The sequence below is a fragment of the Nonomuraea rosea genome, assembly GCF_039539705.1.
In the GTDB taxonomy this organism is placed as follows: domain Bacteria; phylum Actinomycetota; class Actinomycetes; order Streptosporangiales; family Streptosporangiaceae; genus Nonomuraea; species Nonomuraea rosea.
The window spans coordinates 395131-451890 of sequence record NZ_BAABDQ010000004.1; the positions used below are offsets into that span (position 1 = coordinate 395131).

Consider the following 56760-nt stretch of genomic DNA (forward strand, 5'->3'; position numbering starts at 1 on the left):
GCCTTGGAGTTGGCCAGCGCCAGGTTGCCCGGGACGTCCACGACGATCTGCGCCACCGGCCCGGAGGTCAGCGCGACGGCCGCCAGCGTGGGCAGGCGCGAGGCGAGATCGGCGGGCGCGGGCGCGGCCGCCCAGGGCGCCCGATTGCCGTGGACGGTGGTCGTGAGCTTCCTGAACAGGCGCATGCGCAGATCCACCGGCTCGAACTTGTCGCTGTGGTTGAGCAGCATCTCCGCCTTGCCCAGGAACAGGAACCCCAGGTCGGACAGCGCGAAGTGGAACCGCCGGATGATGTTGAGCTGCATCTCCGTGTTGAAGTACATCAGCGTGTTACGGGCCAGCAGCAGGTCCACGCGGGAGATCGGGGCGTCGTGGGTGAGGTCGTTACGCCCGAAGATCAGCTGGCGGCGCAGGTCGCGGCGGAACGCGAAACCGTTCTCGACCGGCTCGAAGTACGTCTCCCGCAGGTCCACCGGCACATCGCTGAGCGTCCTGTCGGTGTAGACGCCCGCCCGGGCGACCTGGAGCGCCTTCTCGTCGAGATCCGTGCCGTAGATCTTCACCCGGTCGCGGAACCCGTCGATGCCGAGGTCCTCGGCCAGCACCATGGCCATGGTGTAGGTCTCTTCGCCGGTAGCGCAGCCGGCGCTCCAGATCCGGATGGGCTGGCCCGACGACTTCTGCTCCAGCAGGGCGGGCACCACCGTCTCGCGCAGCCGCTGCCAGGCGGCCGAATCGCGGAAGAAGCCGGTCACATTGATCAACAGGCTGTCGAAGAGCCGCGTGAACTCATCGGGCTGAAGTTCGAGCAGGTCGCGATATTCGCCGTAGTCGTGCAGCTTCAGCGCTTCGAGCCGGCGCGCGATCCGCCGGATGAGCGTGTTGCGCTTATAGCCCGTGAAGTCGAACCCGCGTGTCTCCTTGAGCAGAAGGAGGAGATCGTCGAACTCACGCTCTTCCGCTGTCGTCACAACGGAAGACTACGCCGCTGCGGAGCGTTCAGCTCGACAGCAAGGTGTCACCGGTGCGTCCGATACCGGACTGCAGCGCGCGGATGGTGTTCAGGGCGTCGCGGGTGCGCTGCTCCTCGTCGTGGAAGTAGCGGGTCGACAGCCGCTGCCCACGTTCCTCGGCCGCGCGGCGCAGGCGGTCGAGCACCCGCAGGCGCTCCTCCAGCCGCTGGATGGCGACCCACAGGGCCCGCTCCACGGCGTCCGACTGCGCGCTGACCATGCTGTGGCCGGACCAGGCGTGGCCGACCCGGCAGATGTAGCGCGAGGTGCCCATGCCCTTCTGCTCGTAGATGGGGCCGTCGCAATCGGGGCAGCGGAAGGCGGTGAGCTCACCGCCGGGATCTCCCACCGCCGGCGTCTCCTTGAGGAGCTGGCCGATCTCCCTCTCCATGGCGTCGTCGTGCACGGTGTCCTCCACCTCGACGGGGGTGCGGCTCTGCCGGAGGATCCAGCCCGCGAGCTCGCGTACGGACAGCGTCTCCGCGTCCGGCACCGCCGACTTGGCCGCCGTGGGCATGCCGGGGAAGGCGCACTCCTCGAAGCTCTGCACGGCGACGACCCCTCCGTGCCGGTGGATCGCCTCGCACCCCTTGGCCCCGTCGTCGAGCGTGCCGCTCAGGATCACGGCCATGGTCCGGGGGCCGGCGTCCAGCGCGGCGCTCATGAACAGCGGGTCGGCCGCCGGCCGGTGCCCGTTCTGCCGCGGGCCCCGCGACAGGCGGGCCTTCCCGTGCTCGACGAGCAGGTGGTGGTCGGGGCGGGCGACGTAGACGCGGCCTGGGCGCAGCGACTCCTTGTCCTCGGCGGGGGCCGCTTTGAGAGGCCCCGCCCGGTTGAGGATGTTCGACAGGACGCTGGTGCCCTGCGGCGGCATGTGCAGGACCACGAGCACGGCGGCGGGCAGGTCGGCCGGAAGCTGGCTCAGCAGGACACGCAGCGGCTCCACGCCGCCCGCTGAGGCGGCTATCACCACCAGGTCGCGTCCTGCTGCTCTCACGTCTCATCGCCTATCCGGAAATGGCGACATCATGCACATTGATCGGTTTCATGACCGTCCGCGGTCGGGTTCACGGGGCGGGTCCACATCGTCGGGTTCGCGACGGACTGGGCGATCGTGAGGCTGGCGCGCATGGCCGTCAGGCTGTCGCCGCAGCGCTCCCTGGCGGAGCTCAGCAGCAGGCGGGTCTCGCTCAGGAGGTCGAGCTGGCGGGTCAGCACGCGTCGCTGGTGGGTGATCTGCTCGGCCAGGATCTTGGCCTGGTCGATGATCGGCGGCTGTGGAACCGGCACCGGCTGGGGGCGCGGCGGGTCCAGCCGGGCGGAGGGCCGGATGCGGGGGGCGGCGGCGAGGGACTGCTTACCCGCCAGCCCGCGCAGGCTCGGCAGGTGACGGGGCACGGGCGTGGGCGCGGCGGTGGTCTCGTAGACCTCGACGTCGGTGCTCGCGAGCGCTTCCGGCATGCTGCTGTAGACCGGTATCCCCGGCTGCATCTGCGTGGTCATCAGCCCGATGAGACGGCTCAGCGGTGGCTGGGCCTCGGCCACGGCGAGGTGGCCGCCCTTCTCCAGCAGGGCCCGGTGCGTGATCGAGAGCTGTTTGAGCCCGTTCAGGTCGCAGAACCAGAGGTCTCCTGCCGCGACGACCACGTATTTCACCGGCGACTGCGGCAGCGGGTCGAGGAACGCGGCCAGCACAGGCGCGGTCGTCGAGTCGAGCTCTCCCGTCAGCGCGATCACCAGAGTGGTGTCGCCGACAGGAACGAGCCGCACCGACAGTTGCATCATCGCTATGCGCTCCTTCCTTCCGCCGTGGCGCAGCCCATGTTGACGCGATGGCAGATTTCCGGCTCCGCTCCCATCTTCCACCTCGTTCACGCAAAGAGCCAGGCGCTTTGGACAAGGACAGCACAGGAGCCGCCGTCATATCCAGGAGACGAGCGGATTGCGGACCCGGGTCCAGCCGCTACCTGGAGGGGTGCCTTCGAGCTGGGCGAGGAGGTGTGCCTTCACCGGGATACTGGCCCCGAACAGGGCGTCTCGATCGGCGCGTACGTCCGGAGTGGCGGGCAGCTCGGCGAAGGACTCCCGGGCGGCCACGGCCACGACGTCCCAGAGCCGGGATTCCGCGGCCCGGTCGCCCTGCCCCAGAAGTGAGATCAGGCTGGCGAACGTGGTGCCTATGAGCGAGCCGAAAAGCTTGGCGTGCAGGATGGCGGGATCGTCGCTGAGCAGTCTGGCGCTGACCGCCGGGACCTCGACGCCGTTGCGCGCGAGCCTGGCGGGGCTGATCCTCACGTCGGCCAGGTCCCGGTAGATCAGCCGCGAGGGGAGAGCGTCCCGGCCGAGGGCGACGAGCAGGTTCTGGCCGTGCGCCTCCAGTGCCGCGCCGAGCGCCAGCAGCCCCAGGGCGTCCGCCAGGGCCAGGCGGGCGAACGCCGTCAGCCAGGCGACGGGCCGGCGCACCAGCTCCGGGGTGAGCGCCGCGACCGGGAGCACCGTCTCGCCGGTGGCGGGCGGCTCGCGCAGCATGGCCGACAGGTCGGCGCTGTGCTCGCCGTCCACCATGCCGGCGGCCCCCGCCAGGTAGCGGGCGATGTGCGGGCGGCCGCCGCGCCGCGCGGACAGCTCGGCGAGCAGGCGCGACAGGGGGACGCAGTCCCGGACCGAGCCGGGGGAGATGTCCCTGACGTCCGAGGTCATGCGGGTGGTGAAGGCCGTCTTGACGTGCGGGCCGCCGTCGAGCGGGGCCAGGGTGCGTACGGACATCAGCGGGCGGGCCCTGATCGCCCCCGTCGCGTACGGGCGCAGGCCCAGCCCCGGCAGGACGTGCCGGGTCTGCCAGGGGTGCAGGGGGAGCAGCAGCCGGTCGCCGTCCATGAGCGAGGCCGGCCACGGGCCGGAGACCAGGCAGGTCGCGGCCGGCAGCGCCACCAGGTCGAGGGCGACGACGGGACGGTGCTCCGGCATGTACGCGAGCTGCTCGGCCACCGAGACACCCGGCCGGTTGCGGCACCCCGGATGGTAGGGATGGCCGTCGACCACGCTCTGCTCGTAGTCCGCGAGGGTGCCGCCGAAGCGGGGGTCCCAGGCGTCGGCGCCGGGGTGCGTGTGCGCGGGGCGGGCGTGTCTGGCGGCGCCCGCTCGGGAGAGTGCCAGTGAGGCGACGCTGTGGTCCAGGTCCGTCACCAGCCGGTCGGCGCCGGGCAGGCCGAGCGCCGCCAGCAGCTCGGCGGGATGCGTGTGGGGACGCCCGTCCAGCCACAGGACCGGCTCGTCCCCCAGGTCGTACGGCCGCCGCTCCCGCCCGGACAGCCTGCGCCCGTCGGCCAGCGGCACGACCGACCGCCCAGGCTCCTCCCCGGCCCCGCCCGCCGCCAGCCCGGGCAGCGGCTCGTAGAGGAGCCCGCGCCACAGCCGGCCCAGGACGGCGGACCGCGCGCCGGGGAGCGCCGCGGCGTATCCCGCGCTCAGATCCGGGCAGGCGGCGGCCACCTCCGCCGCGAACGCCGCCTCCAACTGCCGCATATCAAGCCCCATTTCCCGACGCATGCCTGATAGCTACCCTGTTGCCACGAATGGGGACAAAGGGTAGAAGCAGGTCACCATGGCATTCTCTGAGGACCTTCTCCCCTCCCTCGGGCCGGATCAGCAGGCCTGGGCGGACGCGGATTCCCTCGCGGCCACCGCCCTGCTCAACTGCCTGATCCGCGAGGTGGCCAGGCCCGCGGGCCACGAGCGCGGCACGTTCCTGCTGCCCGCGACCGGCCGCGTGCTGCGGGCCGGCGGTGACCGCTTCCCCGCCGGGCCCGAGCTGCGCACCCCCGGCGGCTGGCACCCCCTGCCGCTGGCCGGGCTGATCGACGTGACGGCGGCCGAGCTGCGCGCGGGCACCGGGGCCGCCAACGACGCGCTGCTCGCCGAGATCGCCCACAGCAGGGACGTCATGGCCGCCCTGCTGGCCTCCAGGGGAGCCGCCAGGCCGCCCACGGACCCGTACCTGCGCTCTGAGCAGGCTCTCGTCGCCGGGCACCGGTACCATCCCGCGCCCAAGGCCCGCGGCGGCTCCGGGCCGGGCGCCTGGCTCAGGTACTCGCCGGAGGCGCACGCGAGCTTCCCGCTCGCGCTGTTCGGCGTGCCCGTCGCGGACCTGGTCGAGGAGGGGGACGCGGGCGCGCTGGACCGGCTCGCCCCGCCCGCGGGAGACGGCCTGGCCCTGCTGCCCGCCCATCCCTGGCAGGTGGAGCTGCTGGGCGGACTGCGCAGCGGCCGGCTGCGCCACCTGGGCGGCACGACCGCGCTGGCCTGGCCCACCTCCTCGATCCGCACGGTGTACCTGCCGGAGCCCGACCTGTTCTGCAAGTTCAGCCTGGACGTGCGGATCACAAACGACGTGCGGCGGCTGTGGCTCCCCGACCTGCGCCGGCTGCCCGTGGTCGCCGAGCGGCTGGCCGGGGTGTTCGACGACCTGCCCGGCAACGTGCCGCGGCCCGCCGTGCTGCGTGATCGCGGTTACCGCAGCGCCGCCCTGGGCCTGGACGGCGGCGAGGCGCTGGCGGTGATCGTCCGCGACGGGCTGCGGCGGCACGTACGGCCCGGGCTGACGGCGCTGCTGGCGGCGGGGATCAGCGAGGGCTTCCCCGGCAACCCGCTCGACGGGCTGAGCGAGGACGAACCGGTCGAATGGTGGCAGCGCTACCTCGACCACGTGGTGCCCCCAGTCCTGCACGCCTACCTGCGCCACGGCGTCGTGCTCGAATGCCACCTGCAGAACGTCCTGGTCGCCGTGGACGTGCGCGGCATCCCGGCGCAGGCGATCTTCCGCGATCATGAGGGCGTCAAGCTCGTCGCGGAGCGCCACCCCCTGCTCGACGCCGCCCGCGCGCCTCTCCAGAAGAGGGCGCAGGCGTGGGAGCGGCTGGTGTACTGCCTGCTGACCAACAACCTCTGCGAGATCGCCGCCGCCGTCGCGGCCCGCCATCCGCGCTCGCGCGCCGAGCTGTGGCCGCGCGCCAGGGCGGTCTTCTGTGCCGTCGCCAAGGAGTACGGCGATCCGGCCGAGCTGCGGGACCTGCTGGCGGCCACGCACATCCCGGCCAAGGCCAACCTGCTGCTGCGCTGGCTGAACGCCGGTGGCGGGGACATGCGATGCGTGCCCGTCCCTAATCCGTTGAGACTCTTTACGCCATAAGCTATCCTCTCGGGCGTCAATACTTTACGGTGTATTGAGATAGCTCTTTCTGGGGAGGCGCCATGGCGACCGAGGCGACGCTGCACGACGGAAGCACCATCGAGGTGGAGGTGCACGGCACAGGGCCGGTCGTGCTGCTGCCGGTCGATCCACGGCCGGCGGAGGGCGAGCAGGCGGGCGAGCTGCGGAAGTGGGGGATGGATCCGGCGCTCGGGCGCTCGCTCATCGACGGGCTCCGCGACGCGTTCCAGGTCGTGGCCTTCGACTACCAGGGGCACGTCATGAGCACCCCCAAGCCGGGCACGCTCACGCCCGCCAACGTCGCCGCCGACCTGCTGGCCGTGGCCGACGCGGCGGGGGCCGGGCGGTTCGCGTACTACGGGTATTCGTGGCTGGCGCTGAGCGGGCTGCAGCTCGCGATCAGGACCGACCGGCTGTCGGCGCTCGTCATGGGCGGGTTCCCGCCGTACGGGGGGCCGTACGCGGAGATGCTGGGGGTCACCAGGGCGACGCACGCGATGGCCGTCGACCCGCAGCCCGCCCCGGTTTCCGCCCCGGTTTCTGAGCCCGAGTCCGGCTCCGAGCCGGTTTCCGAGCCCGAGTCCGGCTCCGCCCTGGTTTCCGAGCCCGAGTCCGGCTCCGAGTACGACTGGTCGTCGGCCGAGGTGACCATCGGCGAGGAGGCCACCCGGCAGTTCGTCACGTTGTACGAGGCGTTGCGGGGGTTCGACGACCGGGAGGTCCGGCTGTCGTGCCCCCGGCTGTGCTTCGCCGGGTCGGCGGACGAGATCGACTACGACGAGCGGTGGGGCGGGGTGCGGGTGAGCATCGGCGGCCCGCTGGCGCGGCACGAGGCGGAGCTGACGGCACTGGGCTGGGACGTGGCGGTGCTCGACGGGCTCGACCACATGAGCGCCATGCAGCCGCCGAACGTCCTGCCGCTCCTGCGCCCCTGGCTGGAGAAGACCCTGCTTTAGCTGGTTCCTGAGGTCATGGCAGGGAGCGCATGCGGCCGATGATGGCGGTGGCCGAGCGGTCCGGCAGGTATTCGAGCACCCGCACCTCCCCGCCCAGCGAGCGCACCAGCGACGAGCTCGGCGTCGTCGTGATGCCGATCCTCCTGGGCGACGGGCTCCGGCTCACGCCCGAGAAGAGTGAGCGACAGCCAGGAGTCGAGCATGACGTCGCCGACCACCACGGCGTTGACGGCCTTCTCTGTGCCCATGAGGAGCGAGTACCTGCATAAGACCAGCTCAACCGCGAATTATCCCAATACGGCCCCACGACGCGGCTGCTCCTTAACCGGAGTTGAGCGCGAGCCCTTCCGGGTAACCCGGCGGCCATGCCCGGTCCTTCAGCCCGCGCGACGCCGCCCGGATCGCGGGACGCCTTCCGCCCGCGGGATCGGGCAGGCGGATTCACGAGATGGGCGGCAGGTCGCATAGCGGGAGCCGTCGCGGGCGTCTGAGAGGGTGATGTCCAATCCCCTGGAGGTGTCCGTGGACGCCGCGGATGAGCGACGCTTCCGTGACTTCGTCGCAAAGCGATCGCCCGCACTCATGCGGCTCGGGTTCCTGCTCACCGGCGGGGACCAGCATGCGGCGGAAGACCTGGTGCAGACCGCGCTGGCGAAGCTGGCGGCCAAGTGGCGCCGGGTGGAGGCGCCGGAGGCGTACGTCAGGCAGACCATGTACCGGCAGCAGATCAGCTGGTGGCGGGCGAGCGTGCGGCGCGGCGAAGTGGTGCAGGCGAGCCCGCCCGAGCTGACCGAGCGCGACGCGCACCACCAGAGCGAGCTGCGCATGGTGCTGCGCTCCGCCCTGGCCCGGCTCACCGCCCGCCAGCGGACGGTGCTGGTGCTGCGGTATTTCGAGGATCTGCCCGAACAGGAGGTGGCGCGGGTGCTGGGCTGCTCGGTCGGCACGGTCAGGAGCACCGCGCACCGTTCGCTGGCCCGGCTGCGTGAGATCGCCCCCGAGCTGGCACAGGCACTGGAGGTGGCCACGTGACCCGACTGCTGCGCGACACGATGGAGGACTGGGCCGATGAGGCCAGGGTGCCGCACGACCTGGCCGACCGGGCGCTGCGGAGGCGCTCCTGGAAGCCGGTCGGCGCGGCGGTGCTGGTGGCGGCCATGATCGCGGTTGTGGCCGTGTTCGTCTCAGGACAGCGTGAGCCGACGGCCGTCGTGCGTCCGGCCGCCGGCGTCACGCTGCCGGCCCGGCCGTCGCCCGCGCCGTCGGATGTGCGGGCCGACACCGAGAACAGCCCGCCGGCCAAGCTGATCGCCGCGGGGCGCATGGCCGTGTCGGCGTACTACACGACCAGCCGGGAGGTGGTCTCGGAGAATGAGGAGCGGGTCCGGCGGGCCTGGTCCCTGTACGACCCTCGCACCGACGGCTACGAGCGGACCCCGTACGCGTGGGTGGACGTGGCCCCCGGCCTCCAGGTCGCGGCCGTGCTCGAAGGCGACCTGACCAGCACGCGGCTGGGCGTGCTCGACATGAACACCCGCCAGATCCTGACCTGGATCGACCTGGAGCACCCGGTGGCGTCCGTCGCCTGGTCCCCGGACGGCACCAGGATCCTGGCCACCGCCTACTCCAGGTATCCGGACCTCCTGGAGGGCAGGGGCGACCAGGCCGGGCCGCGGATGGACGGGAGCCCGCGTACCGGCTACTACCTCATCGACGTGCAGGAGGGCACGACGGACTACCACGAGCTGCCGCCGCTGCCCGGCGGCCTGATGACCGACGACCCGATCACCAACATGAACGGCCGCCAGGACCTCGGCTGGAGCCTGGACGGCAAGCTGATCTGGGGCCCCACGTCCACCGCGCCCGACCGGGTCTTCTACACCCTCGCCGGCGAGCGGCAGGAGGCCCCCGAGGGACAGCGGTACGTCAGGCGTTCGCCGATCTCGGCGACCTCGCCCGACGGCCGGCTGGTCCTGGGCGGCGACGGGCTGCCGACGGAGATCACCGAGGCCGCGACGGGCAAGGTCGCCGGCCGCCAGAAGGTGCTCCAGCTGCACGCCTGGGCGGACGACGGCAACGTCATCGCGCTCGGCTGCGCCGGGAAGTGCCCGGACGAGTTCGACAACGGCCTGGTGCTCGTCAGCGTGGACGGCTCCAAGGTGGTCCAGCTCGCCGCCAACGGCGAGAGCAACCGGGAGGGCTCCTGGCGCGCGGTCCTGACGCTGCGGTGAGCGATTTTTGACCGATCGTTCTTGATAGTGCTAGCGTTCGGGTGTGGCAAGGAGCAAGGAGTTCGATCCCGACGCGGCGCTGCAGCAGGCGCTGGAGCTGTTCTGGGAGCGTGGCTACGAGGCGACCTCGATGGCCGATCTGGTGGAGCGGCTGGGGGTCGCGCGGGCGAGCATCTACGCGACCTTCGGCGGTAAGCGCGAGCTCTACCTGCAGGCTCTGGAGCGTTATCTCCAGCAGCGCGACGTGGTCGAGCAGCTGTCCCAGCCGGGCCCTGCGCTGCCCGCCGTGCGCGCCTTCCTCGACTCGTACGTGGCCGAATGCCTGGCCGACGAGCTGCGGCGGGGCTGCATGGTGGTCAACACGGCCGTGGAGTTCGCCGGGCGCGACGCGGACGTGTCGCGCAAGGTGACGGCGAGCTGGGCGGGGCTGGAGACGGCGCTGGCCGGCACGCTCGTCAGGGCGCGCGCCCAAGGGGAGATCCCGGCGGGCAAGGACCCGCACGCGCTGGCCAGGTTCCTGCTCGTGCTGCTGCAGGGTCTGCGGGTGCTGGGCCGGGCAGACCCGGATCCGCGCAGGCTGCGCGACGCGGTCGATCAAGCCATGGTAGCCATCGAAATATGAGAACGATTGGTATGGAATTATGACTGGACGTTTCGCAGGTAAGGTCGCGCTCGTCACGGGAGCGAGCGGGGTGGTGGGCCGGGCGGCCGCGCTGGCGTACGCACGGGAGGGCGCGGCGGTCCTCGTCGCCGGGCGCGACGCCGCCCGGCTGGACGAGGTCGTGAAGCTGATCGAGGAGGGCGGCGGGCGGGCGAGCGCGTCCACCGTGGACATCACCCGGTCGGCCGAGGTCGCCGCCATGGTCGAGGCCGCGGTCTCCCGCTACGGCGGGCTCGACGTGGCGCTCAACGCGGCCGGGATCTTCGGCACGCTGGCGCCGCTGGCCGACTACGACGAGGACATCTGGGACGAGGTGGTCGCGGTCAACCTCAAGGGCGTGTTCCTGTCGATGAAGCACGAGATCGCCTTCATGCGGGCGAACGGCGGTGGTGCGATCGTCAATGTGGCCTCCAACCTCGGCGCGCACTGGCGCCTGGCGGGGGCGAGCGCGTACGCGGCCTCGAAGGCCGCGGTGAGCCATCTGACCCGTACGGCGGCCCGCGACCACATCGCCGACGGCGTGCGGATCAACGCCATCAGCCCCGGCCCCATCGACTCGCCCATGTCGACCCGGCCGGGCGAGACCCGCGCGGAGCGCGACGAGCGGATGCGGAACGCGCTGCCGATCGGCCGGGTGAGCACGCCGGACGAGATCGCCGCGGCGGCGCTGTGGCTGTCGTCGGCGGAGTCGAGCTTCGTCGTGGGCGCGGACCACGTGATCGACGGCGGCGCCACCGCCTGACCAGGGCGGCGGCGGTCGGCCGGCTGACCTGGGCGGTGGCGGTCGGCCGGCTGACCTGGGCGGCGGCGGTCGGCCGGCTGACCTGGGCGGTGGCGGTCGGTCGGCTGCGCGAAAGGGCGCAGGAGAAGGTGGCGGTCAGCGGGCCGCGCGAAAGCGGCGCAGCAGGCCGCGCCTGCTTCTGAGCAGGACGTAAAGGATGATCAGCGTCGTGATCAGGAGCGGCCAGGGCACGTCGGGGAACCACACCGGACCCCCCAGCCCCAGTAGGCCTTCCCTCAGAAGCAGGTCCGGGGGGTGGTCCGACGTGAGTGTGAGAGCGGCGGTGAGGGCCGCATAGCCGATGAGGGACGCCAGCAGCCAGCGCGCCACCGGCCGCCTCCTGACCGTCGCGGTGGCGGGCAGCTCATCGGCCGGGTCCAGGACCTGGGTGGCGAGCAGCACCAGAGCGGCGGCGGCCAGGAGCGGGATGCTCGCGTCCGCCTCGTTGATCACGTTCGCGAGCCACTGGGCACTGAACAGCGGCACCTGGGCGCAGGCGAAGAGGTCGAAGTACGGCCAGATGAGCGGCTGGAGCACCGCGAGCACCGCGAGGACGCCCGCCGCCCGCCGTCCTGCCGCCCGCTGACGCTGGGCGAAGGAGACCAGCACGACGAACGCCGGCCCGGCCAAGGAGAGGGCGAGTTGCAGCAGCGTGTGGACGTCCGCGCGAAGAGCCAGCACGTACGGCTCGTACTGCTGCTGCCAGGTGGTCGTGAACGAGAAGAACACACCGGTGCAGTAGAAGCTTTCTTCCCCATAGGCGTTCCACAGGTCCCACGTCGGATAGACGGAGGCGCAGAGAGCGGCCACCCACACGACCGCGGTTAATCGCGACAAGATCGATCCCCCCATTTCTGGCGAAACCCTATCCTTACGACGTCTGGAACTCCGACGCGTTCTCCTTGGTCGCGACCTTCACCGGCACCGCCACCGTCTTCTCGACCGTCTCGCCCTTGGCCGCCTTGACGGCCGCGTTCACCGCCTCCTGGCCGAGCAGCCGGGGCTGCTGGGCGATGCTCGCGGACAGCGTGCCCGCCTGCACCGCCTTGATCCCGTCCGGCGTCCCGTCGAAGCCGATCACCTTGACCTGCTGCCCCGCCTTGGCTCCGAGTGCCTTGATCGCGCCGAGCGCCATCTCGTCGTTCTCCGCGAAGACGCCGGTCACGTCGGGATGCGACTGGATCAGGTTCGTCATCACGTCCAGGCCCTTGGTGCGGTCGAAGTCCGCCGGCTGCTTGGCCACGACCTTGATCCCGGAGTAGGCCGCGATGCCCTCGGTGAAGCCCTGGCCGCGGTCGCGGGAGGCGGAGGTGCCCGGCGTGCCCTGGAGCACCACCACGTTGCCCCGCTCGCCGAGCTGTTTGGCCAGCTCCTGCGCCGCGAGCTTGCCGCCGGCCACGTTGTCTGAGGCCACCGTCTGCGCCACCTCGGCCCCGTTGACGCCCCGGTCGGCGGCGATCACCGGGATGTTCACCCGCTCGGCCGCCTTGACCGCGGGGGCCGCCGCGTCCGAGTCGACCGGGTTGATGATGATCGCCTTCATGTTCTGGCTGGTGAAGTTCTGGACCTGGTTGACCTGCTGGGAGGCGTCGTTCTGGGCGTCGGTGACGGTCAGCGCGGCCCCCAGCTTGGCCGCCTGGGCCTGCGCGCCGTCGCGGAGCTGGACGAAGTACGGGTTGTTCAGGGTCGACACCGACATACCGATCTTGATCTCGTCCGAGGATCCGCCACCGCCCCCGGAGGAGCCGCAGGCGGCCAGGCAGAGCGTGGCCATGACTATCGCGGGAATCCGCATGATCCCATCCCCCAATGGATGACTTAGTACGTTGCCCTGCGCCGCAGGGTGTCGACGAGGACCGCGAGCGCGATCACCACGCCGATCACGACCTGCTGCCAGAACGCCGAGACCGACAGCAGGTTCAGGCCGTTGCGCAGGACGGCCAGGATGAGCGCGCCGACGAACGTGCCCAGCGCCCTGCCCTTCCCGCCGGACAGGCTGGCCCCGCCGATGACGACGGCCGCGATCGCGTCGAGCTCGTAACCGGCCGCCGCCTGTGGCTGCGCCGAGGCCAGGCGGCTGGCCAGCACGATCCCGGCCACCGCCGCGAACCCGCCGGACAGCGCGTACGTCACGAGCTGCTGCCGGTCCACCTTGATCCCCGACAGCCGGGCGGCCTCGGCGTTGCCCCCGATGGCGTACATGGCGCGGCCCGGGTAGGTCCTGTTGAGGATCACGGCCGCGAGCACGCCCATGACCACCATCACGATGACCGGGATCGGCAGGTAGGAGCCGATCGTGTCGCCGAGGTGGGAGACGGACTCGGGCATCGCGATCGGGCTGCCCTGCGAGATGACCAGGGCCAGGCCGCGGGCGATGCCGAGCATGGCCAGCGTGGCGATGAACGGCGGCAGCTTCCCGTACGCGATGAGCGCGGCGTTGACCAGCCCGCACGCGACGCCGACGGCCAGCGCGATCACGGTGGCCAGCGGCCAGGGGAGCCCGGCGATGGTCGCGGTCCAGGCCAGGGTGATCGCGGACAGCGCCGCCACGGAGCCGACCGACAGGTCGATCCCGCCCGTCACGATCACGAACGTCGCCCCGAACGCCAGGATCGCGGTGACGGCGGCCTGGACGCCCACGTTGAGCAGGTTCGTCACGCTGAGGAAGTCGGAGGACAGCAGCGACAGCGCCACGACCAGCACGACGAGCGCCGCCACCGCGCCGTTCTCGGCGAACCACGCGGCCACCGGCGACCGGCGCGCGAGCAGCACGTTGCCGCCGCCGCCACTGCCGCTGCCGCGCGCATCATCGGACGGGCGGCCGCGCCCGTCGTCGGGCGCGCGGCCGGGCGCGTCGTCGGGCCTGTTATCGGGCCGGTTATCGGGCACGGGACCCCTCCACCTCCGTGACCGCCAGCGCCATCACGTCGTCCTGCGTGGCCTCGGCCGCGCGCAGCTCGCCGACGAGCCGCCCCCGCGCCATGACCAGGATCCGGTCGCTCATCCCGAGCACCTCCGGCAGATCGCTGGAGATCATCAGCACCGCGTGCCCCGACTCGGTGAGCGCGTTGACGAGCTGGTAGATCTCGACCTTGGCCCCGACGTCGACGCCTCGGGTCGGCTCGTCGAGGATGAGCACGTGCGCGTCGGCCACCAGCCACTTGCCGATGACCACCTTCTGCTGGTTGCCGCCGGAGAGCGTGCGGACCTCCTGGTCCAGCCCCGTCATCCGGATGCCGAGCTGCCCGGCCACCCGCGCGGCGGCGGCCCGCAACCTGGGACGGTCCACGAATCCCGCCCGGGTGGCGTCGCGCATGAGGACCAGGGCCAGGTTCTCGCCGATGGCGGCGCCCAGGACCAGCCCCTGGCCCTTGCGGTCCTCGGGGACCAGGCCCAGCCCGGCCTCCATGGCGGCGTGCACGTCACCGGGCGGCAGCCGCCGGCCGCGTACGAGCACCTCGCCCGCGTCGTAACGGTCGGCCCCGAACACCGCCCGCGCCACCTCGGTGCGCCCCGCGCCCACGAGCCCGGCCACGCCGACCACCTCGCCGGCCCGCACCTCGAACGACACGTCGTCGAACGCGCCCTTGCGGGTCAGCCCCGACACCTGGAGCAGCGGCTCGCCCCGCGCGGCCGGCCGGCGCGGGTACTGCTGATCGATGGGCCGCCCGACCATGAGCCCGACCAGCTCGTCCTGGCGGGTGTTCGCCGGCACCTCGGCCACGGACCTGCCGTCGCGCAGCACGGTCACGCGGTCGCCGATCTCGGCGATCTCCTCCAGGTGGTGGGTGATGAAGGCGATCGCCACGCCTTCGCCGCGCAGCTGCCGGACGATCGTGAACAGCTTGGCGACCTCGCTCGTGGTGAGCACCGCGGTCGGCTCGTCCATGATCAGCACGCGGGCGTCCAGCGCCAGCGCCTTGGCGATCTCCACCATCTGCATGCGCGCGATCCCCAGCCGGGCGACCGGCGTGCGCGGATGCACGTCCACGCCGACCCGGTCGAGCAGCCGCCTCGCGTCCTGTTCCATCCGCCGGACGTCCACGAACCCGAACCTGCGCGGCGGCCGGCCGAGCGCCAGATTCTCCGCGACCGTGAGCTGGGGGACCAGGTTGAACTCCTGGTAGATGGTCGAGATGCCGAGCCGCTGCGCGTCGCCGGCCGTGCGCAGGTCCACGGGCCGGCCGTCCATGAGGACCCGGCCCCCGTCGGGCCGGTAGGCGCCGGAGAGGATCTTGATCAGGGTGCTCTTGCCCGCGCCGTTCTCGCCCAGCAGGACGTGCACCTCGCCGGTGCGCAGGCTCAGGTCCACGCCGTCGAGCGCGACGACGCCGGGAAACACCTTGCGCAGCCCCTCGGCCCTGAGGATCTCCTCGCTCACATGCTGATCAATATCCGTTACAGACAGTGATGAACCATGAAATGACGTACGGCCCGCGCCACAGCGGACGCGGGCCGTACAGGTGACTTACTGCCGGCTGATGCGCACCGCGTCCGCGATGACCAGGCCGGTGCCGGAGGTCCATCGGCTGATGCCGACGGCGTTGTAGGTGCCGGCGTTGAGCGAGAAGGTGCCCAGGCTGTGCCAGGCCCCTCCGCCGGCGCGTTGATCGACGTAGACGGTCTGGTTCCCGCTCGACGTCGCCACGATGTACGGCGCCGAGCTGTTGTATCCGGCATCGGCCGGATACCAGACCTCCACCTGGTAGGTGCCCGCGGTCGGGATCGCGGCCGAGTACCATGCCGCGTCGCTGGCGGAGACGGGGTCGGCGAAGCGGTAGTCGGCTCCGTAACGCTGGGTGGAGTAGGTGGAGGTGCCCCAGTTCGCGCTGGCGGTGAACTGGCCGGACGTGGCGTTGTCGACGGTCGTCGTCCAGGACGGGGTGCCGCCGCCACCGGTCACGTAGTTCATGTACGTGGTCCAGTTCCAGTGCGAGCCCGGGTCGGTGTGGGTCGCGCCGGGCACCTCGTTGTGGCCGATGATGCCGGTCCGGGTCTTGGGGATGCCGTACTTGTCGCAGAGTGCGCGGGTCAGTGCGGCGGAGGCCCGGTACATCGCATCGGTGAACCACGAGGCGTCGGCGACGAAGCCCTCGTGCTCGATGCCGATGGAGCGGTTGTTGTAGGTGGAGTTCCCGGCGTGCCAGGCGACGTCCTTGTCCCGCACCATCTGGGTGATGGCGCCGCTGGAGGACTTGACCACGTAGTGGGCCGAGACCTGCGCGCTGGGGTTCTGGAACCAGGAGATGGTGCCGGCGTACGAGCCCTGGGTGACGTGGATGACCACCCGGTCGATGTTGTAGCTCGTCTCGCGGCTGGAGACGCGGTAGTTGCTGGTGCTGGCGGCCACCCAGGCGGCCGGTGGGTAGTCGGGGCTGGCCACCGCGGCCTGCGCGTTCAGGTCGCGGGTCTTGGCGTACTCGCCGCGGTCGGCGGTGACCTCCTGCGGCTTGACCTGCACGCCGCGGGTGTCGATGCCGAGACCGAGCTGCTCGTAGACGGCGTCGGCGTAGAGGCGGGCGATCTCGGGAGAGCTGGAGTTGCTGTACTTGGCCACGGCCTGGTACCAGCGGCCGGGGTCCTTCCTGGCAGTCTCGTCGAGGCCGAGCGCGTCGGCGTGGGTGCGCAGCACGGCCGCGCCGCCGAGGATGTTGGCCTCGTCGTCGGCGCGAAGCTGCTCGACCGGGAGCTTGGTGAGCTCGGCGGCCTTCTCGAGCGAGTGGTTGCTGGGGTTGCTGACCAGGTGCATCAGGCCGTAGCCGCCGCTGGCGCTGGGCTCGCCGTTGTGGCCGTCGAGATGGGTCTCGGCGTAGGCGAGGGCCACGAGCAGGTCGCGGGGTACGTCGCTGGCGGCGGCGGCCTTGGCGAAGGCCGCGGGCAACGGGGCGTCCTTGACCACGGCCAGAGCGGGCTGGCCTGCGGTGATGAGGAGGACGGCGAGGATCGAGGTGGCGAGGGCCGCTAATCGCGTGCGGGCGAGAGTCATGGGTGCTCCTCGTTGGTGACAACGGTGGCACGGTATTGCAACCTCTGACAAATGTCGATAATTGACATTACTGGCGAGTTAAGTGAAACTTTTCGCCCCACGCCTGGGGCCCCTGAGATTGGGCCCCACCGAAGTTGTGAAAACTATTGCGCTTTGAATCGATCACACTGAAACTTCCTTTCGTGACCGCGCTCCTGCGTACCGTCCTGGCGGCGTTCACCGCCGTAATCGTCAGCATCGTGGCCCCCGACCTCGCCGCGGCAGCGGCCTGCTCGACCGATCCCGCCACGCCCAAGCGGCAGCTCAGGGCCATGTGGATCTCCTCGGTCGCGAACATCGACTGGCCGAGCCGCACCGGGCTGAGCGTGGCGGCCCAGCAGGCGGAGTTCCGCGCCTGGCTGGACCTCGCCGTGGCCAAGCGGATGAATGCGGTCATGGTGCAGGTCAGGCCCACGGCCGACGCGTTCTGGCCCTCGTCGTACGAGCCGTGGTCGCAGTGGCTGACCGGCACCCAGGGCGGCAACCCCGGGTACGACCCGATGGCCTTCATGGTCAGCGAGGCCCACGCGCGCAACCTGGAGTTCCACGCCTGGTTCAACCCGTACCGGGTCGCCAACCACGACGACCTGAGCAAGCTCGTCGCCACGCATCCCGCGCGCCAGCACCCCACCTGGCGCTTCGCCTACGGCGGCAAGCTCTACTACAACCCGGGCCTGCCGGAGGTCCGCGACTTCATCGAGGACGCGATCATGGACGCCGTCTCGCGCTACGACGTGGACGGCGTGCACCTCGACGACTACTTCTACCCCTATCCGGTCAGCGGGCAGGCCATCCCCGACTCCGCCGCGTACGCCCAGTACGGCGGCTCCTTCGGCAACGTCGGCGACTGGCGGCGCAACAACGTCAACCTGCTCGTCCGCGAGCTCGACCAGCGCATCCACGCGGCCAAGGCGCATGTGTCGTTCGGGATCAGCCCGTTCGGCATCTGGCGCAACTCCGGCACCGACCCGCTCGGGTCGGGCACCTCGGGGCTGCAGTCGTACGACGCGATCTACGCCGACAGCCGGCAGTGGGTCAAGCAGGGCTGGGTGGACTATCTCGCGCCGCAGATCTACTGGCACATCGGCTTCTCCACCGCCGCCTACGAGGTGCTCACCGCCTGGTGGTCCGACGTCGTACGCGACACCGGCGTGCAGCTCGTCGTCGGCCAGGCCGCCTACCGGGCCGGCGCGTCGGGGCAGGAGGCCGCCTGGCAGGATCCGGCGGAGCTCAGCGACCACCTGACCGACAACAGGAAACATCCCGAGGTGGCCGGTGACGTGTTCTTCAGCGCCAAGGACGTCAAGGCCGACCGGATCGGCGCGATCACCCGGCTGGTGAACGCCCACTATGCCAAGCCCGCGCTGCTGCCCGCCCGCGGCTCGGCGAGCGCCCCGGCCGCGCCCTCGATCACCTCGGCCACCCGCGGCGCGAACGGCGTCCAGCTCGCCTGGACCGGCTCGGGCACGTCGTACGCGGTCTACCGGGTGGACGGCGCACCGGCCACGGCCGACCCCTGCTTCTTCGCCGACGCCCGCAACCTGATCAAGACGACCCGGCAGACGACGTTCACCGACACCTCCGCCGCGACCGGGACCTACACCTACTACGTGACCGCGCTCAACAGGACGCACCAGGAGAGCGCGCCGAGCGCGGGCAAGCAGGCCGGCTCCGGGGACGGGGCGTTCAGCGTGGTGATCGACAACGCCGACGCCGGTTTCGCCGCCGGTACGGCCTGGGGGACCTCCACCTTCTCCACGCAGCTGCACGGCGCCGACTACCGCTTCGCGGACCCGGTCTCGGCCAGCGATCCGGCCTGGTATCAGGCGGCCATCCCGAGCGCGGGCAGCTATCGGGTGGAGATCTGGTATCCGGCCAACTCCGGCTACAACAGCGCGACGCCGTACATCGTGGCCGCGTCGGGCGGCAACCAGACGGTCACCGTGGACCAGCGGTCGGGCGGCGGGCAGTGGCGGGTGCTCGGGACGTACGCGCTGGCGGCGGGGACGTACAACGTGGTCGGCGTGAGCCGCTGGACCTCGGCGACCGGCTACGTCATCGCCGACGCCGTCCGTCTCACGAAGGTCTGAACCCTGGCTGGGCAGGCCGGGCCGGTGATCGTACGATGAGTTGGTGGACGGTGTCCGTCCGCGACCGCTCGACGCGGTCGCGGTCCTGGTCGCAGGCGGTTTGACGCTGACGACCGGCTATCAGGGCCCGGTTCTGGTGCTGTCGCTGGCGGCAGCGGTGTCCGTGCTGTGGATGCGCAGGGCGCCGCTCACCGTCGCCTGGATCGGTGCCGGGTCGGCGCTCGTGCCGCTCGTGCTGCACGTGCTCGCACCGGACGTCGCGCCGCTCAGGACCGAGGCGATCCTCTGGCCGCCCACGTGCGTGTTCGGCGCCTACGGCGCGCTGGCCTTCGCGGCCGACCGCTATCGAGGGGCCCCGCAGTGGCTGCCCGTGATCACCCTCGCGCTCGCCGCGCTGCGCCTCGCCGACTGGCCGCCGCTGGTCCTGCGCTCGGAGGCGGCGATCGCGCTCGCGGCCCTGTCCGGGATGTACCTGGCCGCCAGGGGGCGCCTGCGCACCGAGCTGGCCGAACGCGCCGGCCGGGTGGAGCGCGAGCGGCTGGCGGGCGAGATGCACGACGTGGTCACCCATCGCGTGAGCCGGATGGTGCTCCAGGCCGGCGTGCTGGCCCTGACGTCGGGCGACGAGCGGGCCAGGGCGGCGGCCGAGGAGCTGCGCGCGACGGGATGCGAGGCGCTGGAGGAGCTGCGTCACATGGTGGCGCTGCTGCGGCGCGACACGGGAGAGGGGTTCGGCCTGGGGCTGCCGCTGCCCGACCTGCGCCCGCTGGTGACCGAGTCGGCCTGCGCCGGGGTGCCCGTGGAGCTGGTCGTGGACGGAGCCCCCGAGCCGGTGTCGGGCGTGGTGGGGCGGACCGCGTACCTGGTGGTGCAGGAGGCGCTGGCCAACGTCCGCAAGCACGCGCCGGGGGCGGACGCGCGGGTGCGGCTGCGTTACGTCCCTGGTTCGTTACGGGTCGGCGTCCGCAACAGCCCCGGCCTGCCGGACGCCTGGGTCACCGTCACCGCTCCCGGGATGGGCCTGCTGGAGCTGCGGCAGCGGGTGGAGGTGGCGGGCGGCACGCTGGAGACGGGCGCGGAGCCGGACGGCGGCTTCCACGTCGAGGCCGCCTTCCCCACGGGGTTGGGCCCATCCTAGGAGCGCGCCTGCTTCCACGCCGGGCTGTCGAGGAAGTGGTTGTCGTAGAGCTCCTGAGACTCCAGCAGCTCCTCCAGCGTGGCCTCGCCCGCCTTCAGCCGGGCCAGCAGCCGGAAATACTCGAAGCGCTCCACCCCCGGCGTGATCACGATCAGCAGGTCGGCCTCGTGGCCGGGGGCGGCGGCGAAGGCGTGGGCGACGTCCGGCGGCACCACAGCCACGTCCCCCTGCTCCAGCGTCAGCACCTCCTCGCCGGCGAGCACCTGCACGGTGCCGTCGAGCACGTAGAACATCTCGGAGGCGGTGGTGTGGGTGTGCGGCACCGCGCCGTCCGCGCCCTCGCCGAGCGTGATGCGCATGGTGCTCAGCGCGCCGCCGGTGGAGCCGGGGTCGAGCAGCATGCGGCCCGTGCTCGGCGGCCCGCCGATGATCTCGGCGTCGGCGGAACGGATGACGGCGGTACGGGGGTCGGCGATCGACATGGTCGTTACCTCTTCTCTCGGGCGGCGCCGCGGAGCGCGGTGTCGACAAGACGTTCTGCGTAGGCCCGGCCGACGGGGCGGCCGGTGATGAGCACGCGGTAGTACAGGGCGCCGGCGAGCTGGTCGAACAGCGCCTCGACGTCGAGGTCGGCGCGTAGCTCGCCGCGCTCCACGGCCCGCTCCAGCAGGGCGCGGGCCAGGGTGTTGCGGCGGGCGTACAGGTCGCGTTCGAGCTCGCCGACGTCGGGGTGGCGGGCCGCGGCGGCGACGAGCTCGGCCACCGTGCCCGCCGACGGGTCGTCGTCGGTCCGGCCCGCGGCGCGCATGCGGTTGAGCCCCGCGGCGATCTTCTCCAGGTAGTCGGGCAGGTCGCGGCGGATGTCACCGGTGTCGGTGATCTCGTCGCCGGCCTGCAGCCTGGCCACCACGGCCACGGCCAGGTGGTCCTTGGTGGGCCAGCGCCGGTAGAGGGTGGTCTTGGCGATCCCGGCCCGCTCGGCCACCTCGTCGGGGGACAGGCCGGTGTAGCCGCGCTCCAGCAGCAGCTCGGTGGCCGCCTTGAGCACGCTCTCGTCCACCTCCGCCCGGCGCGGCCGCCCGCGCCTGCCGCTCTCCGTCATCCGGCCTCCTCTATTTCGCTACTCAGGTAGCGAAAAGAACGCTACACCGGTACGCCGAGATTACGCAACTCAGGTTTCGTAAATCGATGTACGACTTTTGCGCCTGCGCGGGTCCTCCCTGCGAAGGAAGCGAAACGTCCCGTGGAAGGATGCCGGGCACGCGCTCGGAGACGATGGTGGAAGCATGAACCGACTGGCTCGGACGGCCGCCTTACTCGTCGCGGTCGTCCTGCTTGCTTCGTGCGGCGCGTCGAGCACCGCCGCACCGGCCGGACACGCGGGTCACTCCGCCGGGTCCACCACACCGGCGGCGGCTCCGCTGCGCGCCGGCGAACGGTTCGTCAACCTCAAGATGGCGCAGCCGTACACGCCGGGACCGCCCAACGGCGGCACGGACGACTACCGCTGCTTCCTCATCGACCCCGAGCTGGCCAAGCAGGCGTTCCTGACCGGCGCGCAGTTCCAGCCGCAGAACAGCGGCATCGTCCACCACGCGATCTTCTTCAAGGTCCCGCCGGAGCAGGCCAAGCAGGCGCAGGCCCTCGACGACCGCACGCCGGGGCAGGGCTGGACCTGCTTCGGGGACGGCGGCGTGCAGGACGCGTCCTGGGTGGCGCACTGGGCGCCGGGAACCAACGAAGCGCTCCTCGACCCCAAGTACGGCTACGCGCTCCCGCCGGGCAGCCGGTTGATCATGCAGGTCCACTACAACCTGCTGGGCGCGGCGGACGGCAAACCGGGCACCGACCAGTCCGGCATCCGCCTGCGCGTCACGGACCGGCCGGTGGAGGAGCTGCAGACCGCGCTGTTCCCCGCGCCGGTCGAGCTCCCCTGCACTCCGGAGGAGTCCGGCCCCCTGTGCGACAGGGCCGCCGCGGTGAAGGACGTCGCCCGCAGGTTCGGCGAGGAGCTGACCAGCGAGGGGACGGAGCTCACCACACGCTGCGGCTCGACGAAACCCGGGCCGACCCAGCACTGCGACCTGCCCATCGAATTCACCGCCAAGCTGCACGCCCTGGCCGGCCACATGCACCTGCTCGGCCGCGCCATCAAGGTGGAGCTCAACCCCGGCACCTCGAAGGCGAAGACACTTCTCGACGTGCCGGATTACAACTTCGACGACCAGTCGCTGCGGCTGCTGCCCTCGCCGGTCACCGTCAAGCCGGGGGACACCGTACGCGTGACGTGCACGCACGACGCGACCCTGCGCGCCAAGCTGCCGCAACTACGCGACCTGCCGCCCCGGTACGTGGTGTGGGGCGACGGGACCAGCGACGAGATGTGCCTGGGGATCGCCATCCTGTCGGCCGCGTAGCACTGCCGGGAAACGTGCCCTGCTGAGGCGGTGAGCAGGGGGCCAAGCGCTCTGCCGCCCCCCGCTGCCGGGAACCTTCCGGCAGCGGGGATATCCACGCCCTACGAGCCGTAGATGACCGACAGGAAGCGGACCAGCACCGCCTCCCTGCCGGCGGCGGGCAGCGCGTCCAGCACCGTGTTGACCACCGCCATCTCCGGCTGGCCCGCCCCCGGGCGCAGGTCCACGCCCACCGAGGCGGCCAGGTCCGCGAAGGCCGCGTCGTCGAGCGCGTCCAGGTCCAGGCCCGCCACCAGGTCCACCAGCCCGTCCGGCAGGACCACGGGACCCCGGGAACGGGCGGCCGAGGCGGACTCGGCGATGACCTTGAGCATGGAGTCCACCCCGCCCAGCGTCACTCCGGTGACCGTGATGTGCAGGTTGGCCGGGATGCCGGCGTAGGAGAGCTGCGGCTGCAGGAACCAGCCGCGCGCCCTGGCCTCGTCCGCCAGCACGAACACGTCGACGTCCACCCCCTCGAACGCCACCAGCGACGACTCCGGCTCGCCCAGTACGCGCAGGCCGGGGATGGCCGCGATGCCCTCGCGCAGCCTGGTCGTCGCCTCCAGCGTGGCGCGGCCGAGCTCGGTGTAGCCCTCCCGGCCGAGCGCCTGGAGCGTGGCCCACGCCCCGCCCAGCGGGCCCGCCGACCTGGAGCTCTGCACGGTCGCGTTGATGATCGTGTAGCCGGGCCACCCGGCCGACGCGAAGTACGCCTTGCGCCGCATCGCGGGATCGGCGAAGAGCACGACGGAGGCGCCCTTCGGGGCGTACCCGAACTTGTGCAGGTCGCAGGAGATCGACGTGACGCCGGGCACCGACAGGTCGAACGGCGGGATCTCCGCACCCGCCGCCCGCAGCCAGGGCAGCAGCCAGCCGCCCACGCAGGCGTCCACGTGGAACGGCAGGCCCGCCGCCGCGGCCACGGCGGCGACCTCCTCGATCGGGTCGATCACCCCCTGGGGATAGGACGGCGCGGACGCGACGACCAGGATCGTGTCCGCGTCGACGGCCGCCGCCACGTCCTTCGCCCGCACCCGGTACGTCGCCAGGTCCACGGGCACGGCGACGACCTCGACGCCGAGGTAGTGGGCGGCCTTGTGGAAGGCGGGGTGGGCGGTGACCGGCAGCACCAGGTTCGGGCGGGCCCGCCGGGAGGAGTCGCGGGCGGCCTTCACCGCCAGCATGATCGACTCGGTCCCGCCGCTGGTGAAGATGCCGTGGCCGCCGCCGAGCTGGTCCGCGACCGCGCCGACGACCTGCCGCTCCATCTCGACCACGCTGGGGAACGCCGTCGGGTCGAGGCAGTTGACCTCCAGCATCTCCAGATAGGCGGCGGTCGCCGCGTCGTTGACCTCGGCCCGGCCGGTGTCGTACACGTACGCGGTCACCTGGCCCCCGCGCACCGGCAGGTCGTGCTCCTTGAGCCGGGCCACCTCCGCCAGCAGGTCCTCGGTGGTCCTTCCGGTCGGGGGGAGGTTCACGCGGTCTCCTTCGTGAGTCGGCCGTACCGGATGACGAACGGCAGGCTGATGAGCATGAGCAGGGCGGGCAGCGCGGTGAACCCGAGCAGCACCCCGGTGAGCGCGCCGGGCGGCTGGGCGACGGGCGACCCGGCCGGGGCGGCGGCGAACCCCGACGCGGCCAGCACCAGCGCGAACAGTCCCGGTCCGAGCGCGAGCCCGGCGGTCTCGCCCGCCGTCCACAGGCCGGTGAACGCGCCCGCCTGCGCGTGCCCGGTGCGTACGGCGTCGGCGTGCACGGTGTCGGGCAGCAGCGACAGCGGCAGCAGTTGCAACGCCGCGTAACAGACCCCGGCCAGCGCGGTCAGCGCCAGCGTCGCCGCCAGCCCGCCCGCGGCGATCGCCGGGACCAGCGCCACCGCGACCGCGCAGAAGCCGATCGACGCGGCCAGGTAGCAGCGCACGGCCCCGTACGCGCGGGCCAGCCGGGCCCACGCGGGCACGGCCACCATGCTCGGCCCGACCAGGCAGACGAACATCACCGAGGTCAGCCCGTAGTCACCCAGCCGGTACGCGGCCACGTACGGCGCACCGGCCAGCATCACGGCCACCGCGAGCGCCTGGGTCACGAACGCCGCCAGCAGCGCGAAGAACGGCATGTTCCCTCTGGCCAGCCGGAACGCGGCCACGGGACCGAGCTGCGCGGGCCCGGGCGCCGACGGCACCCAGCGCGTCGCGAGAGCCGCGGCGACCAGCGCCGCCGCCATCACCGCGCCGATCACGACGCCCATGACGGCGTAGCCGGTACGGCCGCCGCCCGCGAGATCGACGACGGCGGGGGCCAGGCCGCCCGCGACGAGGATGCCGGCCGTCAGGCACACCACCCGCCACGACATGATCCTGGTCCGCCCGGCCTGGCTGTCCGCCATCTCGGCGGGCAGGGCCACGTACGGCACCTGGAAGCAGGCGAACGCGCTGGCCGCCAGGAGGAACGCCGCCCCCGCCCAGAGCGCGCCGGGCACGTCCCCCGGCACGGCGAACATCAGCGCGAACGCCACCGGCAGCGCGACCGCCCCGATCGCCAGCAGGCGCGTCCTGCGGCCCGTGCGCACGGCCTCGCGGTCGCTGGCGGCGCCGATGAGCGGGTTGAGCAGCACGTCCCAGATCTTGGGCGCGACGAGCACGGCCCCGGCGACGGCGGCCGGCACGCCGAGCATGTCGGTCAGGTAGTAGAGGAGGAGCAGGCCCGGGACGGCCGAGAACACGCCGGTGCCGATCGAGCCGACACCGTAGCCCAGTAACCGGCCGCGCCCGAGCGCCGATGCGGCGGCCGGCTGGGTGGCGGTCATCGGGGGTCGTTGGGGAGGCCGAGGGTGCGGTGCAGAGTCAGGTGCAGGTGGGCGCGGAAGCGGCGCAGCGCGGCCCGGTCGCCGGCGGCCCGGCGACGGCCCGCGTCGTCCAGCACGCCGCCCTTGGCGAACCCGTGCACCGACCAGATGACCGTCCACATGGCGTATTCGAGGTCGACCCGCTCGTCGATCAGCCCGGTCTCGACCGCGGGGCCCAGCGCGCCGGTCACGGCGGCGAGCAGCGGCTGGACGTACTGGCGTTCCAGCTCGGTGATGTCGCTGGCGTCGGAGAGCCAGCGGTGCATCCACAGGGCGGGCACCTCGGGGTTGTCCACGCAGAAGTCGAGGTAGTCGTCCACCAGGCGGTGGATGGCGGCGACCGGGTCGGCGCCGGGCAGCCGGCCGAGCGCTTCGTCCAGGGCCGCCTTCTCGGCCTGGTGCGCGCGCTCCATGACGGCGAGATAGAGCTCGCGCTTGCCGCCCACGTGGTAGTTGACGGTGGCGATGTTCAGGCCGGCGGCCTCGGCGATCTGGCGCGTGGAGGTGCCGTCGTAGCCGAGGGCCGCGAACAGCTGCGTCGCGACCTTGAGGATCAGGGTGACCTGTCCGCTGTCCGCAGGTGTCATGCGACAGAAGGTAGTTCGGTCACCCTGTCTCGGTCAATCGCTTGATGGAGAACTTTATGGGGATCAGTCCGGCGCCCAGTACTTCTCCATGATCTTCTCCAGGTGCCGGACCACCGGCTGCCAGGTCGCGGGAAGCTGGTAGCGGCTGGCCCGGTGCCGGTTGTAGGCGAGCGTGTACTTGATGAAGTCCGCCCCCTGCGGCCGCGCCTCCGACCGGCCGATCTTGAGCTTCTTGAGATACGTCCGCAGCGTCCGCCGTTCCTTGCCGGTGAGACATTTGTCGATGGTCGGCCCGGTGCGCCGGCTGAGCCGCACGCAGTTGTTCCCGTAGACGATCACCCGGTCGTTCAGCCCCGCGAAGCCGCCCTCCTTGCGGAGGTCGACCAGCACCCTCTTCTGCGCGCTCCCGGCCTGAGCGGCCTGAGCGGCCGGCATGGACGCGGTCAGGGCCAGCAGAAGCATCGGCAGCAGCACGATTCGCCAGATCTTCATATCCCTTGGACGTATCGGAGGCCGGAACGGCTCACCTGAGCGCGTCCACGGGCTCCATCCTGGCCGCCCGCAGCGCGGGATAGAGCCCGGCGAGCAGTCCCACCAGCGCCCCGGCGACCGGCGCGGCGACCGCCGGCCATGGCTCCAGCAGCGGCGTCCACTGCTTGACCGCGGAGACCGCGACGACGGTCACCACCCCCAGGCTGGCGCCGATCACGCCGCCGGTGAGCCCGACCAGCGTGGACTCCAGCAGGAACTGGGCCGCGACGTGCCGCCGGCCCGCGCCGAGCGCGCGGCGCAGGCCGATCTCCTGAACGCGTTCCAGCACGGTGACGAGGGTGACGTTCGCGATGCCGACCGCGCCGACGACCAGCGAGACCAGGCCGAGGATCAGGAACAGCGCGTTGACGTCGTCCTGCGCCCGGTCCCGCGCCCTCGTGGGGCTGGGCGGGGAGATCACCTGGAGCAGGTCGCCGCGACCCGGGCTGAGCGCGGCCGGAGCCTGTCCCGCGATCAGCCCGGCGGCCCCCAGACTGGTGTTGACCAGCACCCTGGTGACGTCGCGCAGCCCGAACCGCCGGCCCACGGTGGGCGGGACGACCACGGCCGTGCTCAGGTTCTTCTCGCGGCGCAGGTCGCCGAGAATGCCGATGACCGTGTACGCGTGCTTCCCGATGAAGATCGCCGGTGCCCGGTCGAGCCGGGTCACGCCGAGCATCCTGGCCGCCTCGTCGCCGATCACGGCCACCCGGTCGCCCCGCCGGATGTGCCCGGTGTCGTAGAACCGCCCCTGCACCATCCGGCCGCGCGCGGCCTCCGGCAGCCCCGTCGTGGCGGCCAGCACGGTGAGGGACTGCGTGGTGACCCGGGCGGGATCCACCAGGTCGTTGGAGCGTACGGACAGGCTCTGGCCCTCCGCGGCGTCGGCCACCGCGGCGGCGGACTCCACGCCGCGCAGCCTGGTCATCCGCTCGACCGCGTCCCAGGTCACCACCGGCGCCTGACCGGACTCGGGCACCTCCACGGTGATGGCCGTGGCCACCAGCTCGTCGAAGCGGCCGACGATCTGGTTGCCCGCGGTGGCGGCCACGCCGAGCGTGACGACCAGCGTGGTGATGCCGAGCACGGTGCCGAGCGTGGTCAGCGCCGTGCGCACCGGCCGGGCGAGCAGCCCCGCGACGGCCTCGCCGGCCAGGTCGCGTACGTGCATCACGCCTCCACCAGCACGCCGTCGGTGATCCGGACCCGGCGCCGCGCGCGTGCGCTGACCCCTTGCTCGTGCGTGATGACCACGATCGTCATGCCCTGCTCCCGCAGCTCGGCGAACAGGTCGAGGACCGCCTCGGTGTTGCGGCTGTCGAGGTTGCCGGTGGGCTCGTCGCACAGCAGCAGGGCCGGCTCCCCCATGAGGGCCCTGGCGATGGCCGTTCGCTGGCGCTCGCCCCCGGACAGCCGGCCGGGCGCGAAGCCCGTACGGTGCCCGAGACCGACCCGCTCCAGCGCCGCCAGGGCCCGCTCCCGCCGGCCGGCCCGCCCGCTCCTGCCGTAGAGCTCGGCGAGCATGACGTTCTCCACCACGCTGCGGTGGGCCAGCAGATGGAAGGACTGGAAGACGAAGCCGATCCGGTCGCCGCGCAACCTGGTCCTGGCGCCGTCCTTCAACGCGGTGGTCTCGACGCCGTCCAGCCGGTAGCTGCCCGAGCTGGGCCGGTCCAGCAGGCCGAGCACGTTCAGGAGGGTCGACTTGCCCGAGCCCGACGGCCCCATGACGGCCAGGTAGTCGCCGCTCAGCACCCGGAGCGAGACGCCGTCGAGGGCACGGACCGGCGGCTGCGCGGCGAACTCCCTGCGAACCTCCGTCAGCTCGATGACCGGCCGCTCAGGCATCGGCGACCACCCGGTCGCCCTCCTTGAGCGCGCCGGCGACCTCGACGTTCCCGTCGGCGGTCAGGCCCGTGCGCACCTCGACGTCCCTGGTCCTGTCCGTGGCGTACTCGACGCGCACCCGCGCCTTCCCGTCCGCCGAGGTGATCACCGCCGTCACCGGCACCACCAGCACCGGCTCCTTGGTCGCCCCCACGGTCACCCGCGCGGTCACCGCCGTGCCCGCCCGCAGGCCCTTGACGGAGGACGGCGTGAGCAGGACGGGCTGCGAGCCGTCCGCGACCTCTTCTGCGCCGGGCACCTTGGCCTTCTCGCCGATCGCGGTGAGCGTGGCCGGATGCGACCTGCCCGTGTCCAGCTCGACGCTGGCGGCCATGCCGGGACGCAGCAGCTCCGACTCCGCCGCCTCCACCGACCCGGTCACCGTGAACACCGAGCTGGTCACGGTGGCCACCTCGTCCTCCAGGCGCTGGCCCGCCTGCACCGCGACCTTCTGCACCCGGGCGGGCAGCTTCGGCAGGAACACCACCTCGCCCGGCGGGATCGACGTGCCGTAGGTGCGGGCGTACTCGGCCAGCATCTCCTTGGCCGCCGCCACGTCCTTGACGGCGCCGGCCACCTTGAGCCTGGTGGGGGAGAGCTGCCTGGCCTGGCGCAGCGCCTGCGCGGCGGTGGCCAGCGTCTCCTTCGCGGTGCGCACGGCCTTGCGCAGCTCTTCGAGCTTCGTCTCACGGGCCTGGCCGGACTTCTCCAGGATCCTGGCGTGGGCCTCGCGGGCCGCCGCCAGGTCGGCTTCGGCGTTGGCGGCCCGCAGCTCCAGCAGCCGGGTGTCGGGTTCAGCCGTGGGTGTGCCAGTGGGTGTGCCAGTGGGTGTGCTCGCCGGTTGTTTCCTGGCCGCAGTGAGCTCCTGCTCGGCCGCGAGCAGCTTCTCCTCGGCCGCCCGCACCGCCGCGTCGGCCGCCGCCAGCTCGGCCTCGTCGTCGGGCGTCAGCCGCCGGTCCGCGGCCTGCTTCAGCGCGCTCTCCGCCGCGGTCAGGTCGCGCTTCGCGTTGCGCTCCTTGAGCTTGCGCGGCAGGATGTCGCGGCCCTGGTCCAGGGCCTGTTTCTCGGTCGCGAGGGTCTCCTGGGCCAGCCGCACGGCCTTGCGCAGCGTGTCGTACGCCTGCCGGTCGGCCAGGGTCGGCTGCTGGGCCTCGTACCCCTTCTTGGTGTACATCCTGGTGACCGCGGCGATCGTGGCCCGGTCGAACGCGCCCGTGTCGGGAGCGCCGTACCCGAGTCTGCGCAGGGCGCGCTGCAACTGCCGGACGTCGTCCCCCTTGGTGCCGGGGGCGATCGTGCGGTGCATCGGCACCCGGCCGCGCAGCGCGAACACCGGGCGGCCGTTGACCTCCATCAGCACGGCGCCCTCGCCGATCTTCCCCTTGCGCGGGGCCCGGGTGGTGCGCTGCAGCTCGGCCGTGCCGCCGACCACGCCGGCCAGCGTGATCGGCAGCGGGGAGCCGTACTCCAGGGTGCCGCTGAGCACCACGGTGCTGACGAGCTTGCGGCGCTCGACGGCGGCGGTGACGAGCGAGGCGGCGGGCGCGGCCCGGAGGGCCGCTTCCTCGGCGGGTGAGCGCAGCCGGGCGCCGACCGCCCAGCCCGCGCCGGCGATGACCACGACGCCGGCGACGACGCCGGCGAGAAGCCTGCGTGGCGACTTCATGACGACGTCAGAACGAGAACGCGTACTGGTCGTTGATCTTCTGCTTGACCGCTGTCTCCCGCGGTACGTAGACCGCGTAGAAGTCCTTGCCGCACTCCAGGTCGTCGAGCGCCGCCTTGACCTCCTTGACGAGGTACGGCTTGCCCTGCTGCGGCGTGAGCTCCGGCATCTGGAACTCCCTGGTGTCCTTCGTCATCTTCGGACCGCCGGGCGGGTCGCCCATCTGCTCGCGGCCGAGCGCGCCCAGCTGGTCCATGAACAGGTCCTCGCCGCGCCGCGCCAAGGCCGTCGGCTTGGTGTCGCTGACGGTGTAGCCCTTGCCCTTCAGGCAGGTGGCCATGGAGCCGGACAGCTCCACCAGCTTGGGGTCGCCGTCGAGCTCGGCGGCCTTCGCCCGTTTGAACGCCTTGGCGAACAGGCCGATATATTCGATGTTCGACTTGATGGACACGCCGAGGACCTGCTTGCCCGCCACGCCTATGCAGGCGTCCTTGGCCGTGTTGTAGGCCTCGTACTGGGCCCGGGAGAGCCGCCGCGAGAGCTTGACGTTGGGGTCCGCCTGGATCCCCTCCTGCAGCGACTCGATCCCGATCTCCTTGGGATAGACGTGCTGGGAGAAGATCCCGAACCCGAATTTCTCGCGATACTCCCGCATCGCCTGGTAGTCGCCGGAGACGAGCTTGCGCTCCTGCTCGGTCTCCTGCTTCTCCGGCTTCACGTACGGCACGTACGTGAAGCCCTTCTGCTTCATGCAGTCGGCCTTGGCCGCTTCGAACTGGTGTCTCTTGTCCTTGGCCGCGGCGGCCGGGCTAGAACTCTGCGCCGCGGGCTGGGCGCTGTCCGCGGCGCCCCCGCAACCGCAGAGCACGGCCGCAGAGAACGACATGGCAAGGGCCAGACGGGATCTCTTAAGCATGGCGGAGACCATACTCCGTTGAACGAAGCATCGTCAATCGAGACAGTGCCGCCGCGGGCGGAAGGGCGCGAAGGCGGCGGCCACGACCAGCAGGACGAGGACACCTCCGTAGGCGACGTGCTGCCTGGTCAGATACTCGGCGTGCAGGGTCAGGTCCCCGCACACCACCAGCAGGTAGATGCCCGCGCCCAGCGCCCACCGGTGATCGCGCGCCAGGTAGCCGCCCGCCGTCCCGAAGGCGAAGAGCGTCACCTCCACGATCACCCTGCTCAGGCTGACCGGGAACATCTCCCCCTCCGCCAGCCACTCGGGGCCGGCCCAGGCGACGAGCACGACCACCGCCCACCACCACCATGACCTGGCCCGCGGCGCTCGCCGCAGCGACGCGAGCACCGCCAGGCCGGCCAGCACGATCGCATAGGCGCCTGCCACCAGGTACGGGTCGCTGTTCTGGAACAGGGCGCGGTCGGTGAGCAGGTCCGGCGAGACCGGCAGCAGGGTCACGTCGAAGAACTGCCGGCCGCCCGCGATCATCACCGCCTTGACGCCGGCGAGGAGGGTGAGCGGGAACGCCGTGCGCACCCATCCGCGCAGGATCGCCAGCAGGGCCAGCGCCGACACCAGCGTCCACAGCGGCAGCGCACCCGCGTACGGGAGCAGCGCGGCCAGGTTCACCGCCGCGACGGCCGTGACACCTAAGTGCAGGCCGTCCTCCCAGGCGCTGCCGGTCGCCCGGGACACGATGCGGCTGCGCACGCCGCCCGTCAGCAGCCCCCACGCCTCCCTGAGCACGGGGACCGTCCGGCCGGGGGCGGCCGACTCCAGCAGGACGTCCAGCAGCTCGTCGCCGTGCGCCCTGCGGTACTGCCGGGGATAGGCGAGCATCAGCCTGCGGTAGCGCCGTTCGAGTGCCGGGGCGCCTTCCGGATGGAGCGCCGTCATGTGCTGGACGGCCGCAGGACGAGGGAGGCGGCCGCCTGCATCCGTCTGGCCTCGGCCTCCACCAGGGCCTGGCCTTCGTCGGTGATCCGGAAATACCGCCGGTTGCGGCCGTTGACCGTCTCCTCGCGGTCCACGATGATCACTCCGCGTTCGTTCAGGCGCTCCAGGATGCCGTAGAGGGTGCCGACCGAGGGCTGCACCCGGCCCCCCGACAGCTCCTTGATCGACTTGCTGATCGCGTGTCCGTGCAGCGGGCCCGCGCGCAGCGCGGTGAGCACGAAGTACATCGGCTCGCTGACTTCTGACGTTCCCCTGGGCATGGGGTGACATTATTCCGTTCAACGGAGCGTTCGCAACGCCCGGCAGGCTGCCGGGCGTCGCGAACGCACCCCATCACTTGCAGCGATCGCCGTTCAGGTGGAAGACCTCCGGGGCCGGGTTGGGGCCCGAGGCGTTCGCGCCGTTGAAGCCGAACGTCACCGACCTGCCCGGCCTGATCTTGCCGTTCCAGCCCAGGCTCTTGGCCGTCACCGTCGCGCCGGACTGCGTCAGCGTCGCGCCCCAGCCGTCGCGGACGCGCTGCCCGCCCAGGAAGGACCAGCGCAGGCTCCAGCCGTCCACCGTCTCCTTGCCGGTGTTCTCGATCACGACCTGGCTGGTGAAGCCACCGGGCCACGCGCCGTGCGCGGAGTAGCGGACCCGGCAGTCCGAGCGCCCGCTCTTGTCGGTCAGGAACGCCGAGACCCAGGCCAGCGGGGAGTTCCAGTTGATGGTCAGCTCGTTCGTCGCCCAGGACTCGATGTCGTCGATGTAGCAGAACTGCGGCTTGCAGCCCTGGAGCAGCCGCTGGGCGAGCGGGTCCTGGATGGCGGAGTTGGGGCCGCCGGCCAGCGTGCCGCGCGGCGGGCTGGGCAGGGCGGGGTCGAGCTGGTGGGAGTACCAGCGGCTGTGCTGGTTCTTCGAGGCCACCTCGCCGTAGCCGGTCACGTACGACTGGTTGAGCGCGTTGCGGCCGAGCAGGTAGTCCATGCCCTCACGTACGGCCGCCCGGTACTTCTCCTGCCCGGTCAGGTCGTAGGCCGTGGCCAGGACGACCAGGTTGTTCAGCACCAGGTTGTTCGAGCCCCAGTCGAAGTCGGGCGGGTTGTACGGCAGCCCGTACGGGTGCGCCCGCTGGATCGCCAGGTACTTCTCGGCCCCTTCGGTCACCGACTGCCGCACCCGCGCCCGGTCGGGCAGCCCGTTGGGCACGGTCGCCAGGTCCAGGCGGCCGAGCTGGGCGGTGTTGCCCCAGTCGAAGCCGCGATCGCGCCAGATGTCGCCCGTGTGGTGCGGCGAGGCCAGCACGAAGTCCTTGAACTCCTGCTCGCCCGTCGTGATGTACAGCTCCGCCGCCGCCCAGTAGAACTCGTCGCTCACGTCGCCGTCGCTGTAGGAGCCGCCGCCGATGCCGTCGCTCGGGTCGGCGTACTTCGCCGGGTTGGCCTTGGCCGCCGTCCACGCCTTGCGGGCCGCCTTGAGGTTCCTGGCGGCGAACTCCGCGTCATAGGGGGCGTACAGCCGGGCCGCCTGCGCCGCCGTCGCGGCCAGGTTGAGCGTGGCCGCCGTCGAGGCCGGGTGCAGCTCGCGCAGCTGCGGGTCCAGGTGCGGCAGCAGCGGCAGGCCCGTCCAGTTCTGGTCGTGGATCTTGTGGTGCGCCATGCCCGCCAGCGGCTTGCCGTCCGGCACCTGCATGCTCAGCAGGAACTCCTGCTCCCACCGGGCCTCGTCCAGAATGTCCGGCCGGCCGTTGCCGCTCTCCGGGATGGCGAGCTGGCCGTCCTTGAAGGCCGCCCTGTCCCGCTCGTACGCGGCCATGAGCTGGTAGACCGAGATGCCGCCGTTGACGACGTACTTGCCGTGGTCGCCGGCGTCGTACCAGCCGCCCTTGACGTTCAGCGAGTAGTCGCAGACGCCCGGCTGGCAGGGCACGTTCACGTCACCCTGGTTCGGCGCGACGCCGGCGTGCCCGGCGGGTCTGGCGTAGCCGGGCCTGAGGCTGTCGAGGATCTCGATGCCGCTGCGCTGGGTGTAGTAGAACTTCAGGGCGTCGGCCGGCAGCGCGTCGTAGATGTCCGCGCCGATGTCGAACGGCCTGCTCGTCTCGCCGTCCGCCGTCAGCGTGTAGCCCTTGCCCGGCTTGCGGTAGGAGCCGAAGTCGAGCGTGTGCACGTTCTGGCCCGAGCTGGTGTCCACGCCCTTCGGCGCGGTCCTGCCGCCGGCGACCGTTTCCTTGCCGTCGTTCTTGAGCTCCCACTCCAGCGGCTGGGTCGCCTCCGTCACGACGGTGGCCTTCTTCGGGCCAGAAGGGAGGTAACCGACCATGTTGACGCGGACGCGCGGGCCCGTGTCCGGCTCGTACACCTCCGGCTCGGCGCCGCCCTTGAGCGACACGTCGTCCATGCAGAACCTCCAAGGCTCGGCGCTGCCGCCCAGCTGGAAGGCGACCTGGGCGTTGGGCAGCGACACGGGGGCGGTGAACGTGTAGGAGTAGTCGTTGCCCGAGACGCTCAGCTCGGGGTTGGCCGCCAGATACTGCGTCCACGGGTCCACCGGGAGCTGGATCAACGCCCTGCCGACCTTGCCTGGGGTCGCGGAGGCGCTGAACCCGTACGCGTAGGTCTCGCCCGCCACCAGCGGGAGGTTGTCCTGGCCGATGATGACGTCCCACGGGTTGGTGGTCCCGCCCGGGATGTCGGCGCAGAGGCGGCCGTCGTCCACGGCCAGGGTGAGGTTGGCGGTGCCCCACCAGGGGGCGGTGCCGGCGTCGAAGGTGCCGTTCACGATCTGCTCGGGTCCCTCGTCGGCGGCCTGGGCGGCCGGGGCGGGGGACAGGGCGACCATGGTGATCAGGGCCAGTAAGGCGGCCCGGCTTCGGGTCATGGAGGTCCTTCAAGGGGTGGGAGCGCTCCCAATGGAGCCACCCGATCCTCCTTTCCCGCCGCCGCTCCCGTCAACGCCTGCGCACCATGCTTCCTGGAAGACGGTGAAACTTTCACCCGGGTTCGGCTGGGCCGGTGCGCCGCGTCGGTTTCGCGAGGTGGCGGGCCAGCTCGTCCGCCCTGCGGCGGTCGTAGGGGACGGCCAGGCGTTCCGCCGCCGCTCTGGCCTGCTCGGCCGTCCGCCTGGCCGCCCGCCGCCGGCCCGTCGCGGCCAGGACCAGGGCGCGGGCCCAGCCGATCCTGGCGGCGGCGCCGGGGTTGCGGGCGGCGTACTTGGACAGGCAGGCGAGCAGCGTACGTGCGGCCGGCTTGCCGGGGCGGGGGCTGAGCTGCCCGAACAGCTCGGCCAGGCCTGACCAGCATTCGAGCATGCCGGGCTGCACCGACGGCAGCTCCTCGGCCAGGGCCAGCACACGGCCGAGCACCGCCCACGCCTGCTCCTGCGCTTCGCAGCCGATGGGATCTTGGGATGCGAGGGCGGCGACGGGGTCGGGGGTGGTGGGGGTCTCCGGGGTGCGGAGGGAGAGGCGGGCGGAGGCGGTCAGGAGGCGCATCTCCTGGGTCACCCGCAGGGCGGGACCGTCCCGCAGGCCGAGCTCCTCCTCGTGCGTACGGCGGCGCTCGGTCGACAGGCGGGCGGCCGCGAGCACCCGCCTGATCCGCTCGGCCGGAACCTCGTCCATCCGCAGCAACGCCTCGGCCTGGCCGGTCAGGCACCAGTAACGGCCGATGTCGTCGCCCACCCGGGTGACCGCCAGCTCCTCCGTGGTGGCGAACAGCTCCACCGCCCCCGCGAAGTCCCCCTGCCAGAGGGCGGTCTCGGCGAGCAGGCCCGCACAGTTCTCCGCCATCCGGGGATCGAGGGTCCTGGCCCGCCCCTCACCGAACGACCGCCGCGCCGCCTCGAACGCCCCCGCACCGAGCTGGTCGAGCCCACGAGACAACAGGGCACGATTCGCCGCGTCGCCAGAGTGCTCGCCCACCTCCGAGGCTCGCCTGGCGTCGCCGGAGCGCTCACAGGTCCGCTCGGCTCGCGTGGCGTCGGCGGCCGGTGGCCAGCTGGGGTGCGTGGCGTCGCCGGCCGGCGTCCGGTTGGCGCGTGCGGCGTCGCCGGATTGCTCGATGGCGGCCAGGGCCCGGTCCGCGAGTGTGCCGTAGCGGGTGGCCAGACGATGGCGGCCGGCCAGGCGGGCGATCGTGGCGAAGTTCGCGTACGCCTCCGCGCGCAGCGCCGGCTCGCCCGCCCGCTCGGCGGCGTTGAGCTGCCGGAGCGAGGCGGCCAGCATCGTGGGCAGGTCCTGCTGGTGATAGGCGAGCCGGGCGAGCAGCGACAACGCCTGCGCGGCCTCGCCACAGCCCGCCGGATCGCGCCTCGACGGCACGAGCCCGCGCAGGCCCCGGCGACCCGCCGACGTCCCGAGCCCGCGCAGCACCCGGCGATCCGCCGACGGCACGAGCCCGCGCAGCACCCGGCGACCCGCTGCCGGCAGGAGGTGGCGGAGGGCCTGGAGGGCGGGGGGCAGGAGCCGGCGCGTGGCTGGGCGGGCGGCAATCGGGGCGAGGCGGTGGGTGAGCTGGCGGGCGGCGGCGGTGAGCATGGCGGTCCGGAGGCGGCCGGGGGAGTGCGGCAAAGGCTCGCCCAGCGCGTCGAGCGCGGCCCTGGCCAGCCGGGTGGCCTCAGGCTCCCTGGCGAGCTGGTACGCGCTGACCCCCGCCATCCGCGACCACCGGGCCCGCAGCCACGGCGACTCCGGCGTACGCGCGAGATGCCGCCTGACGATCGCCCCCGACTCCTCGTACAGGCGCAGCCGCAGGCACAGCGCCCAATAGCGGTCCAGGAACCGGGGCTCGCCCGAGGCCGCCCAGGCCAGCCGCACGTTGTCCATCTCGGCCCCGAGCACCCCGGTGACCTCGGTGTCCGAGCCGTCCTGGAGGGCGTTCGCGTGCCGGTCGAGCAGGCGGGCGAAGTGGGCGGCGTGCCTGGCGCGTACCGACTGCCGGGTCCTGCGGTCCTCCGCCAGGTGAGCGGCGGCGAACTGCTGGATGAGCGGGTGGAGGGCGTACCGGCCCGAGGGGGTCAGGTGGAGCACGCTGTGGTCCACCAGGCGGACGAGCGTCGGCGGGCTGGTGCGGGCGACCTCCAGGGCCGAGCGCAGGGTGCAGCCGCCGCCGAACACCGACAGCGCGGCCAGCGCCTGCCGCCCGGCCGGGTCCAGGAGCTCCCAGGAGGTCTCGAACACCGTGCGCATGCTCGCGTGGCGCGAACGCGCGGACGGGCAGGCGGTGGACAGCAGCCCCGTGGTGACGCCGAGCCGCTGGGCCAGGTCGGCGCACGGGATGGCGCGCAGCAGGCTGGCGGCCAGCTCGATGGCCAGCGGCAGGCCGCCGGTCGCGGCGCAGATCGCGGCCACCATGGCGGCGTCGCGGTCGGGGTCGAACGCCGGTTGCGCCCTGACCGCCCTGGCCGCGAACAGCGCCTCGGCGGCCGGCGCGGGCAGCGCCCGTACAGGGACGACCGTCTGACCTGGCAGGTCCAGCCGGCGCCGGCTCGTCGCCAGGACGCGCACGTCCGCCGCGGTGCGCAGGATCTCGGCGATGACCATGTCGAAGGCGGGCACGTGTTCGAGGTTGTCCAGTACGAGCAGGACGCGCCGCCTGGTCAGGGCCGCGAGCAGGAGCTCCAGGGCGGGGCGCGGCGGCGACAGGTCCACGTCCAGCCGGCGGGCCAGCGTGGTCACGGCCGCCTCCGGCCGTACGCCCGCGAACGACACGAACGCCACCTCCTGGCAGCCGTCCGCGGCGGCGATGGCCAGCCGGGTCTTGCCGATCCCGCCCTGGCCGAGGAGGGTGACCAGGCGTTCGCGCGCCAGCAGCCGCTGGAGGCGCAGGACGTCGGCGTCCCTGCCGATCAGGTCCGTGCCGGGGACGGGCAGGGGCGCGCGGCGGGCGGGGGCGGGCCGGGGCGCCAGCTCCCGTCTGACGGCCCGGGTTTCGGACGCTGGTTCGACGCCCAGCTCGGCGGCCAGGCGGCGGCGCAGGTCCTCGTAGCAGGTCAGCGCCGCGGCCCGGTTGCCCGCCCGGGCGAGTGACACCATGAGCAGGCGATGCGCCTCCTCGTCGAACGGGTCCAGCGCGGCCACGATGCGCGCGAGCCGCACGATCGTGGCCGTGCTCACGGTCGGGGAGGGCTCGTTCGCGGCGGTGCGCACCAGCAGTTCGCGTAACAGCAGGCGGACGCGGTGCCGTTCTGCGTCCAGCCACCCGGTGAAGGCGGGGGCGTCGCCGAAGCAGACGCCGTCCAGGAACTCCCCGCGCCACAGCCGCAGCGCCTGCGCCACCGTAGGGGCCCGGGTGAAGTGCAGGTGGTCCACGAAGCAGGCGTCGTCCGCGCGGAAGCTCACGTCGTCGCGGGTGATGTCCAGCCAGCCGCCCACCGCGCCGCGCAGCTCCGACAGAGACAGCCGCAGGCTGCCCCTGGCGTTGGCGTCGGGACGCTCGCCCCACAGCAGCCCGGCCAGCTCGGCCCGCGGGCGCGGCCCAGGGGTGGCGGCCAGGTAGCAGAGCAGGGCCCGCGTCTTGGCCGAGCGGATGCCCACGGGCGCCCCTCCGACGGCCAGGTCGGGCGGGCCAAGCAGCAGCAGGGTCAGCGAGTCTCCCATATTCGGATGAGCGTAGGCACGGGCCGCCTGATCGGCTGCGGAAAAGGGCACGGATGGCACGTGCCCTGTGTCACTGACCTGCGCTCTCACGATGCGCTCACGATGGCTTCCGCATTCTGATGCCGCGTTCGGCAAACGTTGCGGAACGCATGGAACATCGAAGGAGCAGGCAGCATGCACTCTCACAAGCTGATCGCCGCCCTCGCCCTGGCAACAGGCCTGGCCGCACCGGTAGCGCTGACCGCGAGCCCGGCCGCCGCCGCCATGGCCAGCTCATGCACCGTCACCCTCTACGACATCGACGCGTTCAACGTGGCGGAGCCGGACGGCCGGGACGAGCTTCGCTTCGAGGTCGGCGGGAACTTGTTCCCCCGGTTCAACTCCAACTGGTTCGGCATGACGGCGGGCAGTGACGGGGATCCCGGCGAGTTCGAGAACCCGTCCGACCTGATCGTCAACAACAACGACGTGACGTTCGACCTGCGCGAGGTCACCCCGCCGGCGGTGGGCCGAGGTGACCGGCTCGGCCTGGCGACGGCCCACGACTCCGTGTGCGACGGGCTCGCCGTGGGCGCCACCGCCATCGAGGAGGACATCATCACCGGAACCGCCGAGACGGCGTACTCGTACTCGGTCAGGCTTCTGCTGACCGGGCGGTAAGCCGGACCGGATGAGGCCCCGCCGGTCTTCCGGCGGGGCCTTCACCAATACCGGATGTTCTGGGAGGGTTCGAGCGTGGTCCGCGCCCTCACCCTGGCCGGGTGGCCCGTGCACGAGCTGCTCGAACGCCAGGCCCCCAAGCTGGCCAGGCAGCTCGTACGCGGTTTCGCCGAGCAGATCCCGCTCTACCGGCGGCTGCCGAAGGAGGAGCTCGATGGCGACATCACGGGCATCACCGAGCACAACCTGCGGCTGATCTCGCGCGTGTTCCGCGACCGCCGTCCGCCGACGAGAGCGGAGCTGGCGCCGTTGCGCGTGTCCGCGGCCCGCAGGGCGCAGGAGGGGGTGCCGCTCGAAGCCCTGCTCGCCGCCTACCACCTGGGCGCGCGCATGGTGTGGGAGCACTTGTTCGAGGCCGCCACGCCCGCCGACTTCGACGACGTCATGGCCGTGAACCGGCTCATCCTGCGCTACATGGAGGCGGTGACGGCGGCCGTGTGCACGGCGTACCTGGAGGAGCGGGAGAGCATGCTCAGCCACGAGCAGCACGCGATGCACGCCGCGGTCTCCGCGCTGCTCGGCGGGGATCGCGCGGGGCTGGCCGGGCTCCGGCTCGCGCCGCGCTACCTGGTGCTGGCCATCGCGGCGGGCCGGCATCCCGACGAGGAGTCGGACGAGCCCGGCGGGGCCATCGCGGGGCGGCGCAAGCTGCACAGGATCAGGAGCGCGCTCCAGCGGCACGCGGCCGAGCCCCTGCTGGCGGCGCTGGACACCACGGGCGGATTCGTCCTCGTCCCGTTGCCGGGCGAGGCGCCGGAGTGGTGCGCGGTCGGTGAGATGGCGGCCGCCGCGGGCAAGTCGGCGGGCGTGCCGGTGTGGGCGGCGGCCGAGTTCGCGCCCTCCTCGGGTGTGCCGGCTGCGGCGAAGCTGGCCGAGGAGGTCCTGGAGGTGGTACGGATCTTCGAGCAGCCGCCGGGCGTCTACCGGCTGGCCGACGTGCTGCTCGAATACCAGCTCACCAGGTCGAGCGAGGCGACCGAGGTGCTCGCCGGGCTGCTCGATCCGCTGCTGGACAATCCCGACCTGTTCAGGACGCTCAAGGCGTATCTGGACACCGGGCTCGACCGGCGGCGCACGGCCGAGCTGCTGCACGTGCACCCGAACACCGTCGACTACCGCCTGCGCCGGGCGGTCAGCCTGACCGGGCTCGACCCGGTGGACCCGGCGCACCTCCAGCGGATCGGCGCCGCGCTGGCCGCCCGCCGCCGGCTCGGCCACCGTACATAGAAGCCCGTCACACGGCGGACACGGCGGCAAAGCCCGTCACACGGCGGACACGGCGGCAAAGCCCGTCACACGGCGGACACGGCGGCCGTCACGATGGTGGCGAAGTTCCGCATGCCCAGCGCGTTCGGGTGGAAGGGCGCGGCGGGTGCGGCCGGGACGTACGGCTCGATCCACCGCACGCCGGGCGACGTGCACGGGTCGTGGCCGGTGCTCGGCGTCTGCAGGTCGATGAAGCCGATCCCGGCCGCGGCGGCCTGCTCGGCCAGCATCCGGTTGAAGTACATGAGGGTGGCCCGGATGTAGTTGGCGTCGGAGCGGATGATCGGGACGCGCGGGTAGCAGCCGTTCTGCGGCGCGTACGTCGCGTAGCCCACCATGAAGACCCTGGCCTGCGGGGCGCGGGCGCGGATGTCGGCGGCCAGAGCGACCAGCGTGGGCCGCAGCGCGTCGGTCTTGAGCCGCCAGGTGTCCTGGCCGTTCTCGATGTAGTCGTCGTTGCAGGCGTCGCCGACGGGCGGGGGCAGCAGGTTCAGGCAGTCCTCGATGAAGCCGGTCAGGCCGACGTCGTTCGCGCCGATCTGCACGGTGACCAGCGTCGTGTCCTGGCTGAGCGCGTTGAGCTGGGGCGGCACGCTGCCGAGGTCGGTGCCCTGAGAGGCGTACATGTCTCCGGTGTCGGCCCCCGAGCAGGTGACGTCGCGGAACGTGCCGGCGCCGATGGCCCGCGCGGTGAGGTGGGCGTAGTTGTGGTCGGAGCGCCAGCAGCCGAGGTCCGGTACGACCTGGTTGGGCACGAGCGGTCCCGAGGCGGCCGAGTCGCCGAGCGCCACGTACACCTCTCCCTGGACGGCGGCGTGCGCGGGCGGCGCGAGGGCCGGCACGAGCAACGCCGCGGCGAGCATGGTGAGCATCCGTCGGACCATGAGGACTCCTTCGGCAGGGGTGGGGGGTGTGGAATCCGTGGTGGTCGGTCAGCGGCGGAAGGGCCCGGTCACCTCGTAGGTGATGCCTCCGGTGCCCGCGGTCTCGCCGCTGGTGCCGCGCTGGGAGGAGAAGTAGAGCCGCGTGCCGTCAGGGGAGAAGGCGGGTCCGGTGATCTCCGACTCGCTCTGGCCGTCGAGCCGCATGACGGGTGCGACGACGCCGTCGGGCGTGATGATGTTGATCTCCATGTTGCCGCCGTCCTCGGCCACGTAGAGATCGCCCGATGGGCGTCCGGTGATGTTGTCGACGCCGTCCAGCGTGCCCGTGCCGTCGTAGATCGCGGACACGGTCTGGCGCGCGGTGTCGTAGGCCCAGACCTTGCGGTCCCCTTTCGCGGTGAAATAGCAGATCCCGGCGGCGTAGTGGCAGCCTTCGCCGCCGCTGAAGTGCCGCGCCGCCGAGACCTGGCGCCTGGTCTGGCGGGCCAGGGTGCCCGGCTGCGGGTCGGGCACGGGACGCCACTCCACGCTGTCGCCGCCGAGGCCGCACAGCACGTCGAGCCGGCCGCCCGACAGGTCGCCCCAGGTCGTGGGCGTGAAGCGGTAGAAGCAGCCGTCGGTCTCGTCCTCGGTCAGGTAGACGACCCGGTGGTCGGGGTCGCAGGCGGCGGCCTCGTGCTTGAAGCGGCCCATGGCGGGGCGGCTCTGGGCCGCGCGCGTGCCGTACGGGTCGGTCTCGTGGACCCGGCCGCGGAAGATCTCCTCACACGACAGCCAGGTGTTCCAGGGGGTGGCGCCGCCGGCGCAGTTGAGGTTGGTGCCGTTCAGCACGCGGTAGGCCCGCTCGATGGAGCCGTCCGCCCTGAACTTGATCGCCGAGGCCCCGCCGATCAGCGGCACCTCGGAGTTGGAGACGTAGATCCAGCCCGTGCCGTCGGCGAAGCAGGCGCCGCCGTCGGGGGCGGGGTGCCAGAGCGTGCCGCCGACGTTCCTGCCCGTCCTGGCCACGATCCGGCCGGTGAAGCCCGTGGGTAACGCCATGCCGTTCGCGTCGGGTGCGCCGAGCGGCCCGTACGGGCTCGGGCCCGCGGACACGGACGCCGCCGCGGCCTCGCTCCACATCGCGCCCGAGAAGGCCACCGCCGCGGAGACGGTGGTGATGAAGGTACGGCGCCGCATCGTGTCTCCACTGGTCGCAGTTCAATTCGCAGACACACGATGAGCCATGCTCGTCATTCTGTGAACTGGACAGCGCAGTAAACTCCAGCGGTCAAATCTGTGACGCCTCACAAAGGGCGTCAGTCGAGTGTGACGGGGCGCCACATCGGCCAGTAGATCGTCCCGTCGGGCAGCGCGAACGACGGGCGTTCCTGATAGCCGTGCCGCGCGTACAGGTCGCGGTTGCGCGGGTCGTTGGCCTCCAGGTAGACGGGCAGGCCGTCCAGCCGGGCATGGTGATGGCGCAGCAGCGCCGCGCCGAGCCCCTGGTTCTGCCGTTTCGGGTGGACCGCGAGGAAGGCCAGGTAATGGCAGGGCTCGGCGGGGTGGTTCGCCGCGAACAGCGCGTCGAGGGCGCGGAAGCGCTCGGCCCACTCCCCGGTGGCCTCGGCCAGGCGGCGCTCGTAGTCCTCGGGGTCGGGCATCGGGGCGTCGCGCGGGAACCAGACCGCCGCCGCGGGACCGTCGTCGACGAGGTCGATCTCGCCGTGCTCGACGGCGTGGTCCACGAGGATCCGGAAGCTGGCGATCATGATCTTGTGGCGTTCGCGCCGATCGGGCACCAGGTAGGCGAGCGACTTGAGCCCGGCGAACGCGGTGGCGATGAGCTCCGCGACCTGCCCCGCGTCCTCGGCCGTGGCGCGGCGGATGTCCGGCCTCATGGCGAAGGTCTCTTTCATGGCCCCGATCTCCTCTTCTAGCGAGTTGTCCGGTATTCCTGTCCTTCTGCTGCTTTGGCGCCCATTCCCACCCGAGCGTAGAGGGCGGGCCTGCTCGCGCGCAGCACGAGCGCCCACACCACCCCGATCGCCGCGGCCACGCCGTAGAGGGCGGGCAGGAGCCACGCCAGCGGATCGCCCTCCGGTACGCCGAGCAGCGCCCAGAAGTTGTCCAGCGCCAGCCACACCATCACGGCCAGCGCCAGCGCGGCGAGCACGGGCGCGATCATCCGCTGGGTGGGCGTCTCGCCGCTCGGCTCACGGGCGAAGAAGGCGATCACCGCCAGGGAGGTGATGAAGATCAGCAGCAGCACGCCGAGCCCGCCGAACGCGCCGCCGTAGAAGAACAGCTGCACCAGCGGGTCGAGCCCCAGAACCGCGTAGATCACGATGACGGCCAGCCCGAACACGCTCTGGGCGATCGACCCCGCCTGGGGCGCACCGCTGCGCGCCCGCGTCCTGCCGAAGATCGCGGGCAGCACGCGCTCGCGGCCGAGTGCGAAGAAGTAGCGGGCGGTGGTGTTGTGGAAGGAGATCATCGCCGCGAACACGCTGGTCAGGAAGAGCACCCTGGCGATGTCCACCACGGTGCCGCCCAGGTGCCCGGCGGCCAGCGCGAAGATGGTGTCCGCCTGGTCGCGCCGCGCGACGGCCACGATGTCCGCCGATCCGATGGCGACCGTCATCGCCCACGACGAGAGCGCGTACAGGAGGGCGATGATCACCACGGCCGAGTACGTCGCCAGCGGCACCGTACGCCGGGGCTCCCTGCTCTCCTCCGAGAACACCACGGACGACTCGAACCCGACGAACCCGAGCGTCGCGATCACCAGGATCGCCCCCACGCCGGGCACGAACAGCGCCCCCGGCGACAGCGTCTCCAGCGCGAGGCCGGAGGCCGCCGGGTTGACCAGGTCGGCGGCGTCGAACAGGAGGATCACCGCCACCTCGGCGGTCAGCAGGATGGCGAGCAGGCGGCCGTTGACATCGACCCGCAGCACGCCCAGCGCCGCCACCAGCGCCCAGGCGACCAGCGCGATCACCCACCAGGGCGGCACCGCGCCCACCCACCGTTCGAGCACCGGGGCCGCCGCCGCGCCGAACGCGCCGTAGAGCGCCGCCTGCAACACGTTGTACGCGATCAGCGCCATCCAGGCGGCCCCGATGCCGGCGGGACGGCCCAGGCCGCGGCTGATGTAGGTGTAGAAGGCGCCGGCGTTGGCCAGGTGCCGCGCCATGGCCACGTACCCGACCGAGAACACCGCCAGCACCAGCCCCACCACCAGGAACGCGATCGGCAGGCCGGTGATCCCGGTGATCGCGTACGCGGTGGTGACCACCCCGGCGACGACGGTCAGCGGCGCGGCGGCGGAAAGGACGAAGTAGACGACCGTCGGCGCGCCGAGCCGGTCGGCGGCGAGTGCGCCGGGGACGGGGTCGGAGCCGGGATGTGCGCTCATCTGATTCCTCTCCACGGGGCCGGGGTGTGCCCCGGCTTGCCCGAGCCGGTCGTGTCCCAGGAGAAGTCATCGCTTTTGCGGGCGACCAGCCTTGCGGCGGCGGAAAGCCGTCCGGCGCAAGGTGTACCAAGAACGCCAGCACCCGGGTAGGCCCCATTTACGAAAGACCGGGACAGTGGCGCGCCCGCATCGGCGTGGACGCGGGCGGGCACGGCAGCTACCTGGCCAACGGCAACGCCTGCGGCGACAGGACGGTGACGGACTTCCTGGTCACCGGGCGGCGGCCGGCGCAGGACACGCTCTGCCGGTGACACCGGAAATTTCACAAATATTGGGAGTGAAGTGCACGCTGTTGAGCCATGCGTAATGTGTTGATATCTGGCCATTAACGGTACGGAAGGTGCACCATGGCGGACCCGTTCGAAGCCTCCATCGAGGAGCTCGCCGATCAGGTGAACCGGCAGGTCCGGCGGGTGCGCGAGACGTACGGGCAGCTCGGCTCCATCGAGTCCACGATGACCTCGGACGACGGGATGATCAGTGTGACCGTGGGGCCGGAGGGCCGGGTGCGCGGGATCGAGCTGAACACGCGGGTGTATCGCAGGCTGTCGCCCTCCGAGCTGTCCGCCGCGCTCATGCGGGAGATCGACCGGGCCGCCGACGACGTCGCCGGGCAGCGCAGACGGCTGATGGAGCCGCTCATGCCGGAGGGGCTGCCGTACGCGGAGGTGTTCGGCGCGGACGCCACGCTGGAGGCATTCCTGCCCAGGCCCGTGGACCCCGCCGCGTGACCGGCTACCGGGTGGACCCGGGGGCGCTGCGCCGCGAGTCCGCCGTCTACGAGGAGCGGCAGCGGAACGCGGAGCGGGCGCGCGACGACCTCCGGGCGGCCTTCGACCGCGACAGGAACACCCTCGGGAACGACGAGTACGGCGCCGAGCTGGCCAAACAGCTGCCGCAGATCGAGGCGGGGCTGTTGGGCGGGCTGCAGGCGTACGTGGACGAGCTGGCCGGCATCGCCGGCGGCCTGCGCGCCGACGCCGGCACCTACGAGCAGGCCGGCGGGTCCCCAACCGGCGGCTCCTGATCGCGCATGGGATTCGACGGGCTCCTCGTCCCCGACTGGGCCAAGCCGTACGTCGGCTGGGTGGTCGGCATGGACTGGCCGAAAGGCGATGAGGACGGCTGCTTCCGTCTCGCCGACGCCTGTGTGACGGCCGCGCACCGGCTCGTCGAGGGCACGGCGGCCGACCTGCCGGGGAGCGCCGCCAAGCTCGGCTCCGACTGGGACGGCGCGGCCCACCTGGCCTTCGCCACCCACGTCGCCGAGGTCGCGGGCGGTCAGGTGGCGGGGCTGGTCAAGCGGCTCATCGACACGGCGGTCGCGCTCAACGGCGTCGGGGTGCAGATCCAGTACGCCAAGTACATGATCGAGGTCACGGTCTGGCTGCTGATCGCGCAGCTCGCGTACCTGCTGGCCGCCGCCCTGGCCAGCGGCGGAGCCAGCCTGGCGCTCATCCCGCCGCGCGTGCAGCTCGCCCGGCTGACGGTGGCGCAGATCGCCAAGCAGGTGCTGCGCAACATCGCGATGTACGCCGGGATCGTGGCGGGGATGGACGCCGGCATCCAGCTCACGCAGGTGGCGCAGGGGCGCAGGGACGGGCTCGACGGGCGGCAACTGGTGGTCTCGGCGCTGAGCGGCGGGGCCATGGGCGGCCTCATGGGGCTGCTGTCGGGCGGGCTGACCCGGCTGGCCACGCCTGCGCTGCGTGCCGGGCTGACCAGCGCGGAGATGGGGACGGCCGAGCGGCTGCTCGCGGCGGCCAGCTCCTCCATCTACGGGCAGGCGGCCCAGTACGCGGTGGCCGGGGGGCTGACGACGGCGGGGACCATGCTGGCGGAGGGGAACTTCAGCTGGGACCTGCTCGCCAAGGGCATCACGTCGAGCGCGCTGGGGGCCGATGGGCAGCACCTGAACACGGTGCTGCCGCATGGGGGTGGCGCGTCCCCGCTGACCTCGCCGTACACGTCCCCCTCCACCCCCGACCCGACCCCGCCCCCCACCTTCCACCCCGCCCCCGCTTCCACCTCCCACTCCGCTTCGACTCCCACCTCAGACCCCAGCCCGAACCCCGGCCCCGGCTCGGCCCACGGCTCGGCCTCCGGCCCCTCTTCCGGTCCTGGCCACGACGTCGCCCCAAGCCCTGGCCCCCACGCCGGTCCGGGCCCCGGCACCGGCGTCGATTCGGGTCCCGCCGCTGACGCGAGCTCCGCAGCGGGCCCTGTCCCTTCGTCCGGCCCGAGCCGGGGCACCTCGCTGAGCCAGGTCGCCGACCTCTACGCGGCACTCCACGCCGACCCCGCCAGCCAGCCCACTCCCGCGCACGGCCCGCCCACCAACCCTCCCCCCGGTGCGGGGCCCCCGCCGGACGCGCGGCCGCAAGCCACCCAGGACGGCCCATCCCACCAGCCGCCCGATCGCGGAGTAAGCACCCCGCCGCACTCACCGGCAAGACGCGGCGAGGCCGAGCCGCCGGCCACGGCTCGCCCCGGCGACGCCCACCCGTCGCGTCCGGGCGACGTGCAACCCGCGCGCCCCGAGGAGGCCCGGCCGACGCGTCCGGGCGACGTGCCACCCACACGATCGGGGGAGGTGCAGCCGTCTCGCGTGGACGCCCAGCCCGCACGTGCGGGGGACGTGCAGTCCGTGCGCCCTGGAGATGACCAGCCGGCGCATCCGGGGGAGGTGCCGCCGGCGCGTCCCGGTGACGCTCAGGCGCCACCCCCGGCGGGGGACGTGGGCGGCTCCTCCGTCAAGCCGGATGCGGTGACCGAGCAGGCGACGGCGTCGGAGGCCCCCAACACAGCTCCCAACACAGCTCCCAACGCGGCCCCCAACACGGCCCCCAACGCGGTCCCCAGTGCTGCGGTCCCCGACACGGCCCAGAATGCGGGTGGCACGCGGGCGCCGTTCGACTTCGAGCGCTTCTACAACGACCCCCGCTGGTCCGCCGACGCCACCAAGTTCGAGCAACGCCTGGGCGCGTACTACTTCAACCACCCCCACTCCCTGGACGCCGCCCGCGTCGCGCTGGGCAAGCTGCGGGACGTCCTGCACACCCTCACCCCACGGGAGCCGGGCGAGCACCCCACCGCATTCGCCCGCCGCGTCGAGAGCGCGTTCTTCAGCAACGACCACACCAGCTCCGGCCAGGCGGGCAGGACCGGCGGCGTGACGGTGGACGACCTGCTCACGCACGGCAACGTACGCGAGCTCGTGACCGCCATCTACAACGGCGCCTACTTCAACCGCCACAACCCGCACATCTTCGGCACAGCCCTGCTCGACATCATGGATCGCAACCGCTGGATCGACGCCCACACCGCCGGGCTGGACGTAGACGCGGTACGCCGGGCCCATCACCAGCTCGACCAGCGGATGCACCGCCCGATCCTGGGCCGCCTGGAGAGCAGGTTCACCAGCATGTACACGTTCACCCGCGACCCCTTCGGCACCGGGAACGTCGGCATGCTGTCGGAACGCGGCGCGCGCGACGTCGCCGAGATCATCGCGAGCCAGCTCAGCCGCCGCGACCGCACCGAGGAGGAGATCCAGCGGCTCGGCCTCAACACCACCCCCGGCGAGTACGCGCGCAGAGGAGCCCCGCTGGGCAGGTTCGAGCGGCAGTTCCTGGAGTCGGTGCTCGGCGAGCCGCTGCGCCAGGACACGCCGCTGCCCTGGCGGGAGGGCGTGACCTCGCACGAGACCACGTCGGGCCGGTGGGCGAAGAAGGTGACGAGCGAGGGCTTCCCGGTGATCGACGGCGTCTCGGCGACGACCTCCAAGATGCTGACGGCGATCAAGTTCCTCGGCCTCGGCCCGGTGCTGAACGAGCGCTTCCTCGGGGCACTGATGGCGTGGATGCTGCCGAGCCGGGACCACTCGCTGTTCGAGATCGCCAGGGGCGCGCAGATCGCGGACGTGGGCGGGATGCGGCTGGAGCCCGGCGCCCGCCCCTCCGCCGCGGACTTCTACCGCAGCCTGCCCGGCCTGGACCTGGGCACGTTGCGGCGGGAGATCCTGCCCGACGGCATGTTCCCGCACGAGTCACGATATTTCGGCCAGGCCACCGACCCGCACGGCTTCTCCGAGACGCAGCACCCCAAGGTCCGCGACAACGCCGCCACCCTCTGGCCGCAGCTCGAAAGCGGCCGCGTGACCGACCCCGACCTCGCACGCTGGCTGGACCGCAACGGCGTGGACGCCGCGGACCCGGCCCAGGTACGTGCGCTGGGCGAGCGGCTGTCGCCCGCGCATGTGATGGCGCTGACCGTGTACACCCGGCACAGCCACTACCTGATCAACAACGTGACGCGCACCCAGCTCTGGACCGCCGGAGCGTCGGAGCCGGTCGTCCGCCGCCGGATGGTGGACAAGGTCAACCAGCTCGTCGAGAACTACCTGGACAACCTCGCCACCGACCGCAAACCCCTGCCGCTCCCGCTGGCGTTGCGCCCGCTCCTGCACGTGGGCGACGGGCACCTGAAGTCGAGCTCGCCCCTGAACTCGGTCGCCCGGTCCTACGTCGACGCGTCCCGCCGTACGGACGAGGCCGCGCAGCGGTTCGCCGACCTGCGGCCTGAGGGCCGTACGGGGGGACGTACCGAGGAGGTGCGGCAGGCGGGCAAGGACCTCAGGGACGCGCGCAGGGAGCGGCAGGCGGCCTGGAACGCGATCAAACAGCAGGTCGGCCAGGCGACACCCCGCCTGTACGACGAGATGCGCTGGCACGCCGACATGGTGCACGACGCCATGGCGCAGCTTCCAGCGGTCGGTACGCCCGAACGTCCCGTACAGGCGTACCGGGGCGACTGGATCACGCCGGTGCACTCGCCGATCTACGGCTCGAAGTGGCAACCGCGCGGGACCGCCCGCGAGTTCCTCAGCGTGAGCAAGCTGCTGGAGGTGGCGATCAGGTTCATGGCGGAGAACCCGGCGAGCGACCGCAAGGTCCTGGTCGTCTACCGGCTCACCGGGCAGCAGGCCAGGGACGTGTCCGTCTTCTCCTCCTTCGCGCAGGACGAGGAGGCCGTCTTCCCGCCGCATTCGCGCACGCACCGCGTGGACGATCCTGAGCTGGCCGTGAGCCTGCGCGCCGAGGTGAACCGGCTGGCCGCCGACATGGTCGCCCGCGGTGTGATCCCGGAGGCGCCGCGGTCCTATGAAATCATCGTGATGGAGGAGGGCTGACGTGAGCGCCGAGTGGGCTGAGCTGGACGACGGGGCCTGGCAGCTCTACGGCGGCCTCCACCGGCTGCTGCTGCGCCTGGCCGGGCGGGTGCCGGACGAGCTGCTGACCCGGGCTCGCACCATGCTGGCCGTGGGCGATCTGTCCTACCTGCCGGAGACCGTGACGATGGCCGCGCTGGAGTACGGCGTGCCGCTGACGGCCCAGGAGCTGGGGCTTCTTCGCGAGGTGTTCACGGCGCTCGGGATCGAGGGCGAGCCGGCGGGCATCGACCGGGTCCCGACCACGGACCCGACTCCAGACGCCCCGCCCACCAACGCCATCGACCGCGTGAACGCCGCCGACCCCGCTCCCGCCACGGGTCACCGCTTCTCGCCCGACTTGGCCGAGCCGCCCAGGATCCCGGCCGGTCTCGACCTGACCGACGGCGTCCCCGTGGAGCTGGCCGACCTGGAGGACGAGCTGTTCGACCTGCACGACCACCTGGTGGTGGACGCGCTGAGCGAGCACACGGGCGTCGTGGCGGTCCTGCGCGCCTGGCGCTCGGGGCCCGGGGGACGGCGCCGGGTCTACCTCGCCGAGGTCGATCCGGGGGTCATGGCCTGGGAGCTGACCCTGGAGGCCCAGACGGAGCTGCGCCAGCTCGGCGAGGACGACCCGCAGGCCGAGGTCTACTGGACCGGCGACGACCTCCCGCCCTACCACCGCGCCGCCCGCGCCGCCGCGACCGTCCTGTGGAAACGCCAGCCATAGGAGCTCCCGTGCGGTCTCCGGAGGGCGACACGAAAGTGCAGGTCAGGTGGTGTTGGGCTTAGCGGTCGCGGCCCGGTACGGTCGGCAGCATGCGTGCCTACCGAGCCGGTTCCCTGGCACTTTCCGCGCTGGCCGCACTGTCCACCGCGTGCGGCGGCGGCGCCGTGCCCGCCGTACGGGAGGCGGCGTTGCCCGCCCAGTCCCCGACGCAGTCGGCACAGCCCTCGGCCACCAAGGCGCGCCCGCTGGCGGGCAAGGTCGTGGTGATCGATCCCGGCCACAACGGCGGCAACGCCAGCCACCCGGAGGAGATCAACCGCCCGGTCGACATCATCACCGGAACCAAGCCCTGCAACACGACCGGCACCCAGACCCGAACCGGCTACCCCGAGCACGCCTTCACCTGGGACGTGGCGGGCAAGCTGAAGCCGATCCTGGAGCGCATGGGCGCCAAGGTCGTCCTCACCCGCCCCAACGACGAGGGCGTGGGCCCGTGCGTCACCGAGCGGGCCGCCATCGGGAACGAGGCCAGGGCGGACGCGGTCCTGTCCATCCACGGTGACGGCGCCGCGCCGAGGGGGCACGGGTTCCACGTGATCATGCCGGGGCTGGTGCCCGGTCACACCGACGGCATCATCAAGCCGTCCCGCCGGCTCGGGGTGACGGTCAGGGACGCCTTCCGCTCGGGCACCGGCATGCCGTACGCCACCTACACCGCCAAGAACGGCCTGCAGACCCGCACCGACCTGGGCGGGCTCAACCTGTCGAAGCGGCCGGCGATCTTCATCGAGTGCGGCAACATGGGCAACACCGGTGACGCGGCCAAGATGTCCGACCCCGACTTCCGCAAGCGCATGGCCGCCTCCCTGGCCGTCGGCCTCAAGCGATATCTCGGCGGCTAGCCAGCCCCGTACGCGCGCAGGAACGCCGCGACCGCCGACTCCGAGATCCGCCGCAGGTCGGCTTCCGTGTAGTGGTCACCGCCACCCCAGAACATGACCTTGTTCACGGGGATCCACAGCAGCAGGCCCACGAAGTGCTCGGCGGCGACCTGCGGGTCCTCCAGCCGGAGCAGCCCGCGCTCCGCCAGCCGGCCGAACGAGCCCGCCAGGGTCTCCAGCGAGCGCTCGAAGCCCTGCTGATACCAGGTACGGCCGAGGTCGGGGAAGCGGTCGGCCTCGGCGATGATCAGCCGCCGCAGGCGGAGCAGGTCGGGCCGCATGAGCGCGTCGAGGAACTGGCGGGCCAGCTCCCCCAGGTCCTTCTCCAGGTCGTTGCTCTCGTCCAGAGTCGCCGTGATCATCTTGGCGAGCCCGTCCACCTGGCCGGTGGTGTCGAGGATGATGCTGGTGAAGAGCTGTTCCTTGTCGATGAAGTGCTTGTAGACGGTCTGTTTCGAGACCGCGGCCAGCGCGGCCACCTCGTCCATGCTCGCGCCCACGTAGCCGTTGCGCAGGAAGACCGGCCGTGCCGCCTCCATGATCTGCCGGCGCTTGCGTGCCGTCCGGCCGTCCTCTTCCGCTGCCATGAACGCCCCTTCTCGTCGACGGAAATAGAGTACTAGACAGTTCCGTACCGATTTGAGTACTGTACCGTCTAGTTCCAACGACGAACAAGGATGTGCGGTGCTATGAGTGATCTTCAGAAGAAGGTGCAGGAAGCGGCCGACAGGCTCGTGGAGTCAGGCGATGAGCGCGGGCTGCAGGTGGCCGTCTATCGCGACGGCGAGCAGATCGTGGACGTGGTGGCGGGCGTGGCCGACCCCGAGACCGGGCGGCTCGTCACCCCGGACACCCCTTTCTACAACTTCTCGATCGGCAAGGGCGCGACCGCGACCGTCGCTCACGTGCTCGCCGAGCGCGGCCTGTTCGGGTACGACACGCCGGTCGCGGAGCTGTGGCCCGAGTTCGGCCGGCACGGCAAGCAGGGTGTGACCGTGCGGCACGTGCTCTCGCACACGGCCGGCGTTCCCGGGGTGCCGCTCGACACCACGCCTGAGGACGTCTGCGACTGGGGCAAGATGGTCGCCGCGCTGGAGGACGCGGAGCTGTGGTGGGAGCCGGGCGCCAAGGTCGGCTACCACGCCTACACGTTCGGGTTCCTGGTGGGCGAGATCGTCCGGCGGGCCACCGGCAAGGCCATCTCGCAGGTGCTGCGTGAGGACGTGGCCGGGCCGCTGGGGGTGGCCGACGAGCTCTACTTCGGGATGCCGGAGCAGGAGCACGCCCGGCTGGCCAAGCTGGAGGACGCGCCGATGGACATGTCGGCGTTCGGGGAGATGCCCGCGGACCTGCCGATGTTCAAGGCGGGGCCGATGACGCTGATGCCGGGCGCGGAGCTGGGCAGCAGGCCCGACTACCTGTCGGCCGACATCCCGGCGGGCGGGAAGACCTCGGCCAGGGCCATCGCGAGGATGTACGCGGCACTGCTGGGCGAGGTGGACGGCACGCGGCTGATCTCGGCCGAGCGGCTGCGGGAGGTGACGGCGGTGGCGTCGAACGGGATCGACGAGGTGTTCGGCATGCCGACGGCGTGGGGGCTCGGGTACGGCATCGGCGGTCCGGGGTCCACGGCCGAGGAGAGCCCGACGGTGTTCGGGGTGCCGGGAGCGGGCGGCAGCGCGGCGTGGGCCGACTCCGCGACCGGAGTCTCGTTCGCACTGACCAAGAACAGGCTCACCAACGACTTCGCGGCGGCCGGGCTGATCGGCGAGATCGTCACCCGAGCCTGAACCGGAACAGGGGGCAGGGGGGTCAGCCGTCGCGGCAGAGTGGCGGGCCACCGACCACGCAGGCGATGTCGTCGAGCTCACAGCTCAGCAGAGTGCCGTCCATGCCCAGCACGAGCACGAGATCGCGCCTGGATGGATGAGCCAGCATGACCCTGCCGACGACACCATTGTCCAAGACCACGGTCGGGCGGGCTGCCGCGTTGTCCATGCCCTCGTGACTCCTCTCCCGTCAGGGACGGGGCCCGAACGGAACCCGTCCCCACCAGGATGCACAGGTCGAGGGCCGTAGCGCATCGGTCATCCGGCTCTAATTCCGGTACGCCCCGGGAAGGACCCCGGAGCCGGCGGCCGGTGAAAAGCTCCCGCAGGTCCGCGAGCAGCAGGTCCGGCCCTTCCGTCGCGGCGAAAAGGGATGACCCAGGAAGCCGGAAAAGCTAGCCCCCGGGCCGGATGCCCGAGCGGCGGATCAGCTCGCCGTCGTCCACGTCGACCTCGGCCGGTGGTGTTCGTGTCATGCCTGCTGTTCTCCGAAAGCCCCGGATCGAGTTCTCGCTCACGCGGACGTGAAGCGAGAACCTGTTCTCTTTCGCCTGCCCGTCGGGCCGAAGCGGGCTTCCCGCGCGATGCCGAAGTGGCCGAGTAGTATGACGTCCACGTTGTACGCGGCGAAGGAGACGGCTCCTGGTGAGCGATCTAGAACGCGTTCCGCCCGGCGTGGACCCTAACGTTCCGAGCTCGGCACGGGTGTACGACTACCTGCTCGGTGGCAAGGACAACGTCGCGATCGATCGCGCGGTCGCCGACAAACTGCTCGCGGTCGCGCCCGACGCCCGCCTGGTCGCCAGGGCCAACCGGCGCTTCCAGATCGACGCGGTCCGCCATCTGGCGGAGCTGGGCCTCCGCCAGTTCATCGACCTGGGCACCGGGATCCCGACCTCGCCGAGCATCCACGAGACCGCCCGCGCCGTGAGTCCCGCCTGCCGGGTGGTCTACGTGGACCACGACCCCGTGGTCTGCCTGCACGCCCAGGTGCTGCTCGCCGACGCCCCCGGCGTCGCCGGCATCCAGGCCGACCTGCGCCGCCCGGCGGAGGTGTTCGCCGACCCGCACGTCACCGGGCTGATCGACTTCGACCAGCCGCTGTGCGTGCTGATGGCGGGCGTACTGCACTACGTGATGGACGAGGAGGATCCCGCCGGAATCGTGGCCGCCTTCAAGGAGCGCATGGCGCCGGGCAGTCACCTGGTGCTCTCGCACGCGATGGCGGAGAGCGATCCCGAGGCGATCGCGCAAATCGCGATGGCGACCATCGGCTCGCCCGCGCAGGCCGCGTTCCGTTCGCGGCCGGAGGTGCTGCGGCTGTTCGAGGGGTTCGAGCTGATCGGGCCCGGCCTCGTGCCCGTCCAGGACTGGCGCATCGACGGCGGCGAGGCCGGCTTGTCTCAGCTGAACGGCGTGCCGCAGCTGCGCGTCGACGGCGGGGTGGGGTTGCTCAGAGCTTGATGCCGGCGATCACCCGGCCGAGCTCGGGGACCAGGGGCTCACTGGTCAGTACGGTGACGACGACGCCCCGGCGCTCGACCCAGCCGGCGTAGCGGCCGGTGCCGAGCGCGCCGTCGCTCTCCTGAGTGATCACCTTGCGGCCGCCGAGCTTGACGATCTTCGTGTCGCCGGAGAAGACGCCCAGGTCGAAGGGGGCGTTCTTCAGTTGCGTGAGCTTCTTCGCGGCCGGCCAGCACACGACCCGCACCCACAGCAGCCGCCGCTTGCGGTCCACGTCGCTGCGGTCGTCCGTCCACTCGTAGCCGTACTCGGTGATGCCGTCGTGCTTGTTGACGTTGACCTGTCCGTAGGTGAAGCCCTTCGGGAGGTGGCCGACGCGCACTCCCTTGATCGCGGTCGCGCCCCTGGGCGGCTGGTCGGTCTTCCCGTCGGACGACCGCTTCGCCTCCGACTTCGACGGCACGGGGCAGGCGGGACGCTCGGCGGCCTGGGCGGGGAGCGCGATCAGGGCCGCGGCGATCGGGAGCACGGACACGGCGGCAAGCTGCTTGATCTTCATGTCGGGATTGGATGCGCGCGTCGCCCGGAAAGTTCAGTACTCCTTGAGCTCGATGTCGGTCGCGAACTTGTCGGTCATCTTCATCATCAAACCGAGCAGGAAACTGTATTTGAACGTCCAGTTGCGCAGCCGGATCCTGGTCGGCGACGCGGGGGCGAGGAAGGGGCCCGCACTGCCACGCTCGGCCACCTTGGCGTATCCGCGCAGCTGCCTCTCGTACTCGGCGAAGGCGGTCCGGTGATCGCCGCCCGCCGCGGCCAGCTCGCCCGCCAGCACGTACGCGCCCACCATGGCCAGGCCACTGCCGAAGCCGCCCAGGGTGTTGCCGTACGCCGAGTCGCCCAGCAGCACCACCCGGCCCTGGCTGTAGCGGTCGATCCTGACCTGGCTGAGCGAGTCGAGGTAGACGTCCTCGGAGTCGCGTACCGCCTTCATGACGGCCGGGACCTGCCAGCCCATGCCCGCGTAGACGCGCGCCAGGATGTCCTTGTGCTGCCTCATGTCGTACCGGTCGTAGTCGAGCTGCTCAGAGGCGAAGACGAAGAACGCGGGCGCCTTCGGGCCGCCGACGGCCGCCATCCTGCCCGGCTCGTTGTACATCCTCGGCATCGCGCTGAAGTCGCCGTCGAGCTCGCCGAGCTCGTCGAGCTCCACAAGGGCGTAGTAGTGGCCGAGGAACCTGACGAAGTCCGACTCGGGGCCGAAGGCCAGGCGGCGCACGTTGGAGTGGATCCCGTCCGCCCCGACGACCAGGTCGAACGTGCGGGGCGCGGAGCGCTCGAAGGTGACGTGGACGCCGTCCCTGGTCTCGGTGAGCGAGGTGATCGAGTCGCCGAAGACGTACTCGCAGGCGGAGGACGTGCGCTCGTACAGGAGGGCGGACAGGTCGCCGCGCTTGATCTCGAGGTCGCCGCCGGTGAACTCGCCGGGGATGACGGCCAGCCGGCGGCCGTTCGCGTCGACGATCTCCTGGTCGGTGCCGCCGGTCTGCAGGCGGCGCACGTCCTCCAGGATGCCCATGCGGGTCAGGACGGTGCGGTGGGTCTCGCCCTTGAAGTCGACGGCCTGGCCGCCGAGCCGCAGGGTCGCGGACCTCTCGACGACGGTGACCTTGAAGC

51 protein-coding genes (2 of these 51 cut by a window edge) are annotated in these 56760 nt (G+C 71.9%); 19 read left to right on the plus strand and 32 right to left on the minus strand.

Features of this window, described 5'->3' with window-relative positions; all coding sequences use genetic code 11:
- The 4 genes from ABEA43_RS12835 to ABEA43_RS12850 all read right to left on the minus strand — a co-directional run.
- Positions 1–971: the 5' portion of a CheR family methyltransferase gene (locus ABEA43_RS12835; protein WP_345561423.1), read on the minus strand. Its footprint begins 883 nt before the window's first position; only the first 971 of its 1854 coding nucleotides appear in the window; it begins with the start codon at positions 969–971; its stop codon lies beyond the left edge, outside the window.
- Between the two features lie 28 nt (positions 972–999).
- Positions 1000–2010: a chemotaxis protein CheB gene (locus ABEA43_RS12840; RefSeq protein ID WP_345561425.1), complete on the minus strand. Its 1011-nt coding sequence runs from the start codon at positions 2008–2010 to the stop codon at positions 1000–1002.
- Between the two features lie 29 nt (positions 2011–2039).
- Positions 2040–2798, minus strand: coding sequence for an STAS domain-containing protein (locus ABEA43_RS12845; RefSeq protein ID WP_345561428.1), 759 nt, complete (start codon positions 2796–2798; stop codon positions 2040–2042).
- A 135-nt stretch (positions 2799–2933) separates the two neighbouring features.
- A complete protein-coding gene (locus ABEA43_RS12850; protein ID WP_345561430.1) occupies positions 2934–4538 on the minus strand; it encodes an IucA/IucC family protein in 1605 nt (534 codons plus the stop codon).
- Between the two features lie 79 nt (positions 4539–4617).
- Between ABEA43_RS12850 and ABEA43_RS12855 the strand changes: the two genes are divergently transcribed.
- Positions 4618–6201, plus strand: coding sequence for an IucA/IucC family protein (locus tag ABEA43_RS12855; protein WP_345561432.1), 1584 nt, complete (start codon positions 4618–4620; stop codon positions 6199–6201).
- 62 nt (positions 6202–6263) lie between these two features.
- Positions 6264–7178: an alpha/beta hydrolase gene (locus ABEA43_RS12860; RefSeq protein ID WP_345561433.1), complete on the plus strand. Its 915-nt coding sequence runs from the start codon at positions 6264–6266 to the stop codon at positions 7176–7178.
- A gap of 13 nt (positions 7179–7191) precedes the next feature.
- On the opposite strand, the gene ABEA43_RS12865 is transcribed toward ABEA43_RS12860, so the two are convergent.
- Positions 7192–7344, minus strand: a complete 153-nt coding sequence (locus tag ABEA43_RS12865; protein WP_345561435.1) for a hypothetical protein — start codon at positions 7342–7344, stop codon at positions 7192–7194.
- Positions 7345–7676: 332 nt separating this feature from the next.
- Between ABEA43_RS12865 and ABEA43_RS12870 the strand changes: the two genes are divergently transcribed.
- Genes ABEA43_RS12870 through ABEA43_RS12885 form a run of 4 tightly spaced genes read left to right on the plus strand, consistent with a single transcriptional unit; the run spans position 7677 to position 10812 of the window.
- Positions 7677–8210, plus strand: a complete 534-nt coding sequence (locus tag ABEA43_RS12870; RefSeq protein WP_345561436.1) for a SigE family RNA polymerase sigma factor — start codon at positions 7677–7679, stop codon at positions 8208–8210.
- Entirely contained in the window at positions 8207–9409 is a 1203-nt protein-coding gene (locus ABEA43_RS12875; RefSeq protein WP_345561438.1) for a WD40 repeat domain-containing protein, read from the plus strand. The genes ABEA43_RS12870 and ABEA43_RS12875 overlap by 4 nt, the downstream gene beginning before the upstream one ends.
- 43 nt (positions 9410–9452) lie before the next feature.
- Entirely contained in the window at positions 9453–10031 is a 579-nt protein-coding gene (locus ABEA43_RS12880) for a TetR/AcrR family transcriptional regulator (RefSeq protein ID WP_345561439.1), read from the plus strand.
- 19 nt (positions 10032–10050) lie between these two features.
- A complete protein-coding gene (locus ABEA43_RS12885) occupies positions 10051–10812 on the plus strand; it encodes an SDR family oxidoreductase (protein WP_345561441.1) in 762 nt (253 codons plus the stop codon).
- A gap of 135 nt (positions 10813–10947) precedes the next feature.
- Here ABEA43_RS12885 and ABEA43_RS12890 read toward each other — a convergent pair whose 3' ends face one another.
- From ABEA43_RS12890 to ABEA43_RS12905, 5 genes are all read right to left on the minus strand, one after another.
- Positions 10948–11688, minus strand: a complete 741-nt coding sequence (locus ABEA43_RS12890) for a hypothetical protein (RefSeq protein WP_345561442.1) — start codon at positions 11686–11688, stop codon at positions 10948–10950.
- Positions 11689–11722: 34 nt separating this feature from the next.
- Positions 11723–12646: a substrate-binding domain-containing protein gene (locus tag ABEA43_RS68170; RefSeq protein WP_425570242.1), complete on the minus strand. Its 924-nt coding sequence runs from the start codon at positions 12644–12646 to the stop codon at positions 11723–11725.
- Between the two features lie 23 nt (positions 12647–12669).
- Positions 12670–13740, minus strand: a complete 1071-nt coding sequence (locus tag ABEA43_RS68175; RefSeq protein ID WP_425570243.1) for an ABC transporter permease — start codon at positions 13738–13740, stop codon at positions 12670–12672.
- Complete coding sequence (locus ABEA43_RS12900) at positions 13730–15232, minus strand: sugar ABC transporter ATP-binding protein (protein WP_345561444.1); 1503 nt, start codon at positions 15230–15232, stop codon at positions 13730–13732. The genes ABEA43_RS68175 and ABEA43_RS12900 overlap by 11 nt, the downstream gene beginning before the upstream one ends.
- A gap of 87 nt (positions 15233–15319) precedes the next feature.
- Positions 15320–16837 carry a golvesin C-terminal-like domain-containing protein gene (locus ABEA43_RS12905; protein WP_345561446.1) on the minus strand — a complete coding sequence of 506 codons (1518 nt, stop codon included), beginning with the start codon at positions 16835–16837 and terminating at the stop codon, positions 15320–15322.
- A gap of 182 nt (positions 16838–17019) precedes the next feature.
- On the opposite strand from ABEA43_RS12905, the gene ABEA43_RS12910 reads away from it, so the two are divergent.
- Both ABEA43_RS12910 and ABEA43_RS12915 read left to right on the plus strand, forming a co-directional pair.
- Complete coding sequence (locus tag ABEA43_RS12910) at positions 17020–18966, plus strand: family 10 glycosylhydrolase (protein ID WP_345561448.1); 1947 nt, start codon at positions 17020–17022, stop codon at positions 18964–18966.
- Positions 18967–19009: 43 nt separating this feature from the next.
- Positions 19010–20104: a sensor histidine kinase gene (locus tag ABEA43_RS12915; RefSeq protein ID WP_345561449.1), complete on the plus strand. Its 1095-nt coding sequence runs from the start codon at positions 19010–19012 to the stop codon at positions 20102–20104.
- Here ABEA43_RS12915 and ABEA43_RS12920 read toward each other — a convergent pair.
- Complete coding sequence (locus tag ABEA43_RS12920; RefSeq protein ID WP_345561450.1) at positions 20101–20586, minus strand: cupin domain-containing protein; 486 nt, start codon at positions 20584–20586, stop codon at positions 20101–20103. The two genes, ABEA43_RS12915 and ABEA43_RS12920, sit on opposite strands and share 4 nt — an antisense overlap.
- A gap of 5 nt (positions 20587–20591) precedes the next feature.
- Positions 20592–21206, minus strand: coding sequence for a TetR/AcrR family transcriptional regulator (locus tag ABEA43_RS12925; protein WP_345561451.1), 615 nt, complete (start codon positions 21204–21206; stop codon positions 20592–20594).
- 184 nt (positions 21207–21390) lie between these two features.
- Between ABEA43_RS12925 and ABEA43_RS12930 the strand changes: the two genes are divergently transcribed.
- A complete protein-coding gene (locus ABEA43_RS12930) occupies positions 21391–22521 on the plus strand; it encodes a monooxygenase (RefSeq protein ID WP_345561453.1) in 1131 nt (376 codons plus the stop codon).
- Between the two features lie 101 nt (positions 22522–22622).
- Here ABEA43_RS12930 and ABEA43_RS12935 read toward each other — a convergent pair whose 3' ends face one another.
- The 12 genes from ABEA43_RS12935 to ABEA43_RS12990 all read right to left on the minus strand — a co-directional run bounded on the left by ABEA43_RS12935 (position 22623) and on the right by ABEA43_RS12990 (position 38580).
- The gene (locus ABEA43_RS12935; protein WP_345561455.1) at positions 22623–24044 is read right to left on the minus strand and encodes a pyridoxal phosphate-dependent decarboxylase family protein; all 1422 of its coding nucleotides are present in this window, start codon (positions 24042–24044) and stop codon (positions 22623–22625) included.
- Complete coding sequence (locus tag ABEA43_RS12940; protein ID WP_345561457.1) at positions 24041–25372, minus strand: MFS transporter; 1332 nt, start codon at positions 25370–25372, stop codon at positions 24041–24043. The genes ABEA43_RS12935 and ABEA43_RS12940 overlap by 4 nt, the downstream gene beginning before the upstream one ends.
- Positions 25369–25998, minus strand: coding sequence for a TetR/AcrR family transcriptional regulator (locus ABEA43_RS12945; protein ID WP_345561459.1), 630 nt, complete (start codon positions 25996–25998; stop codon positions 25369–25371). The genes ABEA43_RS12940 and ABEA43_RS12945 overlap by 4 nt, the downstream gene beginning before the upstream one ends.
- A gap of 63 nt (positions 25999–26061) precedes the next feature.
- Positions 26062–26490, minus strand: a complete 429-nt coding sequence (locus ABEA43_RS12950) for a hypothetical protein (protein ID WP_345561460.1) — start codon at positions 26488–26490, stop codon at positions 26062–26064.
- 31 nt (positions 26491–26521) lie between these two features.
- Complete coding sequence (locus tag ABEA43_RS12955) at positions 26522–27700, minus strand: ABC transporter permease (RefSeq protein ID WP_345561462.1); 1179 nt, start codon at positions 27698–27700, stop codon at positions 26522–26524.
- Positions 27700–28377 carry an ABC transporter ATP-binding protein gene (locus ABEA43_RS12960; RefSeq protein WP_345561464.1) on the minus strand — a complete coding sequence of 226 codons (678 nt, stop codon included), beginning with the start codon at positions 28375–28377 and terminating at the stop codon, positions 27700–27702. The genes ABEA43_RS12955 and ABEA43_RS12960 overlap by 1 nt, the downstream gene beginning before the upstream one ends.
- The gene (locus tag ABEA43_RS12965) at positions 28370–30082 is read right to left on the minus strand and encodes a peptidoglycan-binding protein (protein WP_345561466.1); all 1713 of its coding nucleotides are present in this window, start codon (positions 30080–30082) and stop codon (positions 28370–28372) included. The genes ABEA43_RS12960 and ABEA43_RS12965 overlap by 8 nt, the downstream gene beginning before the upstream one ends.
- Positions 30083–30089: 7 nt before the next feature.
- Complete coding sequence (locus ABEA43_RS12970) at positions 30090–30998, minus strand: hypothetical protein (protein ID WP_345561468.1); 909 nt, start codon at positions 30996–30998, stop codon at positions 30090–30092.
- A gap of 33 nt (positions 30999–31031) precedes the next feature.
- Positions 31032–31940, minus strand: a complete 909-nt coding sequence (locus tag ABEA43_RS12975) for a hypothetical protein (protein ID WP_345561470.1) — start codon at positions 31938–31940, stop codon at positions 31032–31034.
- A complete protein-coding gene (locus ABEA43_RS12980) occupies positions 31937–32260 on the minus strand; it encodes a PadR family transcriptional regulator (RefSeq protein ID WP_345561472.1) in 324 nt (107 codons plus the stop codon). Before ABEA43_RS12980 ends, ABEA43_RS12975 begins: the two co-directional genes overlap by 4 nt.
- A gap of 73 nt (positions 32261–32333) precedes the next feature.
- The gene (locus ABEA43_RS12985; RefSeq protein ID WP_345561474.1) at positions 32334–34862 is read right to left on the minus strand and encodes a glycoside hydrolase family 9 protein; all 2529 of its coding nucleotides are present in this window, start codon (positions 34860–34862) and stop codon (positions 32334–32336) included.
- A gap of 112 nt (positions 34863–34974) precedes the next feature.
- Positions 34975–38580 (minus strand): ATP-binding protein, encoded by a 3606-nt coding sequence (locus ABEA43_RS12990; protein ID WP_345561476.1) that lies wholly within the window; start codon positions 38578–38580, stop codon positions 34975–34977.
- Positions 38581–38754: 174 nt separating this feature from the next.
- On the opposite strand from ABEA43_RS12990, the gene ABEA43_RS12995 reads away from it, so the two are divergent.
- Both ABEA43_RS12995 and ABEA43_RS13000 read left to right on the plus strand, forming a co-directional pair.
- The gene (locus ABEA43_RS12995; protein ID WP_345561478.1) at positions 38755–39240 is read left to right on the plus strand and encodes a hypothetical protein; all 486 of its coding nucleotides are present in this window, start codon (positions 38755–38757) and stop codon (positions 39238–39240) included.
- A 54-nt stretch (positions 39241–39294) separates the two neighbouring features.
- Positions 39295–40527 (plus strand): PucR family transcriptional regulator, encoded by a 1233-nt coding sequence (locus ABEA43_RS13000; protein WP_345561480.1) that lies wholly within the window; start codon positions 39295–39297, stop codon positions 40525–40527.
- Between the two features lie 65 nt (positions 40528–40592).
- Here the strand turns inward: ABEA43_RS13000 and ABEA43_RS13005 are convergent, their stop codons facing one another.
- The 4 genes from ABEA43_RS13005 to ABEA43_RS13020 all read right to left on the minus strand — a co-directional run bounded on the left by ABEA43_RS13005 (position 40593) and on the right by ABEA43_RS13020 (position 44847).
- Positions 40593–41450 carry an SGNH/GDSL hydrolase family protein gene (locus tag ABEA43_RS13005; RefSeq protein WP_345561482.1) on the minus strand — a complete coding sequence of 286 codons (858 nt, stop codon included), beginning with the start codon at positions 41448–41450 and terminating at the stop codon, positions 40593–40595.
- 48 nt (positions 41451–41498) lie between these two features.
- Positions 41499–42629, minus strand: a complete 1131-nt coding sequence (locus ABEA43_RS13010; protein WP_345561484.1) for an alkaline phosphatase PhoX — start codon at positions 42627–42629, stop codon at positions 41499–41501.
- Positions 42630–42748: 119 nt separating this feature from the next.
- Positions 42749–43348, minus strand: coding sequence for a GNAT family N-acetyltransferase (locus ABEA43_RS13015; RefSeq protein WP_345561486.1), 600 nt, complete (start codon positions 43346–43348; stop codon positions 42749–42751).
- Positions 43349–43365: 17 nt separating this feature from the next.
- Positions 43366–44847, minus strand: coding sequence for an APC family permease (locus ABEA43_RS13020; RefSeq protein WP_345561488.1), 1482 nt, complete (start codon positions 44845–44847; stop codon positions 43366–43368).
- Positions 44848–45041: 194 nt separating this feature from the next.
- On the opposite strand from ABEA43_RS13020, the gene ABEA43_RS13025 reads away from it, so the two are divergent.
- The 6 genes from ABEA43_RS13025 to ABEA43_RS13050 all read left to right on the plus strand — a co-directional run bounded on the left by ABEA43_RS13025 (position 45042) and on the right by ABEA43_RS13050 (position 51751).
- Entirely contained in the window at positions 45042–45158 is a 117-nt protein-coding gene (locus ABEA43_RS13025; protein WP_345561490.1) for an alpha/beta hydrolase, read from the plus strand.
- A gap of 96 nt (positions 45159–45254) precedes the next feature.
- Complete coding sequence (locus tag ABEA43_RS13030; protein ID WP_345561492.1) at positions 45255–45638, plus strand: YbaB/EbfC family nucleoid-associated protein; 384 nt, start codon at positions 45255–45257, stop codon at positions 45636–45638.
- A complete protein-coding gene (locus tag ABEA43_RS13035; RefSeq protein WP_345561494.1) occupies positions 45635–45934 on the plus strand; it encodes a hypothetical protein in 300 nt (99 codons plus the stop codon). The genes ABEA43_RS13030 and ABEA43_RS13035 overlap by 4 nt, the downstream gene beginning before the upstream one ends.
- A gap of 6 nt (positions 45935–45940) precedes the next feature.
- On the plus strand, positions 45941–50098 hold the full coding sequence (locus ABEA43_RS13040; RefSeq protein ID WP_345561496.1) for a WXG100-like domain-containing protein: 4158 nt from the start codon (positions 45941–45943) through the stop codon (positions 50096–50098).
- Between the two features lies 1 nt (position 50099).
- The gene (locus ABEA43_RS13045; RefSeq protein WP_345561498.1) at positions 50100–50849 is read left to right on the plus strand and encodes a hypothetical protein; all 750 of its coding nucleotides are present in this window, start codon (positions 50100–50102) and stop codon (positions 50847–50849) included.
- A gap of 89 nt (positions 50850–50938) precedes the next feature.
- Positions 50939–51751, plus strand: coding sequence for an N-acetylmuramoyl-L-alanine amidase (locus ABEA43_RS13050; RefSeq protein ID WP_345561499.1), 813 nt, complete (start codon positions 50939–50941; stop codon positions 51749–51751).
- Here the strand turns inward: ABEA43_RS13050 and ABEA43_RS13055 are convergent.
- A complete protein-coding gene (locus ABEA43_RS13055; protein ID WP_345561501.1) occupies positions 51748–52377 on the minus strand; it encodes a TetR/AcrR family transcriptional regulator in 630 nt (209 codons plus the stop codon). The two genes, ABEA43_RS13050 and ABEA43_RS13055, sit on opposite strands and share 4 nt — an antisense overlap.
- Positions 52378–52479: 102 nt before the next feature.
- On the opposite strand from ABEA43_RS13055, the gene ABEA43_RS13060 reads away from it, so the two are divergent.
- Entirely contained in the window at positions 52480–53580 is a 1101-nt protein-coding gene (locus tag ABEA43_RS13060; RefSeq protein WP_345561503.1) for a serine hydrolase domain-containing protein, read from the plus strand.
- 22 nt (positions 53581–53602) lie between these two features.
- On the opposite strand, the gene ABEA43_RS13065 is transcribed toward ABEA43_RS13060, so the two are convergent.
- Positions 53603–53788, minus strand: coding sequence for a hypothetical protein (locus tag ABEA43_RS13065; RefSeq protein WP_345561505.1), 186 nt, complete (start codon positions 53786–53788; stop codon positions 53603–53605).
- A 476-nt stretch (positions 53789–54264) separates the two neighbouring features.
- On the opposite strand from ABEA43_RS13065, the gene ABEA43_RS13070 reads away from it, so the two are divergent.
- Positions 54265–55083 carry an SAM-dependent methyltransferase gene (locus tag ABEA43_RS13070; RefSeq protein WP_345561507.1) on the plus strand — a complete coding sequence of 273 codons (819 nt, stop codon included), beginning with the start codon at positions 54265–54267 and terminating at the stop codon, positions 55081–55083.
- Here ABEA43_RS13070 and ABEA43_RS13075 read toward each other — a convergent pair.
- A complete protein-coding gene (locus ABEA43_RS13075; RefSeq protein WP_345561509.1) occupies positions 55073–55642 on the minus strand; it encodes a hypothetical protein in 570 nt (189 codons plus the stop codon). The two genes, ABEA43_RS13070 and ABEA43_RS13075, sit on opposite strands and share 11 nt — an antisense overlap.
- Positions 55643–55675: 33 nt before the next feature.
- Positions 55676–56760, minus strand: partial view of an FAD-dependent monooxygenase gene (locus tag ABEA43_RS13080; protein ID WP_345561511.1) — the 3' portion only. 76 nt of this gene lie beyond the right edge of the window; only the last 1085 of its 1161 coding nucleotides appear in the window; its start codon lies off the right edge, out of view — the gene reads right to left on this strand; it ends in the stop codon at positions 55676–55678.

Coding starts and splice junctions, on each gene's coding strand:
- ABEA43_RS12845 (WP_345561428.1), bottom strand. CDS start 2,798: ATGATGCAACTGTCGGTGCGGCTCGTTCCTGTCGGCGACACCACTCTG.
- ABEA43_RS12850 (WP_345561430.1), bottom strand. CDS start 4,538: ATGCGGCAGTTGGAGGCGGCGTTCGCGGCGGAGGTGGCCGCCGCCTGC.
- ABEA43_RS12855 (WP_345561432.1), top strand. CDS start 4,618: ATGGCATTCTCTGAGGACCTTCTCCCCTCCCTCGGGCCGGATCAGCAG.
- ABEA43_RS12860 (WP_345561433.1), top strand. CDS start 6,264: ATGGCGACCGAGGCGACGCTGCACGACGGAAGCACCATCGAGGTGGAG.
- ABEA43_RS12870 (WP_345561436.1), top strand. CDS start 7,677: ATGTCCAATCCCCTGGAGGTGTCCGTGGACGCCGCGGATGAGCGACGC.
- ABEA43_RS12885 (WP_345561441.1), top strand. CDS start 10,051: ATGACTGGACGTTTCGCAGGTAAGGTCGCGCTCGTCACGGGAGCGAGC.
- ABEA43_RS68170 (WP_425570242.1), bottom strand. CDS start 12,646: ATGCGGATTCCCGCGATAGTCATGGCCACGCTCTGCCTGGCCGCCTGC.
- ABEA43_RS12905 (WP_345561446.1), bottom strand. CDS start 16,837: ATGACTCTCGCCCGCACGCGATTAGCGGCCCTCGCCACCTCGATCCTC.
- ABEA43_RS12920 (WP_345561450.1), bottom strand. CDS start 20,586: ATGTCGATCGCCGACCCCCGTACCGCCGTCATCCGTTCCGCCGACGCC.
- ABEA43_RS12925 (WP_345561451.1), bottom strand. CDS start 21,206: ATGACGGAGAGCGGCAGGCGCGGGCGGCCGCGCCGGGCGGAGGTGGAC.
- ABEA43_RS12930 (WP_345561453.1), top strand. CDS start 21,391: ATGAACCGACTGGCTCGGACGGCCGCCTTACTCGTCGCGGTCGTCCTG.
- ABEA43_RS12940 (WP_345561457.1), bottom strand. CDS start 25,372: ATGACCGCCACCCAGCCGGCCGCCGCATCGGCGCTCGGGCGCGGCCGG.
- ABEA43_RS12945 (WP_345561459.1), bottom strand. CDS start 25,998: ATGACACCTGCGGACAGCGGACAGGTCACCCTGATCCTCAAGGTCGCG.
- ABEA43_RS12950 (WP_345561460.1), bottom strand. CDS start 26,490: ATGAAGATCTGGCGAATCGTGCTGCTGCCGATGCTTCTGCTGGCCCTG.
- ABEA43_RS12955 (WP_345561462.1), bottom strand. CDS start 27,700: ATGCACGTACGCGACCTGGCCGGCGAGGCCGTCGCGGGGCTGCTCGCC.
- ABEA43_RS12960 (WP_345561464.1), bottom strand. CDS start 28,377: ATGCCTGAGCGGCCGGTCATCGAGCTGACGGAGGTTCGCAGGGAGTTC.
- ABEA43_RS12965 (WP_345561466.1), bottom strand. CDS start 30,082: ATGAAGTCGCCACGCAGGCTTCTCGCCGGCGTCGTCGCCGGCGTCGTG.
- ABEA43_RS12970 (WP_345561468.1), bottom strand. CDS start 30,998: ATGCTTAAGAGATCCCGTCTGGCCCTTGCCATGTCGTTCTCTGCGGCC.
- ABEA43_RS12975 (WP_345561470.1), bottom strand. CDS start 31,940: ATGACGGCGCTCCATCCGGAAGGCGCCCCGGCACTCGAACGGCGCTAC.
- ABEA43_RS12980 (WP_345561472.1), bottom strand. CDS start 32,260: ATGCCCAGGGGAACGTCAGAAGTCAGCGAGCCGATGTACTTCGTGCTC.
- ABEA43_RS12985 (WP_345561474.1), bottom strand. CDS start 34,862: ATGACCCGAAGCCGGGCCGCCTTACTGGCCCTGATCACCATGGTCGCC.
- ABEA43_RS12990 (WP_345561476.1), bottom strand. CDS start 38,580: ATGGGAGACTCGCTGACCCTGCTGCTGCTTGGCCCGCCCGACCTGGCC.
- ABEA43_RS12995 (WP_345561478.1), top strand. CDS start 38,755: ATGCACTCTCACAAGCTGATCGCCGCCCTCGCCCTGGCAACAGGCCTG.
- ABEA43_RS13000 (WP_345561480.1), top strand. CDS start 39,295: ATGTTCTGGGAGGGTTCGAGCGTGGTCCGCGCCCTCACCCTGGCCGGG.
- ABEA43_RS13005 (WP_345561482.1), bottom strand. CDS start 41,450: ATGGTCCGACGGATGCTCACCATGCTCGCCGCGGCGTTGCTCGTGCCG.
- ABEA43_RS13010 (WP_345561484.1), bottom strand. CDS start 42,629: ATGCGGCGCCGTACCTTCATCACCACCGTCTCCGCGGCGGTGGCCTTC.
- ABEA43_RS13015 (WP_345561486.1), bottom strand. CDS start 43,348: ATGAAAGAGACCTTCGCCATGAGGCCGGACATCCGCCGCGCCACGGCC.
- ABEA43_RS13020 (WP_345561488.1), bottom strand. CDS start 44,847: ATGAGCGCACATCCCGGCTCCGACCCCGTCCCCGGCGCACTCGCCGCC.
- ABEA43_RS13030 (WP_345561492.1), top strand. CDS start 45,255: ATGGCGGACCCGTTCGAAGCCTCCATCGAGGAGCTCGCCGATCAGGTG.
- ABEA43_RS13040 (WP_345561496.1), top strand. CDS start 45,941: ATGGGATTCGACGGGCTCCTCGTCCCCGACTGGGCCAAGCCGTACGTC.
- ABEA43_RS13050 (WP_345561499.1), top strand. CDS start 50,939: ATGCGTGCCTACCGAGCCGGTTCCCTGGCACTTTCCGCGCTGGCCGCA.
- ABEA43_RS13055 (WP_345561501.1), bottom strand. CDS start 52,377: ATGGCAGCGGAAGAGGACGGCCGGACGGCACGCAAGCGCCGGCAGATC.
- ABEA43_RS13060 (WP_345561503.1), top strand. CDS start 52,480: ATGAGTGATCTTCAGAAGAAGGTGCAGGAAGCGGCCGACAGGCTCGTG.
- ABEA43_RS13065 (WP_345561505.1), bottom strand. CDS start 53,788: ATGGACAACGCGGCAGCCCGCCCGACCGTGGTCTTGGACAATGGTGTC.
- ABEA43_RS13075 (WP_345561509.1), bottom strand. CDS start 55,642: ATGAAGATCAAGCAGCTTGCCGCCGTGTCCGTGCTCCCGATCGCCGCG.